Below are 57307 nucleotides of genomic sequence, written 5' to 3' on the forward strand. Positions count from 1 at the left end.
CCGGTACCGGGGCGTCGACATCGAGGACCTCGTCGGGCATGTCTCCTTCGGCAACGTCTGGGGCCTGCTCGTCGACGGCGCCTTCAACCCCGGCCTGCCGCCCGCCGAGCCGTTCCCCATCCCGGTCCACTCCGGTGACATCCGCGTCGACGTCCAGTCGGCCCTGGCCATGCTGGCCCCGGTCTGGGGACTCAAGCCGCTCCTCGACATCGACGAGGAGCAGGCCCGCGCCGACCTGGCCCGCGCCGCCGTCATGGCCCTCTCCTACGTCGCCCAGTCGGCCCGCGGCCAGGGCCTGCCCATGGTCCCGCAGCGCGAGATCGACAAGGCCCAGTCCGTCGTCGAACGCTTCATGATCCGCTGGCGCGGCGAGCCGGACCCCAAACACGTGGCGGCGGTGGACGCGTACTGGACGAGCGCGGCCGAGCACGGCATGAACGCGTCCACGTTCACGGCCCGCGTGATCGCGTCCACGGGCGCGGACGTGGCGGCGGCCCTCTCCGGCGCCGTGGGGGCCATGTCCGGCCCGCTGCACGGCGGCGCCCCCTCCCGGGTCCTCGGCATGATCGAGGAGATCGAACGCACGGGCGACGCCGAGGCCTATGTGAGGAACGCGCTCGACAAGGGCGAGCGCCTCATGGGCTTCGGCCACCGTGTCTACCGCGCCGAGGACCCCCGTGCCCGGGTCCTGCGCCGCACCGCCCGCGAACTCGGCGCCCCCCGCTTCGAGGTCGCCGAGGCCCTGGAGAAGGCGGCCCTCGCGGAACTCCACGCCCGCCGCCCCGACCGCGTCCTGGCGACGAACGTCGAGTTCTGGGCGGCCATCGTCCTGGACTTCGCCGAGGTCCCGGCGCACATGTTCACGTCGATGTTCACCTGCGCCCGCACGGCCGGCTGGTCCGCCCACATCCTCGAGCAGAAGCGCACGGGCCGCCTGGTCCGCCCCTCGGCCCGCTACGTCGGCCCGGGCACCCGCGACCCCCGCGAGATCGAGGGCTACGGGGACATCGCCCACTGATCCAAGTCATCGACGGCCATCGCGCGGTGCTGTCAGCACCGCGCGATGGCCGCACCGGCCGCTTCCTCAGATACTTCCCCAGACGTACGCCGTACGGTGGCCGTCCAGCAGCCCGGCGAGACGGGTGCGGAAGTCCTCGGCAAGGTCGGGCCAGTTCCAGAACTCGAAGCCGAGGTGGCCGAAGGCCAGGGGCGCCTCGTCCCAGGACCAGTCCGGGACGGCGACGGTCGCGGTGCAGGCGGGGCAGTCGACGGACGCTGCGCCGGTGTCGTGCCAGGTCCGCATGGCGGTGAAGAAGCGTGCCCCCGTCTCGTCGTCCAGCGGCGTGGCCGAGGCGCAGTGCGGGCAGACGGCCGCGCCCGGCATGTCGGCGCCGCTGGTGAAGCCCGTACGGCGGGTGTGGACGGCGAGACCGTCCCAGGGTTCGAAGTCCCAGTCGTCGGTCACGGCCCGTTCCCAGTGGGGGCCGGGGGGATGCCCGAGGGGCTGTCCGGGGACGCACTTGGTGCGCTCGGCGAGGACGAAGCCCTCCGCCGCGAGCCAGTCCAGCACCCGGCGGGCGAGCGGTTCGGCTTCGGTCGCGGTCGCGTCGAGGTCGACGATCGTCTGGAAGCGGTCACCCATGCCGGAACCGTAGCCCCCGCCACTGACAGCCCCCTCAGCCCAGCGTCTCCTCCAGCAACCCCGCCCACTGCGCCACCACCCGCTCCCGGCGGGATGTGTCGTCGGTGAGGAGGTTGGCGAGGCCGAGGCCTCGGGCCATGTCGAGGAGGCCCTGGACCGTTTCGCGGACGCCGGGGGCGGATTCGTCGGCGGCGAGGAGGTCGACCGCTATGCGGTGGGTCTCGCGGCCTACGCGGGATTCGAGTTCGGTGACGCGGGGGCGGAGCTGGTCCTCGTTGGAGGCGGCGACCCAGAGGTGGAGGGCGGCGCGGAAGAGGGGGCCCGTGTAGAGGTCGACCAGGGCGGCGACGACCGCGTGGCGGTCTCCGGACGCGCCCTCGGGGAACAGGGCGCGCAGGGCCGTCGAGCGTTCTTCGGCGACGTACTCGACGGCCGCCGTGAAGAGGTCCTCGCGGGTCGGGAAGTGGTGCTGGGCGGCGCCGCGGGAGACGCCCGCGCGTTCGGCGACGACCGACACCGTGGAGCCGGCCCAGCCGTGTTCGGCGAGGCAGGCCACGGCGGCTTCCAGGAGCCGCTGCCGGGTGGCCCGGCTGCGGTCCTGCTTGGGGACCCGCTCCGCACGGTCGACCGTGCTCACACCACCCATGCCGCATCCCGTCGTTCGAGGAAGGCCGTCATCCCCTCGCGGGCCTGCGGGGAGGAGAACAGCCGGGCCGAGAGCGCGGTCAGGTCGGCCGCGTCCCGGTCGAAGGTTTCCAGCACCCTAGCCGTGAGCAGCCGTTTCGTCTCGGTCAGGGCGTCGGGGGCGGATTTGCGCAGGCCGTCCAGGAGGGGGGCCAGAGCCGTGTCGGCGTCGTCGGCGTGTGTGGTGAGCAGGCCGGTGCGCTGTGCCTCCGCCGCGTCGAAGCGTTCGCCCGTGAGGTAGTAGCGGGCCAGGGCGCGCGGGTCCGTGCGCGGGAGCAGGGGCAGGGAGATGACCGCGGGGGCGACGCCGATGCGGACCTCCGTGAAGGCGAAGGTGGCGTCGGTGGAGGCGGCCGCGATGTCGCACGCGGCCAGCAGGCCGAGGCCGCCCGCGCGGACGTGGCCGGTGACGCGGGCGACGACCGGCTTGGGCAGTTCGATGATCTGCCGCAGCAGGCCGACCAGGGCGTCCGGGGGTGGCGGGTCCTTGAGGTCGGCGCCGGCGCTGAACGTGTTGCCGGTGTGGGTGAGGACGATCGCGCGGACGTCGGTGTCCTTGCCGGCGTCCGTGAGCGCGTCGGCGAGTTCGCCGACCAGGGCCGCCGACAGGGCGTTGCGGTTGTGGGGTGAGTCGAGGGTGACGGTCTCGACCGCACGCGCGCGCGTGCGCGTCACGAGGCTCATGCGCTCTCCCTGAGCTGTCGGCGGAGGATCTTGCCGGAGGCCGCGCGGGGGACGCCGACGATGAAGGTGACGTGCCGGATCCGTTTGTAGGGGGCGACGCGTTCGGCGACGAACATCATGACCTCCGCCTCCGAGAGGCCGGCGGCGGACGGCTGGCGGACCACGTACGCGTGCGGGACCTCGTTGCCGTCGTCGTTGTACCTGCCGATGACGGCGGCGTCGGCGATGCCCGGGTGGGTGAGGAGGAGGGCCTCCAGTTCGGCGGGGGCCACCTGGAAGCCCTTGTACTTGATCAGTTCCTTGACGCGGTCGACGACGAAGAGCCAGCCCTCGTCGTCCACGTGGCCGACGTCTCCGGTGTGCAGCCAGCCGTCGGGGTCGATCATCGCGGCGGTGGCATCGGGGCGGCCGAGGCAGCCCTTCATGACCTGGGGGCCGCGGATGAGGATCTCGCCGGACTCGCCGGCGGGGAGGTCCTTGCCGGGGTCGTCCAGGGAGACGACGCGCATCTCGGTGCCGGCGATGAGCTTGCCGACGGTTCCGGGCGGGGCGTCGCGCATCGCGTCCAGGGGGACGACGTGGGTGCCGGGCGACAGTTCCGTCATGCCGTAGGCCTGGCCGACGGGCGGCAGGCCGAGCCGCTCGGAGCAGGCGGCGGCGAGGCGCGCGTCCAGGGGTGCGGCGGCGCTGAGGATGTACTTCAGGGACGACAGGTCGTACCGCGCGACGGCCGGGTGCTTGGCGAGGGCCAGGACGATCGGCGGGGCCACGTAGAGGCCGGTGATGCGGTGGTTCTGGATGGCCGCCAGGAACTGTTCCAGGTCGAAGCGGGGCAGGACGACGACGGTGGCGCCCTTTCTGAGGGGCGCGTTCATCAGGGCCGTGAGGCCGTAGATGTGGAAGAACGGCAGGACGGCGAGGATGCGGTCGCCGGGGCCCGCGGGTATCGCCCCGTCGAGCTGGGCGAGGTTGGTGGCGATCTGCCGGTGGGTGAGCAGCACGCCCTTGGGGGTGCCGGTGGTCCCGGAGGAGTACGGGAGGGCCGCCACGTCCTCGGCGGGGTCGATGCCGATCCGCGGCTCGGGGGCGGCGGAGGCCAGCATGTCGATCAGGGACCGGTGGCCGGAGGCGCTGTCGCACACGAAGATCTCGCGTACGCCGCCCGCGAGTTCGGCGGCCCGGCGGGCGACGTCGAGCAGGGGTGAGACGGTGACGATCCAGCGGGCAGCCGAGTCCGTCAGCTGCTTGGCGAACTCCTGGGCGGTGGCGAGCGGGTGGACGGTGGTGACGGTTGCACCCGCGCGCGTGGCGGCGTAGAAGGCGGTGGGGAAGGCGATGGTGTTGGGGCTGTGCAGGGCGAGGACGTCGCCCTTGCGCACCCCGGCCTCGGCGAGCCCGGCGGCGACGCGCCGGTGGAAGCGGTCCAGCTGCTCGTAGGAGAGGGTGGTGCCGTCGGTGCCGTCGATCAGCGCCGGGATGCCGCCGAACTCCGCGGCCCGGGCCAGGACCGCGTCGTGGATGGGCAGGTCGACGAGCGGGACGTCTGCGTACTCGCTGCGGAACATGGTTCCTCCTCGCGCGCGGGCCGTCGCCGGCCGTCTCAGTACGACTTGGGCAGGCCCAGAGTCTGGTGGGAGACGTAGTTCAGAATCATCTCCCGGCTCACCGGTGCGATACGAGCCACGCGCGCGGCCGTTATCAGCTGCGCCAGGCCGTACTCGCGGGTGAGGCCGTTGCCGCCGAGGGTGTGCACGGCCTGGTCAACGGCCTTCACACAGGCCTCCCCGGCCGCGTACTTCGCCATGTTGGCGGCCTCTCCGGCGCCCATGTCGTCGCCCGCGTCGTACAGCCGGGCGGCCTTCCGCATCATCAGGCGGGCGAGTTCCAGCTCGATGTGCGCCTGGGCGAGGGGGTGGGCGATGGCCTGGTGGGCGCCGATGGGGGTCTTCCAGACCTGTCGGTCGCGGGCGTACTCGACGGCTCGCGCGAGCGCGTAGCGGCCCATGCCGATCGCGAAGGCGGCCGTCATGATGCGCTCGGGGTTGAGGCCGGCGAAGAGTTGCAGCAGGCCCGCGTCCTCGTCGCCGACCAGGGCGTCGGCGGGCAGCCGTACGTCGTCGAGGGTCAGCTCGAACTGCTTCTCGGTGGCGTCGAGTTCCATGTCGATGGGGCGGCGGCCGAACCCGGGGGTGTCGCGCGGGACGATGAACAGGCAGGGCTTGAGGCTGCCGGTGCGGGCGTCTTCGGTGCGGCCGACGATGAGGGTCGCGTCCGCGATGTCGACGCCGGAGATGAAGACCTTGCGGCCGGTGAGGATCCAGTCGCCGGTGTCCTGGTCGCGGCGGGCGGTGGTGGTGATGCGGTGGCTGTTGGAGCCGGCGTCGGGTTCGGTGATGCCGAAGGCCATGAGGCGGGAGCCGTCGGCCAGGGCGGGGAGCCAGGTTCGTTTCTGGGCGGCTGTGCCGAAGCGGGCGATCACTGTGCCGCAGATCGCTGGTGAGACCACCATCATCAGGAGGGGACAGCCTGCGGCGCCGAGTTCTTCGAGGACGAGGGAGAGTTCGGTGATGCCGCCGCCTCCGCCTCCGTACTCCTCGGGGAGGTTGACGCCCAGGTAGCCGAGTTTCCCTGCCTCCGACCAGAGTTGTGTGGTGTCGCATCCGCGGCCGTGGCGTTTGCCGAGTGCGGAGACGGCTTCTCGTAGGGCCTTGTGGTCTTCGGTGTCCATGGGGTCCTCCTTCGGGTGCGGGAGCGTCGTAGCTGGTCGCGCAGTTCCCCGCGCTCCTAAAGGGCTTCTGTCACCACCGCCAGGAGTGCGCCCGGCTCCACCTGTTGACCGGGTACGGCGTGCAGCTCGCTCAGCGTTCCTGTGGTCGGGGCCGTGATCTTGTGCTGCATCTTCATCGCTTCGAGCCAGAGGAGCGGTTCTCCGGCCTTGACCGGCGTTCCTGCGGTGAGGCCGTCGGCTACGCGGACGACCGTGCCGGGCATGGGGGCCAGGAGGGAACCCGGGGCGTGCTGGGCGGCCGGGTCGGGGAAGCGGGGCAGGGCTGTGAGGGTGGTGGTGTTGACGTACAGGTGGTCGCCGTAGCGGGACACCTCGAACCTTCGCCGTACGCCGTCCACTTCGAGGATGACCAGGCCGGCGTCGGCGTGTACGACGGTCACCCCGTCCGCTTCCAGGCCCGTGCGGGTGTGCCGGTAGTGGACCTCGTGTTCCTGGCCCGCCCTCTCGTAGCGCTTGATCTGCGGCTGTGAAGGGACGTTGCGCCAGCCGCCGAAGCGGGAGCGGGGGCCGGTGTGGGCGTCGGCGAGGGCCGCGGCGAGGGGGGCGTGCGGGTCGGTGGCGGGGGCGGTCAGTGCCGGCAGGTGGCGGTCGTAGAAGCCGGTGTCCATGCGGGCCGCGGTGAACTCGGGGTGGCGCAGGGAGCTGACGAGGAGGTCGCGGTTGGTGACGGGGCCGTGGATCACGGCCCGTTCCAGGGCGGAGGCGAGCTTGCGGAGGGCCTCCGCGCGCGTGGGGGCGTGGGCCACGACCTTGGCGAGCATGGGGTCGTAGTGGACGCCGATGGCGTCGCCGTCGGTGTAGCCGGTGTCCAGGCGGACGCCTTCCGGTACGGACAGGCGGTGCAGGCGGCCGGTCTGCGGGGCCCAGTCGCGGGAAGGGTCCTCGGCGTACAGGCGGGCCTCGACGGCGTGGCCACGCGCGCGTGGAGGGTCGTTGTCGAGGGGATGGCCCTCGGCGATCCGGAGCTGTTCGGCTACCAGGTCGAGGCCGAACACGGCCTCCGTCACGGGGTGTTCGACCTGGAGGCGGGTGTTCATCTCCAGGAAGTGCGCCCTGCCGTCGGCGACGAGGAACTCGACCGTGCCGGCGCCCACGTAGTCGACGGCTCGGGCGGCCCGGACGGCGAGGGTGCTCAGCTCCTGCCGGAGTTCCTCGGTGAGTCCGGGTGCCGGGGCCTCCTCGACGACCTTCTGGTGGCGGCGCTGGAGGGAGCAGTCGCGGGTGCCGAGCGGCAGGACCGTGCCGTGGGTGTCGGCGAGGATCTGGACCTCGACATGGCGGCCGTTCTCCACGTACGGCTCGACGAAGACCTCCCCGTCGCCGAAGGCGCTCGCGGCTTCGGAGCGTGCGGAGGCCAGTTCGGCGTCCAGGTCCACGAGTCGTCGTACGACGCGCATGCCGCGTCCGCCGCCGCCCGCCGCCGCCTTCACCAGCACGGGCAGGTCGGCTTCGGTGACGTGGGTGAGGGGCTGGATGCCCATGAGCTGCTTGGCGCGGGTCTTGGACGCCATCGCCTCGATCGCCTCGGGGGGCGGGCCGATCCAGAGCAGGCCCGCGTCCTGGACGGCCCGGGCGAAGTCGGCGTTCTCGGAGAGGAAGCCGTATCCGGGGTGCACGGCGTCCGCGCCGGTCGCGACCGCTGCCTTCACGATCAGGTCGCCGCGCAGATAGGTGTCGGCGGGCGCCTCCCCCGGAAGTCGTACGCTCGCGTCGGCCACGCGCGCGTGGAGGGCACCCTCGTCCGCGTCCGAGTGGACGGCGATGGTACGGATGCCCAGCTCGCGGCAGGTGCGGAAGACACGGCAGGCGACCTCGCCGCGGTTCGCCACCAGTACAGAAGTGATCATCATCAGCCTCACATCCGGAAGACGCCGAAGCCACCGCGCGCACCCTCGTACGCCGCCGTGTGGATGGCCGACAGGCACAGGCCGAGGACGGTGCGGGTGTCGCGCGGGTCGATGACGCCGTCGTCGTACAGCCGCCCGGACAGGAACATCGGCAGGGACTCGGACTCGATCTGCTGCTCCACCATCGCGCGCAGGGCGGCGTCCGCCTCCTCGTCGTACGGCTGTCCCTTGGCGGCGGCGGACTGGCGGGCGACGATCGACAGCACGCCCGCGAGCTGCTGGGGGCCCATGACGGCCGACTTGGCGCTGGGCCAGGCGAAGAGGAAGCGGGGGTCGTAGGCCCGTCCGCACATGCCGTAGTGGCCGGCGCCGTAGGAGGCGCCCAGCAGGACGGAGAGATGGGGGACGCGGCTGTTGCTGACCGCGTTGATCATCATCGCGCCGTGCTTGATGATCCCGCCCTGCTCGTACTCCTTGCCGACCATGTAGCCGGTGGTGTTGTGCAGGAAGAGCAGCGGGATGTCGCGCTGGTTGGCGAGCTGGATGAACTGGGCGGCCTTCTGGGACTCCTCGCTGAAGAGGACCCCTTGGGCGTTGGCGAGGATGCCGACCGGATAGCCGTGGAGCGTGGCCCAGCCGGTGGTCAGGCTCGTGCCGTAGAGCGGCTTGAACTCGTCGAAGTCGGAGGCGTCGACGATGCGGGCGATGACCTCGCGCGGGTCGAAGGGGCTCTTCAGGTCGCCGGGGACGATGCCGAGGAGTTCGTCGGCGGCGTACTTGGGGGGCTCGGCGGGGCCCGGATCGTCGTACGCCTTGCGGTGGTTGAGGCGGGCGACCACGCGCCGGGCCTGGCGGAGCGCGTCGGGCTCGTCGACGGCGAAGTAGTCGGCGAGGCCGGACACGCGCGCGTGCATCTCGGCGCCGCCCAGGGACTCGTCGTCACTCTCCTCGCCCGTGGCCATCTTCACCAGCGGCGGGCCGCCGAGGAACACCTTCGCCCGCTCCTTGACCATGATCACGTGGTCGGACATACCGGGGATGTAGGCGCCACCGGCGGTGGAGTTGCCGAAGACGACCGCGAGGGTCGGGATCCCCGCGGCGGACAGCCGTGTCAGGTCCCGGAAGATGGCACCTCCGGGGATGAAGATCTCCTTCTGGGACGGCAGATCGGCTCCCCCGGACTCCACCAGGCTGATGCAGGGCAGCCGGTTGGCGAGGGCGATGTCGTTCGCGCGCAGGGCCTTCTTCAGCGACCAGGGGTTGCTCGCTCCCCCGCGCACGGTCGGGTCGTTGGCGGTGATCAGGCACTCCACGCCCTCGACGACACCGATGCCGGTGACGAGGGACGCGCCGACGGTGTAGTCACTGCCCCAGGCGGCCAGCGGGGACAGTTCCAGGAAGGGGGTGTCCGGGTCGAGGAGCAGCTCGATGCGCTCGCGGGCGAGGAGTTTGCCGCGCTTCCGGTGTCGCGCCACGTACTTCTCGCCGCCGCCGGCGAGGGCCTTGGCGTGCTCGGCGGTCAGCTCGTCCAGCTTGGCGAGCATCGCCTCGCGGTTGGCCCGGTGGTCGGGGCTGTTCGGGTCGAGCGCGGAGGTCAGGACGGTCACAGCAGGGCCTCCGGTATGTCCAGGTGGCGGGAGCGCAGCCATTCGCCGAGGGCCTTGGCCTGCGGGTCGAAGCGGTGCTGGGCGGCGACGCCCGCGCCGAGGATGCCCTCGACGACGAAGTTGAGGGCGCGGAGCCGGGGCAGGAGGTGCCGGGTGACGTTCAGCCCGCGGCTCTCGGGGATCAGCTGCTGGAATCGTTCGGTCGTCAGCTCGTGCGCGAGCCACCGCCAGGCGTCGTCCGTGCGGGCCCACACCCCGACGTTGGCGTTGCCGCCCTTGTCGCCGCTGCGGGCGCCCGCGACGAGGCCGAGGGGGGCGTGCCGGGTGGGCCCGGGGGCCGGCGGCTCCGGGAGGGGCGGTTCCGGTACGTCGTCGAGTACGGCGGTGTCGTGGGCCGGTGGCACGGGAATCCGGCGTCCGTCATGGAGGACCGCCACATGGTCGACGCCGCCATGGGGGACGTACACATCCTCGAAGACCCCATAAGGCGAGCCCTTCCCCGGTGGTGCCAGCACATGGAAGCCGGGGTAACTGGCGAGCGCCAGCTCCACGGCCGCCCCGCTCAGTGCCCGCCCGACGGTCTCCTGGTCCGGGTCCCGTACGACGAGCCGCAGCAGCGCGCTCGCCGTCTCTTCGCTCGGAGCGTCGGGCCGGTCGGTGCGGGCCAGTTCCCAGCGCACGTCGGCGGCCTTGGCCAGGGCGGGTTCCAACTGCTCCCGCACAAGCGCGGCTTTGTCCTCGATGTCGAGGCCGGTGAGCACGAAGACGACCTCGTTGCGGAAGCCGCCGAGCTTGTTGAGCCCGACCTTGAGAGTGGGCGGCGGAGCCTCCCCGCGCACGCCGTCGATCCGCACCCGGTCGGGCCCGTCCTGGCCGAGCCGCACGGTGTCCAGCCGGGTGGTGACGTCGGGCCCCGCGTACCGGGCACCGGCCGTCTCGTACAGCAATTGGGCGGTGACCGTGCCGACGTCGACGAAGCCGCCGGTGCCGGGGTGCTTGGTGATGACGCAGCTGCCGTCCTCGTGGAGCTCGGCGAGCGGGAAGCCGGGGCGGCGGACGTCGCCGTCCCGGAAGAAGGCGTAGTTGCCGCCGGTGGCCTGCGCCCCGCACTCCAGGACGTGCCCGGCGACGACGGCCCCCGCGAGCCGGTCGTGGTCCGTCTCGCTCCACCCGAAGTGGGCGGCGGCGGGCCCGGTGACGAGGGCCGCGTCCGTCACCCGCCCGGTGACGACGAGGTCCGCGCCCTCCCGCAGACACGCCGCGATGCCGAACCCGCCGAGATAGGCGTGGGCGGCGAGGCTGCCGGGGTGGCGGGCGGTGAGGTCCTCGCCCTCGACGTGGGCGACGCGGACGGGGATGCCGAGCCGGTCGGCCAAGTGCCGTACGGCGTCGGCGAGTCCGGCCGGGTTGAGCCCGCCGGCGTTGGTGACGATCTTGACGCCCCGCTCGTGGGCGATCCCCAGGCAGTCCTCCAGCTGCCGCAGGAACGTGCGCGCGTATCCGGCGGCCGGGTCCTTCAGCCGGTCGCGGCCGAGGATCAGCATCGTCAGCTCGGCGAGGTAGTCACCGGTGAGGACGTCGAGTTCGCCGCCGGTGAGCATCTCGCGCAGGGCGTCGAAGCGGTCGCCGTAGAAGCCGGAGGCGTTGCCGATGCGCAGGGTCACCTGGGCTCGCCCTCCCCCATCGGCTTCGGGTTCGGGTTCGGCGTACGGCCGCTGCCCGGCGGGCCGGCGAAGGCCTGGGCGAGGTCGAGCCAGCGGTCGGCGTCGGGGCCGTCGGCGCGCAGGGCGAGGTCGGTGCGGTGGGCGCGCTGGGTGACCAGGAGGCAGAAGTCGAGGGCTGGGCCGGTGACGCGTTGCGGGGCGTCCTCGGGGCCGTAGGCCCACAAGTCGCCGGACGGTGCGCGGAGTTCGACGCGGAAGGGGTCGGCGGGTGGGGTCAGTCCGTGCGCCCCGTAGGCGAAGTCCCGGGTCCGCACCCCGAGCCAGGCCACATGCCGCAGCCGGTCGGTGGGTGGGCGCACCACACCTAGGGCGTCGGCCACGTCCTGTCCATGGGCCCAGGTCTCCATAAGACGGGCCGTCGCCATGGAGGCGGCCGACATGGGTGGGCCGTACCAGGGGAAGCGCGCCTTGGGCGGGGCGGCCCGCAGCGCCTTCTCCAGCGCCGTACGGCCCTCACGCCACCGTGCGAGCAGTTCGGCGGGCGGGAGTCCGGCGCCCTCCTCGGCGCCCTCGTCGACGAAGGAGCCCGGTGCCGCGAGAGCCTTCTCGACCAGGACGCGGAAGCCGTCGGCGTCCGTGACGGCGACCAGGGCCGAGCGGTCGGTCCAGGCGAGGTGGGCGATCTGGTGGGCGACGGTCCAGCCGGGGGCGGGGGTGGCGAGCGCCCAGCGCGGCGTGCTCAACGCGGCCACGAGGCGGTCGAGTTCCTCGCTCTCCTCGCGCAGGTCCTCGATCACGGACATCGGATCGGACACGGGCGCTCCCTGGGGCACGGCGGTGTGCGGGGTGGTGCGGCGTGCTGAGGAGCATGGCAGTGGGGTCAGAAACAATCAAGCATGCTTGCATGAAAATGTGCGATGGCTGAAAGCGTGCTCTTCGGCGGCGTGATCAATACACTCCCAGTCGCGCTCGTTCCATTGGTCGGACTTCGGGGGAGAAACCAGAATGAGCACCTGGAATCCGGGCGGGCAGCCGCCGTACGACCCGCACGGCCGGCCTCCGCAGCCGCCGGGCGCCGGGTATCCGCCACCGGGCGCCGGTTACCCACCACCGGGCGCCGGTTACCCGCCCCAGGGTGGCCATCCGCCCCACATCCCCCACCCCTACACACCCCACGCACCCCACCCGATGCCACCGCAGGCGCCACCTCCCGGCCCCTTCACGCGGCTGCGGCGGCGGATCGGACCCATTAACACCGCGCGCCGGGTCTTCAAGCCGTCCCGGCCGGACCTCGTCGAGGACGCGTTCATCGCGCGGATGCAGAAGATCCGCACACTCGTGGGGCTCGGCGCGTTCGTGTATGTGTCGGTGGCCTACAAGATCACCGACTCCGTCGGGGACGCCGCGAGCGACCGCCTCGACCAGTCGTGGATCAGTGTGCTGATGCTGTCGGTGACGTTCCCGGTGGCCGTCGGCGTCCTGCTGGTCCTGACCGCCCCCTCGGCCCGCCGGGATCTGCTGCGCCGGGCGGCGCGGTCGTTCGGCGCGATCGTGGCTCTTGTGGCCGGGGTCTTCGTCTTCCCGGCGTCCGTGCTCACCGGCTTCGTCGAGGGAAGGTTCGCCACCAACCCCGTGATGTCCGTGGTCACTTGGGTGGCGACCGTGTTCACCTTGGTGTGGGTGCTGCCGTTCGTCATCTGGGGCATCGGCCTCGCCCTGGTCCACGTGTTCCGCACCGCCGACATCCACCAGACCATGCCGCCGCTGCTCGCGATGACGCTGGTGTGGGAGATGACTCTGATCGACGTGTTCACGGGGGCGTACGCGGGCATGCCGGGGCCGGTGCGGGCGGTGTTCCTGCTCGGGGCCCCGGTGTCCGTGACGGCGGTGGCGCTGTGGGAGCTGCGTCGGCTGCGGGTGCGTTACGGGATCACCGTGGGCGGGATCCTGGTGCGCTGAGGCGGATCGCGGACCCGGCCGGTCTATCCGGTGATGTCGAGCGCCGTCCCGTACAGCCGGTCCACCTTCAGCCGGACGACCACCCGGCGCTCGGCGACCAGCTCCTCCAGGAACGCGTCCTCGTTCTCCGGCTTCGCGGCCTGCGGGATCATCCCGAGCAGCTCCCGCCCGACCGCGTCGCCGGGAACCGTGGTGACCTCGGAGACCTCGGCCTCGCCCTCCGCGACGGCGAACGACCACACGTCACCGCCCTGCACATGCAGTGCCGCACGCGGGTCTCGTCTCAGATGCTTGACCTTGACGCGATCGGCCGTCGTCGAGAACCGCACGATACGAGCCTCGGGGTCCCAGCTGTAGACCATGGTGGTCAGGTGGGGCCGGCCATCGCGCTTGACGCTGGCGAGCGTGCCGAACTGCTGCTTGCCGAGGAGGTCGGAGAGGGCTTCGTCGGACAGGGGGCGGGGGCCGGGGCGTTGAGTCATGGACGAGTGAACTGCGTTGCCCGCGTGGTTATTTCATGGCCGAAGCCGAGCGGCCTGTGACGCCGCCCGCCGGGCAGGTCGCGCGCACGGCGGTCAGTTGAAGATGTCCAGGGAGTCCAGCCAGGAGCCCACGTCGCCGCCGGGGCGGGCCCGCATCGGGCGCGGCTCCGGGTAGGTCTCCGCCGCGGCCCTCGCGCGGACGATGTCGGGCCCGCCGCACGCCTCGATCGCGAAGGCGCCGAAAACCTTGGCGAACGCGGCCGGGTCGCGGAACTCCACGCCGAACGCCCGGCCGTCCCGCAGCGGCACCCACACCACCCGGTCGAACCGATTCCACTCCAGCACCGGCTGGTCGTCCGCGGTCGACCGCCCCTCCAGCCACAACCGCGCCACGTGCAGCAGGTTAACCTCCTCCATCGGCAGCCGCTTGCGCCGCACCCGAAGCTCTCGCGTCGTCAGCTCGACGCGCTGGTCCTTCTTCGCGTACCAGACGACGCCGACCCCGCACGGCAGCCACAGCAGGACCCCGATCAACGGCCAGACCAGAGCGTCACCCCACGACCGGATCAGCCCGCCGTCCAGTAGGGCCAAGGCCCCGAAGACCAGAGCCCACTTCGCCGTCATCCGCCAGAATCCGCTGCCCTGCCGGTACAGGACCCGTCGTTTCCCCGTCGTCGTCATGCCCGCACGCTATCCGCCGCCCCGCAGCTCACGGATAGGCTCACCCCGCATGGGAGTTGACGTGGGTGTGGTGTGGGGGTGGGCGTGGAGAACGGGATGGTCGCCGTCCCGGCCGGGGCGGTGACGCTGTCCGACCGGCGGACTCAGCGCAGTTGGACGACCGAGGTCGCGGCCTTCCGGATGTCGGCGTTCCCCGTCACTCAGGAGTGGTACGGCCAGGTCACCGGTGAGTGGCCGAGTGCCGCTCGTGGGGAGCGGCTGCCTGTCGAGGGTGTGTCGTGGTGGGACGCGGTCGCCTTCTGCAACGCCCTCTCGGTGGCGGAGGGGCTGACGCCCGTGTACCGGCTGCGCGGCGAGGACGAGGGCGTCGAGTGGGACGCGTCCGCCGATGGGTACCGGCTGCCGAGCGAGGCCGAGTGGGAGTACGCCTGCCGTGCCGGCAGTGCCGGGCCGCGTTATGGCCGGCTCGACGAGGTCGCCTGGTACCGGGGGAACTCGGACGAGCGGGTCCACACGGTGGGCGGCAAGCAGGCCAACGCGTGGGGTCTGTACGACATGCTGGGCAACGTCTGGGACTGGTGCTGGGACCTCTACGACGCCGAGGTCTACGGCACGTACCGGGTGTTGAAGGGGGGCGGCTGGTCCGACGAGCACTGGAGCTGCCGGGCCTCGGTGCGGCGCCGTAGCCATCCGACGTTCCGGATCGACGACGTGGGGTTCCGCGTCGCGCGCTCAGCGGCGCCGTTGAGCCGTGGGCGATAGGTTGCCGCCATGACCGCGTCAGGACCCGGCACTTGGCCGCCTGCCCCGAAGAAGACCGAACGGCTCGTGCTTCGTGAGTCCGAGGGCCGAGACCGTGCGGCGTTCATCGAGCTGTTCTCATCGCCGGAGGTGGGCGCCTACGTCGGTGGGCCTCGGCCGCGTGAGGAGCTCGAACGGGCGGTGCCTGAGGTGCCCGGGCGGAGGCCCGGTCTTTTTGTGGTCGAGCTCGACGGAGTGATGGTCGGCATGATCACGTTCGATCGGCGCGACGCGGAGCGCCCGGGGCACGTCCGTCCGGATGCCGGGGAGACCGAGCTCGGTTACCTGTTCCTGCCGGAGGCGTGGGGACGCGGATACGCCGCCGAGGCGTGCGCGGCGGCCCTCGGCTGGTTCGCCGACACGCTTCCCGGCGAGCCGGTGGTGCTCTGCACCCGGACCGCCAACGACCGTGCGATGCGCCTCGCGGCGAAGCTGGGGTTCACCGAGGTGGAGCGCTTCGAGGAGTACGGCGCCGAGCAGTGGTTCGGCGCGTGGTCCTCGGTCGCGCCGTCCGGCTGAGCTCAAGGGAGAGGGTCCAAGGGACGATGCGGGTATCAGAGGTCCAGCGTGCGGTGGCCGCGGCCAGGTCGACCGCCTCAGCACTCGGCCTGACAGCCGACGACGCGGTCGTCCTTCATGACTCGAACAAGCTCACCCTGCGCCTGCTGCCCTGTGACGTCCTGGCCCGGGTGGCACCGGTCGCGGATCAGGTCGCCCAGTTCGAAGTCGAGCTGGCTCAGCGGCTCGCCGAAGCCGGGTGCCCGGTGGCCGCTCTCGAGCCGCGAGTGGAGCCACGCGTCCATGAGCGTGACGGCTTCGTCATCACGCTGTGGACCTACTACGAACCCGTGACGCCTCGCGAGGTCTCACCGGCCGACTACGCCCACGCACTCGCGCGGCTGCATGCCGGCATGCGCGAAATCGACGTACCGACGCAGCACTTCACGGACCGGGTCGAGCAGGCACAACGACTCGTGGCGAACCGCGACCGCACTCCGGCCCTCGCCGACGCGGACCGGGAGCTGCTCGGCGACACGTTGCGACACATGAGGCGCGTGATCGGCGAACGCGGCGGCGCCGAGCAGGTGCTGCACGGCGAGCCGCACCCGGGGAATCTGCTCAGCACGGGGAACGGGTTGCTGTTCATCGACCTTGAGACATGCTGCCGTGGGCCCGTCGAATTCGACCTCGCGCATGCGCCCGAGGAAGTCGGCGAGCACTATCCGGGTGTCGATCGGGAGTTGCTGCGCCAGTGCCGGATCCTCGTGCTGGCCGTGATCACGACATGGCGCTGGGATCGAGACGACCAGCTCCCGAACGGGCGTCGGCTGGGTGAGGAGTGGCTCGCCCAGATCCGGGCAGCACTCGAGCCTTAGCCTCCAGCCCTGGCTCTAGCTCTAGCCCTCCAGCCCCGTACTCTCCAGCGCCGCCGTCTTCTTGCGCCCGCGGCCCACCTGCGTGCGCACCGCCCCCATGCTCGCCGCGACGACGAGGGCGATCGCGGCGGCCTCCATGGCGCTGAGGGCCTGGTCGAGGATGAGGAAGCCGGCCGTCGCGGCGATGGCCGGCTCCAGGCTCATCAGGATCGCGAAGGTGGAGGCGGGCAGGCGGCGCAGGGCGAGGAGTTCGAGGGTGTAGGGCAGGACCGAGGAGAGCAGGGCCACCGCCGCGCCCAGCCCCAGCGTCACCGGGTCGGCCAGCTTCGTCCCCGCCTCGGCGATGCCCAGGGGCAGGAACAGCACCGCGCCGACCGCCATCGCCAGGGCCAGCCCGTCCGCCTGCGGGAAGCGGCGGCCCGTACGGGCACTGAAGACGATGTATGCCGCCCACATGGCGCCGGCGCCCAGGGCGAAGGCCGCTCCGGTGGGGTCGAGGCCGCTGAAGCCTCCGCCGCCGAGGAGGAAGACACCGGCCAGGGCCAGCGCCGCCCACACCATGTTGATCGCGCGGCGGGAGGCGAGGACCGAGAGGGCGAGCGGGCCGAGGACCTCCAGCGTGACCGCGGGGCCCAGCGGGATGCGGGCGACGGCCTGGTAGAAGAGGCCGTTCATCGCGGCCATGGTGATGCCGAAGACGACGACCGTGCCCCAGTCGGTGCGTGAGTGGCCGCGCAGTCGCGGACGGCAGACCAGCAGCAGGACGACCGCCGCCACGAGCAGGCGCAGCGCCACCACGCCGAGGGCACCCGCCCTCGGCATCAGAGTCACCGCCAGCGCGCCGCCGAACTGCACGGAGATGCCGCCCGCGAGCACCAGGCCCACGGGCCCGAGGGACCCGAGACGGCCGGGGCCGCCGGCCGGGGAGGGCGTGGCGGCCGTCGCGGTCTGGGGCGTGGTGGCGCTGGCAGGGGTGGCGGGGGTAGTCACGGGCGGTCCTGTGCTGGTCGGGCTCCGGGTGCGGGCTGTGCGTACACCGGCCTGCACTCCGCGTACATCCCGATGTACTTCCCGGTCCAGAGTAATGGACTCAGTCAGGTGCGTGAAGCCCTTTTGCCGCTGTCTCGGGCTCTGAGACGTCAGCGCCGAGACGTCAGCGCCGGGAGAGGTAGAGGCCGAACGCCTTGTACAGCAGCCGGTTGAGGGGGTACTCCCATTCGCCGAGGTACTCGACGGCCTCGCCGCCGGTGCCCACCTTGAAGCGGAGCAGGCCCAGCAGGTCGCTGGACTCCTCCAGGGTGTCGGTGATGCCGCGCAGGTCGTAGACGGCGGCGCCGAGTGCGTGGGCGTCGGTCATCATGCGCCACTGCACGGCGCTGCTCGGCTGGACCTCGCGCCGGCGGCTGGTGGAGGCGCCGTAGGAGTACCAGACGTGGTCGCCGACGGTCAGCATGGTCGCGGCGGCGAGCACCTCGCCGTCGTGGTAGGCGAGGTAGAGCCGCATACGGTCCGGGTGCTCGGCGGTGAGCGCCCTCCACATGCCCTGGAAGTAGGAGAGCGGGCGCGGGATGAACCGGTCCCGCTCGGCGGTCTCGCCGTACAGCTCGTGGAAGGCCGGCAGATCCTCGATGTCGCCGCGTACGACCTTCACGCCGGCCTTCTCGGCCTTCTTGATGTTGCGCCGCCACTGCTGGTTCAGGCCGCTGTGGATGTCGTCCAGTGACCGGCCGGCGAACGGCACCTGGAAGACGTACCGGGGCTGCCCCGCGGCGAAGCCGCCCTCGCCTCCGGCCTCGGTCTGCCGCCAGCCCATGCGGCGCAGATCGCCCGCGATCCGGCCGGCCCGTGGGTCGTACGACGTCGCCCGCACGTCGTTCAGCCGCCCGGCGGCCGGGTCCGCGATGCCCGCCTTGACCGCCTCGGCGCTCCAGCGGCGTACCGCGACCGGCGGGCCCATCCGCACAGCGAAGGCGCCCCGCCGTCTCAGGTGCGCGAGCATCGGCTCCAGCAGCCGTTCCAGGCCGGGCTCGTGCCAGTCGACGAGCGGGCCCTCGGGCAGATACGCGAGGTATCTCCGCAGCCCGGGCAGCCGCGGCCCGGGCAGCGGGCGCAGCAGTACGAGCCCCGCGCCGACGAGCCGCCCGACCGCGTCGAACCAACCCAGGCTCTCCGCCCGCCAGTCGGGCTTCACCTCGCCCCAGGACGGGACCTGGGTGTGACTGGCGGAGGGGCGGCCCGCGACGAACGCGAGGTGCTCGTCACGGGTGATCGGTTTGACGCGGATGCTCATACGCGGGCTCCTTGGAGTGGCTGGTCCCGCGAGCCTAGGAGCGGCCTGGGCCCACCTCCGGCTCAGACACTCGGGTCCGCCCGTCGCGTGGTCCGAACGCCTCAAGCACCCCCGCTTCACCCCTCGTCCTACGGTTCGATCCCTCCCCCTCCGGCCGCATCCCCCACCCCCTCCAGCGCCACCGCCAGCACCTCCGCCAGATGGCTCCCCCGCACCCCCGCCAGCTGTTCCAGCTGTGTGCGGCAGGAGAAGCCGTCCGCCAGGACCACCGTGCCGTCCGGGGCGTTCCGTACCGACGGCAGGAGCTGTTCCTCCGCGCAGGACGTGGACACCTCGTAGTGGCCCTTCTCGAAGCCGAAGTTTCCCGCGAGACCGCAGCAGCCGCCGCTCAGTTCGCCGGAGAGCAGAGCGGCCTGCCGCAGCCGGCGGTCGGCGGCGTCGCCCAGCACCGCGTGCTGGTGGCAGTGGGTCTGGCCGGCCACCGGGCGGTCCACGCGCGGCGGCGTCCAGTCGGGGGCATGGCGTTCCAGCGTCTCCGCGAAGGTGAGGACCTTCGCGGCGAGGCGGGCCGCGCGCGGGTCGTCGTGCAGCAGTTCGGGGACGTCGGTGCGCAGGGCCGCGGCGCAGCTCGGCTCCAGGACCACGACCGGGGCGTCGGTCTCCAGCACCGGTTCCATCAGGTCGAGCGTGCGGCGCATGACCGCCCGGGCTCGGTCCAGCTGGCCCGTCGACACATACGTCAGCCCGCAGCAGACGCGGCCCCGGCCGCGCAGCACCGACAGCGGATCCATCGCGACCGTCGGCCCGTCGCCCACCGGCGGTTTCACCAGCCGCAGCGTCGGCGGCAGCCCCACACGCAGCCCGGCCGCCTCCAGCACCCGCACGGCGGCCTGCCCGACGGAGGGCGAGAGGTGCTCGGTGAAGGTGTCGGGCCACAGGATGACGAGGTCGCCTCCCCCACCCCCCGTCTCCCTCCGCCGCCGCTCCCACCACCGGCTGAACGTCCGCCGCGCCACCCGCGGAATCTCCCGCTCGGGCGCGATCCCGCCCAGCCGTTTCGCCGCCCACGCGAAGGGCCGTACCGCGGAGAGCGCGTTGACCAGCCATGCCGTGCGCGTACGGGACACCGCCCGGAGCCACACCGGCAGCCTGCCCATCGCGTAGTGCGCGGCGGGCCGGAGCCGCCCGGCGTAGTGGTGGTGGAGGAACTCCGCCTTGTACGTGGCCATGTCGACCTCGACCGGGCAGTCCGAGCGGCAGCCCTTGCAGGACAGGCACAGGTCCAGCGCGTCCCGTACCTCGGTCGAGCGCCAGCCGTCCGTCACGATCTCGCCCGCGAGCATCTCGTGCAGCAGCCGGGCCCGCCCGCGAGTGGAGTGTTCCTCCGCGCCGGTCGCCCGGAAGGACGGGCACATCACGGAGGAGCCGGACGCCGACGTCGTACGGCACTTGGCGACGCCCACGCAGCGCCGCACAGCCGCCGAGAAGTCACCGCCGTCGGACGGGTAGCCGAAGGCGACGTCGACCGGTTCGCGGGGCAGGACGGAGAAGCGCAGGTCGGCGTCGAGGGGCGCGGGGCGGACGAGCATCCCGGGGTTGAGCAGGTCGTCCGGGTCCCATACCCCCTTCGCCCGCTCGAACAGCCCCACCATCTCCTCCCCGTACATCCGGGGCAGCAGCTCCGCCCGCGCCTGCCCGTCCCCGTGCTCCCCGGACAGCGACCCGCCGTGCGCCACCACCAGCCCCGCGAGCTCCTCCGAGAAGCGGCGGAAACGGGCGACACCCGCCTCCGTCAGCAGGTCGAAGTCGATCCGGACGTGGATGCAGCCGTCCCCGAAGTGCCCGTACGGCGTGCCGCGCAGCCCGTGCGCGGTGAGCAGGCCCCGGAAGTCCCGCAGATACGCCCCGAGCCGGGCGGGCGGCACCGCGCAGTCCTCCCACCCCGGCCAGGCCTCACTGCCGTCCGGCATCCGCGTCGCCGTACCGCTCGCGTCCTCCCGGATCCGCCACAGCGCACGCTGCCCCGCCGGGTCGGTGACCACCAGGGCGTCCACGACGTCGGCCGCCCGCACGATCGCCTCGGCACGCGCGCGTGCCTCCGCGGCCGACTCCCCGCCGGTCTCCACGAAGAGCCAGGCCGCGCCCTTGGGCAGGGCCGCAGCGGACGGCACCAGGTCCGCCGACATCCCCTCCACCGTCAGCGGCCCGAACGGCAGCAGCCCGGCGGCGGCCTCCGCCGCCGCGCTCTCGTCGGCGTACGCCAGCACGGCCAGCGCACGCGCGCGGGGCGCCTCGACCAGTCGTACGACCGCCTCCGTCAGCACGCCCAGCGTGCCCTCGGAGCCGCAGAAGGAGCGGGCCACGTCGGCGCCGTGCTCGGGCAGCAGGGCGTCCAGCGCGTACCCGGAGATGCGGCGGGGCAGCTCCGGGAAGCCGGTGCGCAACCGGGCCAGCTCGCCGTCCACCAGGGCCCGCAGCCCGTCCGGCGCCCCGGCCCAGTCCTGCCCGAGCCGCAGCCGCCGCCCGCTCGCGGTGACCACGTCCAGCTCGCGCACGCTGTCCGCGGTGGTCCCCCACGCCACCGAGTGGGAGCCGCACGAGTTGTTGCCGATCATGCCGCCGAGCGTGCACCGGCTGTGCGTGGACGGGTCGGGACCGAAGCGCAGCCCGTGCGGTGCGGCGGCCTCCTGGAGCCGGTCGAGCACCAGCCCCGGCTGCACGACGGCCGTACGCGCCTCGGGATCCAGCGACACCAGCCGGTTCATGTACCGGGTGAAGTCCAGCACGACACCCGTGCCCGTCGCCTGCCCCGCGATCGACGTCCCGCCGCCTCTCGCCACGACCGGCACCCCGCGCTCCCGGCACACCTCCAGGACGGCCGACACGTCGTCGGCGTCACGGGGAGCGACCACACCCAGCGGCACGCGCCGGTAGTTGGAGGCGTCCATGGTGACCAGCGCCCGGGAGGTGACGTCGAAACCCACGTCACCCCGGACGACCCGGCTCAGCTCGGCCTCAAGGGCAGGGAGTTCCCCGGCATCCGTCATGCGTCCAGCATGCACCCGATCACTGACAGTGACGGATCGGGGCGCCCCCTGCGGCCTCAGCCCTTGACGGCGGAGCTGGCCACGCCCTCGACGAACCAGCGCTGGAAGAACGCGAAGACGATCAGCACGGGCAGTACCAGCAGCACGCCGAAGGCGAGGATCTGGCCCCAGTCCGGGGGCTGCTGCCCCTGGAAGACGCTCATCTCCAGAGGGAGGGGACGCACCGACGGGTCGGACACCATCAGCACCGGCCACAGGAAGGAGCCCCACTGGATGAGGAAGGTGAGGATCGCGACCGAGGCGAACACCGGCCTGGACATCGGCACGATGATCGCGAAGAAGGTGCGCCAGGGCCCCGCGCCGTCCAGCCGGGCCGCTTCCTCGATGCTCGGCGGGATCTTCTTGAAGAACGTGTGGAACTGGTAGATGGCGAAGGCGTTGGCGACGAACGGCAGCGCCTGGACGAACAGGGTGTTGCGCTGGCCGTTGAACATGTAGAACAGCGGCACCGCCACCGACTCGAACGGGATCAGCATCAGCAGCAGGACGAGGGTGAACACCGCGTTCTGTCCCCGCCACTTCAGCCGCGTCAGCCCGTACGCGGCCATCGAGTTGACGATCAGTCCGCCCGTGACGACCACGAACGACAGCAGCACCGACACGCCCATGAACTGCCAGAAGTAGCCGGTGCTGTCGGAGCTGAGGCTGTCGAGGACGGCGGTGTAGTTGTCGAAGGAGAGGTGGGTGGGCAGGAAGCCGGACAGGCCGTTCAGGACCTCGTCGGACGGCTTGAGGCTGCCGAGGAAGAGGTAGAGCGCGGGGAGGGCGAAGACGAACGCCAGGACGCTCAGGACGGTGTAGTCGAGGACGCGGCGTACGGGCGTGCGGGTCATGGCCATGGTGGAGTCAGTCCTCGTTGTCGGGCCGGACGACGCGGCGCTGGACGATCGTCAGGGCGACGACGATCAGGAAGAACACCACCGTGACGGCCGAGGCCTGGCCGATGTTGTTCTGGTCGAAGGCCGTGGTGACGGCCTGGTACATCACCGTCCGGGTGGCGTCCTCGTCCAGGCCGCCGCCGCGGATGAGGATGTACACCTGGTCGAAGACCCGGAAGGACAGCACCGAGGTCAGCATCGCGACGAAGACGAGGGTGCCGCGAATGCCGGGCAGGGTGACGTGCCGGAACTGCTGCCAGCGCGAGGCCCGGTCCAGCTCGGAGGCCTCGTAGAGCTCGCCCGGGATCTGCTGGAGGCCGGCCAGCAGGATGACCATCTGGAAGCCGACGCCCTGCCACACCGACAGCACGATGATCGAGCCCATCGCGGTGAGACCGTCGCCGAGCCAGTCGAAGGCACCCCAGTTGCCGAAAGTCACCGTGTCCAGCAGGGAGTTGAGCATGCCCTGCTCACTGCGGGCGAGGATCAGCCGCCAGATCACGGCGACCAGCGCCATCGGGAAGACCACCGGCATGAAGAAGAAGGACCGGAACAGGCCGATGGCCTTCAGCTTGCGGTTGAGCAGGATCGCCAGCGTCAGCGCCAGACCCGTCTGGAGTGGTACGACGACCGCGGCGAAGGTCAGGTTGTTCAGCAGCGCCCGCAGGAACGGGCCGGACAGGTCGGGGTCGGTGAACAGCCGCCGGTAGTGCTCCACGCCGAAGAAGGTGGGCTCCAGCGGCGAGCCGAGGCGGACGTTGTAGAAGGAGAGCACCACGGCGTAGCCGAACGGGATGCCGACGAAGGCGATCAGCCCGCCGACGGCCGGGGCGGACATCAGCAGCCCGTGCAGCCGGTCGCGGTTGCCGCGCGAGGGACGCGAGGGCTTCGCGGAGGGCGTGGACGAGGCGGCCTGCGCCCGGCCAGGGGCCGCGGCGTGAGCGGAGTGCGCGGGTTCCACGGTTTTCACGGGAGGGTCCTCTTCCCGGCGGGGCGGGCTCGGCCGGTACGGGGCCCGCGGTGTCGCGTCGCCTCGTCGCCGACGGCCCGCCCGGGCCGATGCGTGCTGCGGGTTACGGGATCTCGTAGCCGGCGTTGTCGGTGAAGTCCCGGTCGATGGCGCGGGCGGCCTTCTTCAGGGCTTCCTCGGGGTCGGCGCCGCCGTAGATGGAGTTCAGGGCCGTGTTGAACTTGGCGGTGACCGTGGGGTATCCGGCGGTGACCGGGCGGGTGACGGCGACGCAGGAGGCGCTGATGTCGCTGTCGCCGCAGGGCTTGGCCAGCTGGTCGGCGAAGAGCTGGAGCGGGCCGCCCTTCTTGTACAGCTCGCTCTTGGCGAGGGCGGACTTGGTGGCGGGCACCGCGCCGTTGGCCTTCGTCATCGCGCCGACGTTGGTGTCGTTCAGCAGGTAGTCCAGGAAGGTGCCGGCGGCCTTGCCGTTCTTGCCGGCGGCGCCGATACCCCAGGCCCACGAACCCTGGCCGGTCTTGGGGCCGTTGCCGAAGTCCGGCAGCGGCAGGACGGCGAGGTCGTCACCGAGCGCCTCGCTGTACGCGGGGTAGTTCCAGTGACCGACCCAGCTCAGCGCCACCTTGCCCTTGGCGAAGGCGTTGCCGTCGGTGTTGGGGTCGACGTACGGCTTCCAGGACTGGAAGGTCTTCAGCGCGGAGACGGTCTTCGGGCTGTCCAGGGCGCCCGCCGCCTTGCCGTCCTTCAGCAGGCCGCCGCCGGCCGACCAGACGATCGGGGAGAAGCCGAAGGTGCCCCACTCGGAGGCCAGGCCGTACTGCTCCGATATGTCGAGGACCTTGCCGTCGGAGTCCTTGCCCTTCAGCGCCTCGAGGGCCTTGCCGAACTCCTCGGCCGTCCAGGCGTCGTCCACGCTCGTCGGGTACTTCACGCCGGCCGCGTCCAGCATCTTCTTGTTGGCGTAGAGACCGAGCCCGGCGTCGAACATGCCCAGGCCGTAGTGCTTGCCGTCGATCTCGCCCTGCGCCTTGATCGCGTCGGTGGCGTTGCCGAGGGTCTTGGCGGAGACGTGGCCGTCGACCGGGGCGAGCTTGCTGTTGTAGACGAAGTTCGCCATCGTCGGGCCGTCGAACTCCAGCACGTCCGGCAGTTCGGAGGCGTCGGTGGTGGTGATGGTCTTCGTGTAGTCCTTCTCGGGTATGAGCTTCAGCTCGGCCTTGACGGCGCTCTGCGAGGAGTTGAAGGACTTCACCGCGTTCTGCAGCGCGGTCGCCTCGCTCGCCTGGCCCTGGTGGGCCCAGACGCTGATGGTGCCCTTGCCGCTGCCGTCTTCGGCGGAGGTGTCGCTGCCACCGCCCCCGCCGCAGGCGGCCAGCGCGGCCAGGGGCAGCAGAGCGAGGGCTGTCAGGCCCGTACGACGGTGCTTTCTGTTACCGATGATCATGGTCATGCCTCCGTGCGGGGTGTGCGGGTGGGTGCGCGGACGGTGGGGAGGGCCGGGGGGCTGGAACGGCGCCCCTGGTTGCGGGCGGGGAAGAGGGGAGCTATCGCTGCCGGCCGGTGTGCGGCGGAGCGGTGGTCTCGCGGAGCACGAAACGGATGGGCATCTCGACGGGGGGCGGCGGCCCGGCGTCCGGGCCGTCCAGCCACGCCAGCAGCAGCTGGGCCGCCTCCCGGCCCTGGGCCGCGACCGGCTGGGCCACGGTGGTCAGCCCGACCACCTCGGACAGCTCGTGATCGTCGAAGCCGACGACGGACACGTCCTCCGGAACCCTCAGCCGGTGCCGGCGCAGGGCGCGCAGCGCGCCCATCGCCATCTCGTCGGACTGGGCGAACACGGCGGTCGGCGGGTGACGCAGCGCCAGCAGCTCGGTCATGGCCCGCTCGCCGCCCTCGACGGTGTAACCGCCGTCCGCCTCCAGGGCGGGGTCGGGCTCGATCCCGGCGTCGGCCAGCACGTCCAGGTAGCCCTGCCGGCGGTCGAGGGGCGTGGTCCAGTGCAGCGGCTCGCTGGCGCCGGAGATCATGCCGATCCGCCGGTGGCCGAGGTTCACCAGATGCCGTACGGCGCTCTCCGCCCCGCCCCGGTCGTCGATGCCGACCACCGTGAAACCGGGCCGGGCGCCGCCGACCGTGGTCGCCAGCGGCACGCCCAGGGAGCGCAGGGCGGCGGCCTCCTCCAGGTCCGGGATCAGCAGGGACAGCACGGCGTCGACCCGCTTGCGGATCGGCAGCTTGGTGAAGAAGCGCTTGCGGGCCTCCGGTGAGCCGAGGTTGTACAGCAGGACGTCGTAACCGGCGGCGCTGAAGACCTTCTCGGCGGAGTCCAGCACGGTGCCGAAGAACCAGCGGCCCACGTACGGGACGACGACGCCGATGGTGTAGGTGCGCCCGCTGGCCAGGCTGGACGCCGAGCGCGAGGCGGTGTAGCCCAGCTCGGCGGCGGCCGCGACGATCCTGGCCCGCATCTCCTCCGACACTCCGGGACGGCCGCGCAGGGCGCGGGACACGGTGGACGCCGAGACCCCGGTGGCCTCTGCGACATCGGTGATGCTGACCGTCACGGGACGCTCCTTGATCGGGTGCACGCCGCGGGTCAGGGGGCCCGGAAGCACGTCGGCGTGAGGGGGAGTGACGAGACCGTAAACCCGCCCCACCTGTTGCGCAAGCGTTTGCGTTCAGATTTACTTCGGCTGACTCTCAGAGAAACTCTCGCCAGCCAGAGCACAGCGCACGCGTTTGAGTGCCGCTGTCGGCAGACAGGACCTGTCCATGCGATACGCGCCGCCCGGCCTCTGCGTGAACGACTTCGACCTCCTGCGCCACGCGGACGGCACCTACACCGCGCTGCACCTGCAGGGCCCGTGGACGGCCGAGTTCGACCACCTGCGCATGGAGACGTCCTACGGCCGGGCCACCTCCACCGACCTGGTCCACTGGGAGCCGCAGGGCACGGCCTTCGGCAACGGCCTGCCGGGCCGCTTCGACCAGCAGGCGGTGTGGACCATGCACGCCTTCCCGCACGGCGCCGGCATGGCGATGCTCTACACCGCCGTCTCCGGACTCACCCCCGGCGGCTGGCCCCTGCAGTCGGTCGGCCTGGCGTACTCAGACCGCACCGACGGCACGGGCTGGCGGCGCCACGGCACGGGCCCGGTCGTCGAGGCGGACGGGCGCTGGTACCGCACGGGCGAACGCATGGGCTGGCGCGACCCCTTCGTCGTACGCGACGACGAGTCCGACGGCTGGGTCATGGTGGTCTGCGCCGCCGACGCCTCCCTGCCGGTCGAGGCCGGCGGCTGCGTCGCCTGGGCCACCTCCGACGACCTGGAGCACTGGACCGTCCACCCGCCGCTGATCTCCCCCGGCGACGTCGACGAACTGGAGTGCCCGGTCCTGGAACGCCTCGACGACGGCAGCTGGCTGCTGCTCGGCTCCATCGGCGCCACCCGGGGCTTCGAGGCGTGGACCGCCCCGCGCCTGCGCGGCCCGTGGACCCGCCGCGGTCCGCTCGGCCCGACGGGCGCGTACGCCCCGCGCGTCGTCACCGCCCCCGACGGCTCCCGCGTCGTGCTGCACACCACCCCCCGCCGCGTCGGCCTCACCGACACCGGCGACCGCTGCCGCGGCATGCTCGCCCAGCCCAAGTCCCTCGTCGCGGGGGAGGATGCGGCGCCCCGCCTGGAATGGTGGCCGGGCCTGGACCCCTGGCTCGGCGAGGAGACGTACGACGCCCCCCTGCACGCGGTCGGTGACGTCGACCTCTCCGGCCGCACCGAGATCACCCTGCGCACACATGTCTCCGACGAAGGCCGGCCCGCGCTCACGGTCGGCTGCGACGGCAAGACCCTCCGGGTCACGGGCCCCGAGGGCACCCCGCTCGGCGAGACCCTCCTGCCGGACCCCGCCGCCGCACTGCGCATCCTCACCGTCGGTGAGTACGTCGAGGTCTACGCCGACGGCGTCTTCGTCCTCACCACCCTGTGCTACTCCGGCTGCCCCGCCCCCTGGACGGCCGCCTCCGAGGGCCGCGTCCGCCCTGTTCCCGTCCGCCCGGTCCGGCTGCCGGCCCCGCACCGCGACGACGCCTCGGCCGTCTGGCCCGGCCCGTCGCCGCACTGACGGCTGCCGGAACCCCGTCTCACCCGACGGACCACGTTTCGCCCAGGTTTCCTCACCGGCTAACCTCCAGAGCGTGGCTGAGATCCAGATTCCCGCTGACATCAAGCCCGCCGACGGACGTTTCGGCGCGGGTCCCTCCAAGGTGCGGACTGAGGCGCTGGACGCCCTCGCCGCCACCGGTACCTCCCTCATGGGCACCTCACACCGGCAGGCCCCGGTCAAGAACCTGGTCGGCAAGGTGCGCGAGGGCGTCCGTGAGCTGTTCCAGCTCCCCGACGGCTACGAGGTGGTGCTCGGCAACGGCGGCTCCACCGCGTTCTGGGACATCGCGACGCACGGCCTGATCGAGAACAAGTCGCAGCACCTCACCTTCGGCGAGTTCTCCTCCAAGTTCGCCAAGGCCTCCAAGCTCGCCCCCTGGCTCGCCGAGCCCAGCGTCATCTCCTCCGACCCCGGTACGCATCCGGAGCCGCAGGCCGAGGCGGGCGTCGACGTGTACGCGTTCACGCACAACGAGACCTCCACCGGTGTCGCCGCCCCCGTCAAGCGGGTGCAGGGCGCCGACGAGGGTTCCCTCGTCCTGGTCGACGCCACCTCCGGCGCCGGCGGCCTGCCCGTCGACATCGCCGAGACGGACGTCTACTACTTCGCCCCGCAGAAGTCCTTCGCCTCCGACGGCGGCCTGTGGATCGGCGTCTTCTCCCCCGCGGCGATCGAGCGCGCGGAGCGTATCCACGCGTCCGGCCGCCACATCCCGGAGTTCTTCGCGCTGCCCACGGCGATCGACAACTCCCGCAAGAACCAGACGTACAACACGCCGGGCCTCGCCACGCTGTTCCTCCTCAACGACCAGCTGGAGTGGATCAACGGCCAGGGCGGCCTGGACTGGTCGGTGCGCCGCACGGCCACGTCCGCGCGCACGCTGTACGGCTGGGCCGAGGACGTCAAGTACGCGAACCCGTTCGTCACCGACCCGGCCAAGCGCTCCCAGGTCATCGGCACGATCGACTTCACCGACGACGTCGACGCAGCCGCCGTCGCCAAGGTCCTGCGCGCCAACGGCATCGTCGACACCGAGCCGTACCGCAAGCTCGGCCGCAACCAGCTGCGCGTCGCGATGTTCCCGGCGATCGACCCGGCGGACGTCGAGGCCCTCACGAAGTGCGTCGACTACGTGATCGAGAAGCTCTGACCTTCTCCCGTACGTGACTGAGGGCGCCCCGCGTGTGCGGGGCGCCCTTCTTTCACATGAGCCAAGGCTCAGACAGGCATGTTCAGCCGCCGTAGCCCAGGATCCCGCTCAGGGTCTTGCCGACATTGGCGACGGCCGACTTGGCCGTGCTCGGCGTCTTCTCCGCAGCGGCCTGCGGCTTCGGGTCGGCCAGCTTCTTGCAGACCGCGTCGGCCGTGCCGCTGCCGTGCGGCACCTTGCCGTTGGTGAGGTACGCCGCCAGGTGCTTGTCGAGGCAGGCGTTGCCGCCCAGCGTGATGCCGTGGTTGCCGCCGCCCTGCTCCACCACCAGGCTGGAGCCCTTCAGCAGCCGGTGCATGGTGACGCCGCCCTGGTACGGGGTGGCCGCGTCGTCCGTCGCCTGGAACAGCAGGACCGGCGGGAGCTTGGAGTTGGAGACGTTCACCGGCTTGAGCGACTTCGTCGGCCAGAAGGCACACGGCGCGTTGTACCAGGCGTTGTTCCAGGCCATGAACGGGGCCTTCTCGTACACGGCCCAGTTGTCCTTGCGCCACTGGTTCCAGTCGCGCGGCCAGGAGGCGTCACGGCACTGCACGGAGGTGTAGACGCTGTAGCCGTTGTCGCCGGAGGCGTCGATGGCGGCGATGTCGTCGTACGCCTTGACCAGCGCAGCGGTGTCGTGCTTGTTGACGTAGGCCGCGAACGTCTGGGCGAGGGTGGGCCAGTAGGCGTTGTTGTAGCCGCCGGGTATGAAGATGTCCTCCAGTTCGGAGGCGCCCACCTTGCCGCCCGCCGGCTTCTTGGCCAGGGCCGCCCGCATGGCGTACCACTTGGCCTCGATCTTCTTCGGATCGGTGCCGAGCTTGTACGTGGAGTCGTACTTGGCTATCCACGCCATCAGCGCCTTGTGACGCTTGTCGAAGGCGTAGTCCTGCTGGATGTTGTCGTCGTACCAGACCCCGGTCGGGTCGACGATCGAGTCCAGCACCAGGCGCCGCACCCGCTCGGGGAACAACTTGGCGTAGACCGCGCCGAGATAGGTGCCGTACGAGTAGCCGAAGTAGTTGATCTTCTTCGCGCCGAGGGCCTCGCGGATCGAGTCCATGTCCTTCACGGCGCTGACCGTGTTGATGTACGGCAGGACGTCCTTGTACTTCGTGCCGCAGGCCTGGGCGAAGGACTTGGCGCGCGCGAGGTTGGCCTTCTCGATCGCGGGCGTGCTGGGCACGGAGTCGGGGCGCACCGGGTCGAAGTGGCCCGGCTTGCAGTCCAGGGCGGGCTTGCTCTCGCCCACGCCGCGCGGGTCGAAGCCGATGACGTCGTACTGGGCCGCGACCTCCTTGGGCAGGGAGGAGGCGACGAAACCGGCCAGCGACAGACCGCTGCCGCCGGGGCCGCCGGGGTTGACCAGCAGCGGGCCCTGGTACGTCGAGGCGGTGTGCGGCACGCGGGACAGCGCCAGCGTGATCTGCTTCCCCCGCGGCTTCGCGTAGTCGAGCGGCACCTTCACCGACGCGCACTGCATCGTCGGGGAGTCGTCCGTGGCGCACTTCTTCCAAGTGACCTTCGCGGCCTGGGCGGTGGTCGCGGACTGCGGCGCGTCGGCGCTGGCGGGAGCGGCGGTGAGGGTCCCGGCCAGGACGACGGTCGCGCCGCACAGTACGGCTGCGCTTCTTCTCATGGAGTTCTCTCAGAACGGTGAGGGGGGTCAGGCCCGTGTGTCACACGGGCCGTGCCGCATCGTTTCGGAAGAGCACGCCACGCACATACATATTCGACCAAGACTTGACCGAATCGAGTCACCGCATGCGCCCAAACCCCTTTAAAAGAGAGGCATTTGGACCTTCGGTAACCAAACGCCCCTCTCGTCGCATGGGGCAGGGCCTACAAGGAGCAGTGGTCAGGAGCCCGAGAGGGGCCGTAGGAGGCCTCTGGTCCCCCCTTGCGTCCCCTCCGCCGTGTCGCCGTCGCACCGGGTCTCCGTCGTGGTCTTCTGGGGCCCGAACAGGGCAGACCAGACGATGTCATCCAGTCCCTGGCTCTGCTTGCGGGACGAGTAGCACGAGGAAGTCTGACCTTCGTCACGGTCAGGCGGCGGAGCGGTGTGGGCCGCGACGGGTGCGGTGGAGGTCAGGACCGCCGCGAGGACGATGACGGTCGCACCGGCCGAGTGCGCGAGAGATCGGTGCATACAGTGCAATCGCGGAGTTTTCATGATCACACCTTGGGCGGGAAAGCGCCCAGGAGGAAGGCTGACGACCCCTCGGCCGGGCAACTGAACCCGAACGGCCGCCCGCACCGCACGCCGCCGCGACCCCTCACGTCCGGCGGGTCGAGGGCTGCGGAGGCAGCATCACGTCGCCACTGCGCTTGAGCCGCTGCCAGGGCAGCCGGTAGCCGTTGATCGCGGTCAGGCAGGCCTGGGCGAGGACCAGATACATCACCTGGCGGTAGACGACCTGTTGGAGAGGGAGCGCCCACAGGGGCCGGAGCCGCTCGCCGTCGAGGTGGAAGGCGTACGCGGCACAGACGGCCTGCACCGCCAGCACACCGCACCACGCGAGCACGGTGGTGAGCGGGTTCCCGAACACCAGGCCGTAGAGGGCCAGGATGTCGATCAGCGGGGCGAGCAGCGGGGTGAAGATCTGGAAGACGGCCAGCAGGGGCAGGCCCCGGCGGCCGAAGCGGCCCGCGGGACCGCGCTCGAGCAGGGCGTGCCGGTGCTTCCACGCGGCCTGCATCGTGCCGTAGCTCCACCGGTAGCGCTGGCGCCACAGCTCCCGCAGCGAGGACGGTGCCTCGGTCCAGGCCAGCGCGTCCGGCACGTAGCTGATCTCCCACCCGGCCCGGTGCAGGGCCATGGTGAGGTCGGTGTCCTCGGCGAGGGTGTCCGCGCTCACCATTCCGGCGTCCCGCAGGGCCTCGGCGCGAAAGGCCCCGACGGCACCGGGAATGGTGGGCATGCAGTGCAGCAGGTCGTACATGCGGCGGTCGAGGTTGAAGCCCATGACGTACTCGATGTGCTGCCACCGGCCGAGCAGCCGCCGCCGGTTGCCGACCTTCGCGTTGCCCGCGACGGCGCCGACGCGCGGGTCGGCGAAGGGCTGGACGAGGCGGCCGACGGTCGAGGGGGCGAAGACGGTGTCGGCGTCCAGCATGACGACGAGATCGTGGGAGGCCCGCAGGACACCGGTGTTGAGGGCGGCGGGCTTGCCGCTGTTGGGCTGCCGGACGACGGTGACGTTCTTCAGGGCGAGTGACTCCGCGAGGTCGGCGGTGCCGTCGCGGGAACCGTCGTCCACGACGATGATCTCGACGGGGTGGTCGCTCGCGGCGAGGGAGCGGAGCGTCTTGGGGATGCACGGTTTCTCGTTGTAGGCGGGGATGACGACGCTGACGGGCCGGGTGACGGGCCCGTGACCGCCGGGGCCGGGGCGCCGGCGGCGGGCGTGGTGACGGGCCAGGACGATCAGCAGCACACACCGGGCGAGGACGAGCGAACCGACCACCAGCAGCAGCGCGCTCACGGCCGTGACCGCTGTCGCCGACACGGTGACGGCGGCCACGAAGATCCGGCCGCTCCACAGGTCCGCCGTGCCGACGGGGCTGGTGAGGGTGTCGGCGCCGACCAGTTCCGCGAGCGTGGTGAAGCGATAGCCCTGGGCCTGCAACCGGGGGATCAGGGTCTCCAGGGCCTCGACCGTCTGCGATCTGTCCCCTCCCGCGTCGTGCAGGAGGACGACCGCGCCCCTGCCCCCGGTCGGTGTGGCCGCGTCGGCGATCTTCCGGGCGCCCGGCCGCCGCCAGTCGTTGGTGTCCTGGTCGATGAACGCCAGGACGTAGCCCTTCTCCCCCAGGCGCCGGGCCAGGGACCACTCCGGGGTGTCGAGGGCGGCGGGGGTCGAGGAGTAGGGCATCCGCATCAGCGAGGAGTGGATGCCCGCGGCCCCCGCGAGGGCGAGTTGGGTCAGTGACAGCTCACGGTCGATGTCGCTCGCGGACCGGGTGGTCAGGTCGGGGTGGGAGAAGGTGTGCACGCCGATCTCGTGGCCGGAGCGGACCACACGGCGCAGCACATCCGGGTACCGGGCGGTCTGCTGCCCGGTGACGAAGAAGGTGCCGGGCGTGCCGTAGCGGTCGAGAACGGCCTGGATGCGGGGCGTCCAGGTGGGGTCGGGGCCGTCGTCGAAGGTGAGCACGACGGTCTTGTCCGGCGTGCGATAGGTGCGCAGATGATCGTTGGTGGTGGCGACGACCGGGCCGCCGTCCGCGATCGAGCGGGGGACGCCGGTCGCCGACCGCCCGCCGCGCCCTTCCTGGTCGCCGGCGAAGCCCCGGGTGGTGTAGCCCTCGACCAGGAGGACCGAGGCGACGAAGGCCAGCAGGACCAGGGGGACGACGATGCGGAAGCGATGCCGCGGAGCCAGGGGTGCTCGCGTCCGCCGCGGACCGGACGGCCTCGATGAGCGGTCGGGTGACCGGTCGGGGCGCCGCCGCATCAGGGAGCCTCGGCCACCGAGGGGTCGGCGGGCGGGGGCGGCTCGGCGACACCGGACGGCGCCGAGGGGCTGGGCGCCGGCTCTGTGGGTTCAGGTGCCGGTGGGGCGGGTGGGGCAGTGGTGGGCGGAGCGGGTGAGGGCGGGGGCGGGGGCTCGCTGGTGTCCGTCCCCGGTTCGGGGGCGGGCTCGGCGGGGTCGGCGGGCTGCTCCGGTGAGGGCTCCTGTGTCGGCGCCGCCTCCGGTTCCGGGTTGTCGGAAGGTTCCGGTGCGCCGGGCGGCGGGCTCCCGGGCACCAGGGGCGGGTCCAGGGAGGGGCCGGGCCCGGCGAGCCCCGGGACGAGCAGGGCGCTGGGGCCGGCCGCGTCCGAGGCGTCGCCGGGCGGTGCCAGGGGCGTCCCGCCCGGGGCCTGGGCCCTCGGCGCGGCGGGCGCCGCCACGTCGCCGGGGAGCAGCGCCCCCGGCGCGAAGGGCGTCGCTCCCATCAGGCTCAGTCCCAGCACCGCCATGTAGGCCGCCGCACAGCCGGCCAGTCCGTAGCCGGCGCGCCGGAGATTGCGCGCACGCCGGCCGGAGGAGTCGACGAACACCGGGAGGCGCGGATCGCTCGACGGTTCCTGCCCTGTTTGCTCCCTCTTGGCACGGTACGGCGCCATAAGTGTCAGCGTACGCCGCCGCCCAGCCGTCGGTCGGACGAGGCGCCCGGCGACCACCGGGCGCCCCCCCTCACGCCGGCGTCAGGTCGCCGTACAGCTCACACTCGGCACCGCTCCGCCCCCGGGAGCGCCGCCGAGGCCGAGGCTCGCCGAAGCCCCCACCGGCACGCTCCCGTTGTGCGCGGCGTTCACAGCCGTCACGCTCGCCCCGCTCTGCGTGTACGAGGCGTTCCACATGCTGGTGATCTTCTGCGCGCCGCTCCACGTCCAGGCGACCTTCCACGACGTCAGCGGCGCACTGCCCGTGTTGGTCACCTTCACCTCGGCGTTGAAGCCGCCGCCCCAGTCGCTGCTCACCGTGTAGGCGGCGGTGCAGGCGGCCCCGCCACCGGGTTCACCGGGCCCGCCGGGGTCCGGCCCGGAACCGCCTCCCGCGAAGCCCGGCGCCTTGATCGCCTTGAGGTAGCCGTCCTTCACGGTGTCCACGGTCTGCCAGTCGTCCTTCAGGATGCCGCCCGTGTCGCCGGAGTTGGGGTTCCAGGACCAGAACGTCCAGTGGAAGCTGTCGCCGCCGTACGCCGACGTCGACCGCAGGTACTTCACCAGCTCCGACAGCCACCTCTGGTCCACCCCCGACTGGAGCGTCGTACCGAACTCGCCGAGCCACACCGGGGCGATGTTCTGCTTGAAGACGTAGCCCCAGTACTTGTCCCAGATCCCCGGCATGTTGGCCGGGAACGACGGGTCGTCGAACCAGGGCTGCTGGGCCACCGACGTGGCGTAGTCGTGGGCCGAGTACACCAGCCGGTTCGGCACGTCGAGCTGGACGGGGTACTGGGCCACGCCCATGAGGTTGCCGCCCCACCAGCCGTTCGTGCCGTTGTACGACTGCACGCCCTCGACCATGATCAGCAGCTCGGGGTTGACCGACAGCACCGCGTTGCCCGCGCGCTGGGCGGCCAGGCGCCAGTCGCGGGAGGTGTCACCGCAGCCCCAGCAGGCCGGGTCGCGGGGCTCGTTGTGCAGGTCGATGCCGACGACGGTGGAGTCGCCCTTGTAGCGCGTGGCCAGGGCCTTGAGATTGGCGATCCAGGTCGACTCGGGCACCGACGCCGTGTACCAGAGGGCCGACTGGCCGGCCGCGTCCGGGCGGTGCCGGTCCAGGACGATCTTGAGTCCGGCCTGTCCGGCGTACGCCACGATCTTGTCCAGGACCTGGAGCGAGGTCAGCCCGCGCAGGTCGGTGTTCTTGCCGTCGTGATTGACGCTGTCGGGCACGGTGCCGGACTTGAGGATGTCGTCGCTGTAGGGCATCCGGATGGTGTTGTAGCCCAGCGACTTCATCTGGTCGATCATGCTCTTGTAGTCGCGGGCCCACAGGCCGTGGACGACGTGGTTGGCGGTCTCGAAGCCGAACCAGTTGACGCCGGCGATACGGACGGGCGCTCCGGCCGCGTCCAGGATCTGGCGGCCGCTGGTGTGCCAGTAGCCGGCGCCCGCGGCCTTCGTGCCGACATCGGCCTGGGCCGACTGCGTGCCGGCCAGCGGTAACAGGAGCGCCGCGGCAACACACAGCGCTCTGCGCAGAGTGCGGAACATGTGGCTGCTTCCTCTCGGGGAGGCGCGGCCCCGGAATCGAATGGGAGCGCTCCCATAACGCCGCGCACCTCCCAGGAAACTGACGCACCATGAGCACGTCAAGACTTCGGGAGGTGCGCGTCGCCCGCGCTAGCGGCCGAGCTTCCTGAACCGCCGCCGCACCACTACCGGCTCAGCTTCTTGAACCGCCGTACCGCGAGCGGCAGGAAGATCACCGTCAGGATCACGGGCCACACCCCGGCCATCAGCAGCGCGTGCTGCTCGACCCAGGTGTCACCGCCGACCGGCGTGCCGAACAGCTCGCGGGTCGCCGCCGCCGTGGAGGAGATCGGGTTCCACACCGCCACCCAGCCCAGCCAGTCGGGCATCAGCTGCGGCGCGACGAAGATGCTGGAGATCATCGTCAGCGGGAAGGCGACCGCGAAGAGGCCGCCCGCCGCCTCCGGGTTGGGCACGACCAGGCCGAGCCACACGCCGATCCAGATCAGCGAGAAGCGCAGCCACAGCAGCAGCCCGAAGGCGCCGAGGAAGCCCAGCCCGCCGTCCGGACGCCAGCCCATGGCGAGCGCGGTGAGCATCATGATCGCCAACTCGGCGCAGGCGACGATCAGATCGGTGACCCCGCGCCCGGCCACCACCGCCGAGGACGACATCGGCATGGAGCGGAAGCGGTCGATGACGCCCTTGGTGGAGTCGTAGACCACGACGGTCGCCGTGTTGATGAAGCCGAACGCCATGGTCATCGCGAACATGCCCGGCATCAGGAAGTCCTGGTAGTCCCCGCCGCCGGGCACTTTCATGGCGCTGCCGAAGACATAGCCGTAGAGCAGCACGGACAGGATCGGGAAGCCCAGTTGCCAGGCGATGTTGACGGGCTGGCGCTGGTAGTGGGTCAGGCCGCGGCGGACGATGTTCCAGCAGTCGGCGAGCAGCCAGTACGTACCGCTCCGCGGGCTCGGCGTGCTCAGGTCGATGGCGGTCACGCCGCGGCCTCCTTCTCGGTGCGGTGTCCGGTCAGGCGCAGGAACACGTCGTCGAGGCTCGGCCTGCGCAGCCCGATGTCCTCGACGCGGACGCCTTCGTCCTGCAAGGTCCGCGCCACCTCGGTGAGCGCCGTGACCCGGTCGGCGACCGGGGCGTGCACCCGCAACTCGGTCTCGTCCGCCTCGGGTTCGCCGTCCGTGACCCGGGCGACGACCTTCACCACCCGCGGGATCTCGGACCGCTCGGCGACCACGACCTCGATCCGGTCGCCGCCGACCAGGTTCTTCAGCCCGTCCGGGGTGTCGTCGGCGATGGCCCGCCCCTGGTCGATGACGGTGATGCGCGAGGCGAGCTTGTCGGCCTCCTCCAGATACTGCGTGGTCAGCAGCACCGTCGTGCCGCCCGCCACCAGCGCCCGTACGGACTCCCAGACCTCGCCCCGGCTCCGGGGATCCAGGCCGGTCGTCGGCTCGTCGAGGAAGAGCACGGCCGGCGCGAGGATCATCGAAGCGGCGAGATCGAGGCGGCGCCGCATGCCGCCGCTGTACTTGCCCACGCCCTTGTCGGCGGCGTCGGCCAGGTCGAACCGCTCCAGCAGTTCACCGGCCCGGACCCTGGCCCGCTTGCCGCCCAGATGGAACAGGCGGCCGAACATCTCCAGGTTCTGCCGCCCCGTGAGCACCTCGTCCACCGCCGCGTACTGTCCGGTGAGCCCGATCCGGGCCCGGACCTCGCGCGGCTGCCGGGCCACGTCGAGCCCTGCGACCGTGGCGCTGCCCCCGTCCAGCCGGATCAGCGTGGACAGGATGCGGACGGCGGTGGTCTTGCCCGCCCCGTTCGGCCCGAGCAGACCGTGCACCGTGCCCTCGCGCACGGCCAGGTCGAAGCCGTCGAGGGCGCGTTTCTCGCCGTACCGCTTCTCCAGCCCCTCGGCCCGTACCGCGTATCCGTCCATGCCGCCCCTCCCGTGTGCGTCCCTGCCGACCCTGAACTGAGTACACCGTACCCTATTACGCGTACAACGTACCCAGTTTTTGTACGGCCCCCTAAGCTGGGCCCATGACGAGCGGTACGAGTGGTGCGGGCAGTACGGAGACCAGCGGCAGCGGCGATATCGCCCGCACCCTCGAACTGCTGTGGGACACCGGCCGGCGCCCCAGCCGAGGCCCCAAACCCACCCTGACCCTGGACCGGGTCGTGGAAGCCGCCGTCCAGGTCGCGGACGCCGAGGGACTGGGCGGGCTGTCCATGCGCCGCGTCGCCGCCGAACTCGGCACCGGCACCATGTCGCTGTACCGGTACGTCCCCGGCAAGGGCGAGCTGCTCGACCTCATGCTGGACCGGGTGCAGCGCCGCTCCGACAACCCGTCCGACCTCGGCGACGGCGGCTGGCGCGCCGCCCTGGAGGCACTGGGCCGAACGACCCTCGCCCTCTACCGCCGCCACCCCTGGCTGCTCCACGTCAACCAGTCCCGCCCGGTCCTCGGCCCGAGCGCCGTCGACGGCATGGAGAAGATCCTCACCCGGATCCGCCCGATGGGACTGACCGACCCCGAGCTGGTCTCCGCGGTCATCATGATCGACGGGTACGTCGTCGGAGCCGCGCGCACGCAGCTGTACGAGCGGGAGGCGGAGCGCCGAACGGGCCTGACGGACGCCGAGTTCTGGCAGGCGCAGGTGCCGGTCCTGGAGAAGGCCATGGCTTCCGGCCGCTACCCGGTGATGGCCTCGCTCTCCGAGGACAGCTTCGGATCCGACTTCGACCACTTCGAGTTCGGGCTGCAGCGGATCCTGGACGGGCTTGAGGTCCTCGTGGAGCAGCGCGGCGCCGCCACGGACCGATAGCCCGGCTCGCCCCGGTGGCCTACCTCCGCCGCCGCCTCAGCCCCCGCAGCCCGAACAGCACGGCACAGGCCACGGCGACGGCGATCGCGCCGTTCTTGAGATTCCCGGTCAGCCCGTCGCCGCCGGCACCGTCCGAGGCGGCCGAACTGCCGCTGCCGGAGGCCGAGCCGGACCCACCGGCCCCGGGAGCGTCCTGCGGCTCCACGGGACTGTCGGCCCCCTCGGCGCCGTACATGAGCTTCTTCCCGTCGGCGGTGTAGGTGACGGACTCCCCCTGCCCGAGGAACGGCACCCCGAGCCGCTCCTTCTTCTTGATCTTCCCGCCGTTCCAGTCGTACGCGATCGCCCCGAAGTAGCTGCGTACGACGAGGTGTTCGGCGTCCGGGGAGAGCGTGGCGTCGGTGGCCTCCAGGTCGGGGACGGCCGCGACGGGCTTGAAGACGTTGCTCCCGGTGGGAGAGAGCTCGGCCGGACCCTCGTACAGATGCCCGCCCTTCTCGTTCTTGTCGACGATGTAGACGCGGCCGGTCTTCGGGTGCACGACGAGCGACTCGGCGTCCCGCGCGCCGTCGGAGTACTTCACGACGTACTGCGTGGCCCGGACGGTCTGGTCGCGCAGGTTCTTCGGCTCGGGCAGCCGGTAGATCCACACGTACGGCCAGGTGCCGCCGAGGTTGTCGCCGATGTCGCCGACGTAGATCTGGTTGTCCGGCCCGATGGAGATGGCCTCGACATCGCGCGGACTGCCCACGCCGGCCATGGTGATCGTGGCGACCGTCTCGCCCGTCGCGCTGTCGACGGCGTAGAGATACGCCCCGTCGTCGCTGTCGTTGTGCGTCCAGTAGATGCCGGGGTGCCGGCGGGAGGCCGCCAGGCCACTCGACTCGGTGATGCGCGGGTCCTTGATCGTGAACTCCTCGTCCCCGTCGGCGGCGGAGGCGGGCACGGCGAAGGCGCCCACGAGGAGAACCGCGGCGAGGAAGGCGATCGGTCTGCGCATGCCCCAAGACTGCCATCCCGCTCCGCGGTTCAGCGGGCACAACGGATCACGGGCGGGACGGATCACGGAGGCCGGCGGGTTGCGAACGTCCGGCGGGGGTCGGGGGCGCGGGGGATCGCGAGCGCCCGGCGGACTCCGAGCGCGGCCTACGACGGGCAGCCGGCTGACGTCGGCAGCCGGCTCGCGTCCGGCGGGCGGCTCCTCGAGGACACGCACGCCGCCTCGGGCCCTGGCGCCGAGGGCGGACGGAGGCGAGACGGAGGCGAGACGGATGGGCACACCGCCCCGCAGACGGGTACGCCCAGCCGGCCGCCGACCACCCGCCGCGTGGCCCGACTCACACCCTGTCCGGCAGCCTGAGCTTCCCGTGATCCTCCATGATGAGCGGATGCTCAGGTTCATGCCCGTAGGTGACTCCATGACGATCGGAAGCACGGGCGAACACACGTGGCGCTACCGGATCTGGCAGCACCTGTGCCGTTCCTACGGCGGCCCCTTCACCCTCGTCGGCCCGCGCGAGACGCTCTACGACAAGCTCGACGAGGCCCCGACGTCATACACCTACGCCGAACCGGACTTCCCGCGCGCCCATCTGGCCGGCTGGGGCGAGGGCTGGCTGCACATGGCCCCGCTGATCGGCGAGGCGGTGCGCAAGCACCGCGCTGACGTTCTCCTGGTCTCCCTGGGCCTCATCGACCTGGGCTTCTACACGAACGCGGAGCAGACCGCCGAGAACGTCCGGGCCTTCACGGCCGAGGCGCGGGCGGCGAACCGGCGGGTGCGGATGGTGTGGCTGCCGGTGACCCCGAACGTGCGGGCCGAGACGGACCCGGCGTTCGCCACCGAGGTCGCCCGCTTCAACGAACTGCTGGCCAAGACGGCCGCGGACCTCGACGAGCCCGGCTCCCCCATCCTCCTGGCCTCGGCCCCGCCGACGTACGACATCCCCACCGACACCTACGACGGCACGCACCCGGGCACGAGCGGCGAGCACAAGATCGCGGCGGCCTTCGCGGAGGCCATGTACCAGGCGTGGGACCTGGGCGAGCCCTACGAGGAGTAACTCTCGGTGATCACCCGGACCAGGAACTCCGCGCAGGCCCGGGGCGCCAGATCGTCCCAGCGCTCGTCCTCCTCCCCGAGATAGACGGCCCGGGCACGGGCGAGAACGGGCCGGTGCTCGGCGGGCAGCCGACCCAGCACCCACCCGGCCGCCGCGTCCTTGGAGCGGATGTCCCCGGTGGCGAGGGTGGTCCAGATCCGGGCGAGGGTGAGCAGCACGTTGCGGGTGTCGGAGTCCGGCCCGTCCATCAACTCCGGCACACCGGCGACGACGGCCCGCCTGAGGTCGGCGTGCGGCACAGCATCGATCAGCTCGCCAGGCGGCGGCCCGTAGACCGGCGCGTCGGCACGCAGCACGCCGTCCGGCAACGCGCCAAGTGAACGCACTGCCAATCACCCGTGGACTTGGGGCCAACGACTTCCCGCTGGACAAGCGGCATGGTGAGAGGAGAACCCGCGACACCAACGAGAGGACTGCATCGTGCGAAAGACCCTGGCCAACGCTGGAGTTGTGGCCGCGACGACGCTATTGGGGTTCGCGATCGGCACGGTCCCGGCTTCAGCCGCATCGTATTCCTGGGCCGGCAACGACGGCAGCGGGTCGGACGGCAGGGGCGTGCACCTGTGGGGCACCCTCAAGACCTACGATGACGGCAGGAAGATTTCCTTGAACTACCACGTGAACGACACCGCCAGGGACAATCGCGTCGCCTGCGCACAGGTGCTGGTGTTCTTCACGCACGACGGCGACGAGCCCAGCACCCAGAGTGACCGGATCTGTGACAACACGGGCTCCGGGGACAGGAAGTACGGGCATGGGAGCCAGGGCCTGGTGACGCGGGCCGTCGAGAAGGTTCAGGTCGTGGAGGACTGGTCGGCGAGCCGGTGGCACACCATCTACCCGCGCTGAGCGACGATGCGGGCGCTCAGGAGTCGTACATCGACCGTCAGGCTGTCGGAGGCGGGGACGGACCCGCAAGGCCGTGGCCGCCGTCATCGACTCGGTTCGGGCGGTCGGGTCGAGCACTTGACGGCCCAGAGACGGCTGCAGGGCTTAGCCAGTGGGGACCGCCAGTCGAGCGGCCAGGTGACCCGACCCCCTCCACCGGGGCGACCTTCATCGGCTCCCTTGCCTAGAGCGCACTCCACGTCGCTAGCGTGCACCCATGAAGTACACGCAGCTCGGACGCACGGGACTCAAGGTCAGCCGGCTCGTCCTCGGCACCATGAACTTCGGCCCGCAGACCGACGAGGCCGACAGCCACGCCATCATGGACGCGGCGCTGGACGCCGGCATCAACTTCTTCGACACCGCCAACGTGTACGGCTGGGCCGAGAACAAGGGCCGTACCGAGAGCATCATCGGCAACTGGTTCGCCAAGGGCGAGGGACGGCGCGACAAGGTCGTCCTCGCCACGAAGGTGTACGGCAACATGGGCGCCGACGGCCCGGCCTGGCCCAACCACGACAAGCTCTCCGCGGTCAACATCCGGCGGGCCGTGGACGCCAGCCTCAAGCGGCTCCAGACCGACTACATCGACGTCTACCAGTTCCACCACATCGACCGGGACACCCCGTTCGATGAGATCTGGCAGGCGATCGACGTCCTGGTCCAGCAGGGCAAGATCCTCTACGTCGGGTCGTCGAACTTCCCCGGCTACAAGATCGCCCAGGCCAACGAGATCGCCGCCCGGCGCGGCGGGACCATCGGGCTGGTCAGCGAGCAGTGCCTGTACAACCTCGCCGAGCGGCGTGCCGAGATGGAGGTCATCCCGGCCGCGCAGGAGTACGGCCTCGGCGTCATCCCGTGGTCGCCGCTGCACGGCGGTCTGCTGGGCGGCGTGCTCAAGAAGGAGGTCGAGGGCGGGCGACGTGCCTCCGGCCGGGCGGCCGACGCCCTCGCCGACCCGGCGACCCGCGCGCGGATCCAGTCCTACGAGGACCTGCTCGACAAGCACGGCATCGAGCCCGGCGAGGCGGCCCTGGCCTGGCTCCTCACCCGCCCGGGCGTGACCGGCCCGATCGTCGGCCCGCGCACCGCCGAACAGCTCGGCTCCGCCCTGCGAGCGGCCGACCTGGAGCTGTCCGAGGAGCTTCTGACCGGCCTCGACGAGATCTTCCCGGGCCCGGGTCCGTCACCGGAGGCCTTCGCCTGGTAGCGCACCTGGAAGGGGCGCGGGGCTGTATCCGATCTGCGGCTCCGCCGCGTGGGCGCGACCGGCCCCCACCGGCCCGCAGCCGGAAAGCAGCGGGCAGTCCCCCGCCCCTACCTGCCCAGCGCGGAAGCCAGGGCGACGACGAGAAACATCAGCACGAGCACACCGGCCATGATCCGGTTACGGGTTTTCGGGTCCACGGCACCGAGCCTAACCGGCTCCCCCGAGCGCCCACCGACCGACCGCCTCATACCGGGGCTGCTCACCCGGAATCCCCGACGTCGGCAGATTGCTCCGCACCAGCGCCAGCTCGCTCACCGTCCAGGTCCGGCCCGTGAACCCGGCCAGGGTGTCCAGGTACGCCCGCACGTCCCGTGCCTCCCGGCTCCTCGCGATCGTCAGATGGGCCTTGTAGCGCCGGTGCTCCCCCATGGGCACCCCCGCCTTCCGCGCCGCCGCCTCGGCCCGGTCGGCCAGCAGCCGCAGGGTCGCCAGGTCCCCCTCGGCCCCGGCCCACAGCGCCCGGCCGTGCCCGAACTGACCGCCGCCCCGCACGGCCAGAGGAAAGGCGTCGGTACGGCGAGCGACCCGCTCCAGCCGGGCCGACAGCTCCGGCAGGAGGCCGTCGTCGACCTCCCCGTAGAAGGCGAGCGTGAAGTGCCAGCCGGCCCGGCCGGTCCAGCGCATCCCGTCCGCCCCGGGCAGCGTCCGCAACGCGTCCACGACGGCGCCGAGTTCACGGGTCGCCTCGTCGGGAGGCAGTACGGCGGCGAAGACTCTCATGGGGACAGCCTGGCACCATGAGGCCATGGAGATCACCATCAGAGAAGGCGGTCCCGACGACATTCCCGCGATACTCGGGATGCTCGACAGCTGCGTGGAGTGGCTGGTCGCGCAGGGACGCACGGGGCAGTGGGGGACGAAGCCCCTGTCCCAGAGCCCGAAGACGGTGGAGTCGGTCGGCCGGTACATGGACGAGGGCAGCGTGTTCCTGGCCGAGGCCGACGGCGTCCCGGCCGCCACCCTCACCCTGACCGACTCGCCCGGCGCCTATCTGGCCCACCTCTCACCGCCCGGCGAACCGGAGCGGTACATCCACTGGCTGGCCTCCGACCGCCGCTTCAAGGGCCACGGCCTCGGCAGCGCGCTCCTCACGCACGCCGCCGAGGAGACCCGGCGGGCCGGGGTGGGCCTCCTGCGGGTGGACTGCTACGCCGGCGACGACGGCAAGCTCGTCCGCTACTACGAGACCAACGGCTTCACCCGCACCGAGGCCTTCACGGTCGGCGACAACAGCTGGCCGGGCCAGCTGCTGGCCCGGAGGGTGTAGACCCCGAGACCCCGAGACCCGCGCCCCCGAGAGCCGAGACCCCGCACCGACGCCCTCCTACGCCGCCGGAGCCAGCGCCTCCTGCCGCTCCCGGGGGACGAACCGCACCCGTGGGTGCCCGTGGTGCCAGCCCACCGACAGACGCAGATTGCCGACGCGGGCCAGGATCAGGCCGATCACGGCCGCGGCGGCCGCTGCCACGGCACCACCGGCCGCCAGGCCGACCCGGGCGCCGTAGGTGTCGGTGATCCAGCCGACGATCGGGGCGCCGACGGGGGAGCCGCCGAGGAAGACCATCATGTAGAGGGCCATGACCCGGCCGCGCATGGCCGGGTCCGTGGACATCTGGATGCTGGTGTTCGTCGTGACGTTGACCGTCATGCCGAACAGGCCCAGCGGGACCATGAGCAGGGCGAACATCCACAGCGTCGGGGTCGTCGCCGCCACGATCTCCAGCGTGCCGAAGACCATGGCGGCGGCGATCAGCAGCCGCAGCCGGGCCGTACCGCGCCGCGCGGCGAGCAGCGCGCCCGCGACGGAGCCGACCGCCATCAGCGTGTTGAACATGCTGTAGGCGCCCGCGCCCGCGTGGAACACGTCGTCCGCGAAGGCCGAGAGGTAGACGGGGAAGTTGAAGGCGAAGGTGCCGACGAAGCCGACCAGGACGATCGGCCAGATCAGCTCGGGCCGGCCGGTGACATAGCGCACGCCCTCCCGCAGCTGCCCCTTGCCGCGCGGGGCGCGTTCCACGACGTGCAGCTCGCGGGCGCGCATCAGCAGCAGGCCGGCGAGCGGCGCGACGAAGGACAGGCCGTTGAAGAGGAAGGCGTAGCCGGTGCCGACGCCGGTGATCAGCAGACCCGCCACGGCCGGGCCGACCAGGCGGGCGGACTGGAAGTTGGCGGAGTTCAGGCTGACCGCGTTCTGCAGCTGCCCGGGGCCGACCAGTTCGGAGACGAAGGACTGCCGGGCCGGGTTGTCGACGACCGTGGCCAGACCCACCGCGAAGGCGGCGACGTACACGTGCCACACCTGGACATGGCCGGTGAGGGTGAGGACGGCGAGGGCGAGGGCGGTGAGGCCCATCGACGTCTGGGTGACGAGCAGGGTGGGCCGCTTGCGCAGCCGGTCGACGAGGACACCGCCGTAGAGGCCGAAGAGCAGCATCGGCAGGAACTGCAGCGCGGTCGTTATGCCGACGGCGGCGGAGGAGCCGGTGAGGCTGAGGACCAGCCAGTCCTGGGCGATGCGCTGCATCCAGGTGCCGATGTTGGAGACGACCTGCCCGAGGAAGAACAGGCGGTAGTTCCTGACCTTCAGGGAGGAGAACATCGAGGACTTGCGCGGGAGCGGGTCGGAGGGAGGCCTGTCGGAGGTGGGCGGGGAATCGTGGGGATCAGGTGCGGGGACGGAAGCTGCTCCGGGTCCCGTACTCAACAGGTTCGCCTCCTTGCGACTACGGCTTACAGATGCGCGAGCTTCTCCAGCACGGGGGCGGCGGCGCGGAGTTTCGCCCACTCGTCCTCGTCGAGGTCCTCGACCAGCGTGGCCAGGAACGCGTTCCGCTTGCGGCGGCTCTCCTCGAGCATCGCTTCGGCCTGCTCGGTGCGCGTCACGACCTTCTGGCGCCGGTCCTCGGGGTGCGGCTCCAGACGGACCAGCCCCTTCGCCTCCAGCAGCGCCACGATGCGGGTCATCGACGGCGGCTGGACGTGTTCCTTGCGGGCGAGCTCGCCCGGCGTGGCCCTGCCGCAGAGGGACAGGGTGCCGAGCACCGACATCTCGGTGGGGCTGAGCGACTCGTCGACACGCTGGTGCTTGAGCCGACGGGACAGCCGCATCACGGCGGATCGGAGGGAGTTCACGGCGGCTACGTCGTCGCCATGGCTGAGGTCCGGCATGTTCTTTAGCATAACTCATTACCCTCGCTAAAGAACACCGGGACACGCATAAGCCCCCGTGACCCTGGCCACTTACCCGTGACATCACTCATATGGGTGACGCGGCGGCGGAACGCGACCCACCGCACCGAAGGATGCCGCGACCCTCATGCCCATGGGGACCAGCGTGCTCAGCCTGCGAATAGACCACGACCTGCTCGACCGGCTCCGGCATCATGCCGCGAAAAGGGGAATGAGCGTCCAGGACTATGTCGTCCGGACGCTCATTCGAGATGACTTCGACGAACGGTTCCAGTCCGCCGTCGAGGAGACGGAGAGGTTCTACGGGGTCACCTGAGGACCCCGTCCGCTCAGGTCAGCCCCAGCGCCGGCATCAGGTAGTAGAACGCGAACACCGCCGCCACCGCGTACATCGCCGTCGGAACCTCCCGGCCCCGGCCGGCCGCCAGGCGCAGCACCACGAAGGTGATGAAGCCCATGCCGATGCCGTTGGTGATCGAGTACGTGAACGGCATCATCAGCATCGTCACGAAGGCCGGGACGGCGATGGTGTAGTCCGCCCAGTCGATCTCCTTGACCGAGCCGGAAAGGATCAGGAAGCCGACCGCGACCAGGGCCGGGGTGGCCGCCTGGGACGGCACCATCGTGGCGACCGGCGTCAGGAAGAGCGCGACGGCGAAGAGGCCGCCGGTGACGACGTTCGCGAGGCCGGTTCGGGCACCCTCGCCGACACCGGCGGTGGACTCGACGAAGGCGGTCGTGGCCGAGGAGGAACTGGCACCACCGGCGGCGACGGCGAAGCCGTCCACCAGCAGCACCTTGTTGATGCCGGGCATCTGCCCCTGCGCGTCCGTCAGCTTCGCCTCGTCGGAGACGCCCATGATCGTGCCCATCGCGTCGAAGAAGCACGACAGCAGCACGGTGAAGACGAAGAGCACGCCGGTGAGCATGCCGACCTTCTCGAAACCGCCGAACAGACTGACCTGCCCGACCAGCCCGAAGTCAGGACTGGCAACGGGATTCCCGGGCCACTTCGGAGTGGTCAGCCCCCAGCTCGGCACGTCGACCACGGCCTCGATCACAACCGCCACAACCGTCATGGCGACGATCGAGATCAGGATCGCGCCGGACACCTTGCGCACGATCAGGGCGAGCGTCAGCAGCACCCCCAGCACGAAGACCAGCACCGGCCAGCCGTTGAGATGACCGTCGCCACCCAGCTGCAGCGGCACAGTCGTCTGCGCGACATCCGGGATACGCGAAACGAACCCGGCGTCGACCAGCCCGATCAGCATGATGAACAGGCCGATACCGATGGAGATGGCCTTGCGCAGCCCGAAGGGCACCGCGTTCATGACGCGCTCGCGCAGCCCCGTGGCGACCAGCAGCATGACGACGAACCCGGCGAGGACCACCATGCCCATCGCGTCCGGCCAGGACATGCGCGGGGCGAGCTGCAGCGCGACGACGGAGTTCACACCGAGCCCGGCGGCGAGCGCGATCGGCACATTGCCGATGACACCCATGAGAAGCGTGGTGAAGGCCGCCGTGAGGGCCGTAGCGGTGACCAGCTGCCCGTTGTCGAGCTGGTGGCCGTACATGTCCTTCGCGCTGCCGAGGATGATCGGGTTCAGCACGATGATGTAGGCCATCGCGAAGAAGGTGGCGAGACCGCCCCGGACCTCGCGGGACAGGGTGCTGCCCCGCTCGGAGATCCGGAAGAAGCGGTCGAGTGCGCCGTACGTGGGCCCGGCTCCCGGCTGTTCAGGGGCGGGGACCTGGGCGGGAGCCGAGGACGACATGTGTTTGGTGTTTCCTACGAAGAGAAGTGGTCAGACACAAACCGTTTCAGTATGAACATATAAACCCCCGAACGACCATCTCCGCGCGTAGACCTGATCGCCTCGTAAGCTGTCCCCATGGCGAAGTGGACCCCCAGGCACGAGGCGCCGGAGCCCCTGGAGGGCCCCGTGGTCGCCACCATCATCGGCGGCACGATTCTGTGGTTCCTCCTCTTCCTGATCCAGCTCCCCTTCTATGGCTGGTTCGACGACCACGGCCACACCTGGTGGCTGTGGACCTGCCTGGCCGGCGGCGGCCTGGGCCTGCTGGGTATCTGGTACGTCCGTAAACGCGACGCCGCGATCAAGCGCGCCGCAGCCCAGAACCCGACCACCACCCCCCCGACCAGCTCGACCCCCTCGGCCCAGTAAGAGGGACCACCCCCTCGGCCCAGTAAGAGGGACCACGACGCACCCGCACCCGCGCACGGCGAGAAGGGGCCGTGTCGGGGGGTGTCCGCCCGCAGCGGTTGGCGCGTCAACGAACAGTCAGTCGGCGTCCGACCCCATCGCGCCGTTCCGAGGACGGACACCCCCCGACACGGCCCCGACCCACCACCCGGCGACCAGGCGCAGACGCGCACCCCCACGCTCCGGCGAGACACAGCCCCACCCTCTCCCTACGCTCAAGAGGAGGCGGCAAACGCCCGGAACCGGTGAGGAGCGCAGCCATGACGATGCAGAACAGCGCGGTCGAGGCGGACCGGGCTCTGAAGGCCAAGCACCGGGCGATGTGGGCCCAGGGCGACTACCCGTCCCTGGCCGCCGAGGTCATCCCCGGCCTGGGAGCGGTCCTGGTCGAGGCCTGCGGGGTGCGCCCAGGCCAACGCGTGCTGGACGTGGGCGCCGGCAGCGGCAACGCCGCGATCCCGGCCGCCCTGGCCGGGGCGGACGTCATCGCCTCCGACCTGACCCCGGAACTGTTCGGGGCCGGCCGGCTCGCCGCCGAGCAGCAGGGCGCGACTCTCACCTGGCAGGAGGCCGACGCCGAGGCCCTGCCCTTCGGCGACGCGACGTTCGACACCGTGCTGTCCTGCGTCGGCGTCATGTTCGCCCCGCACCACCAGCAGGCCGCCGACGAACTGATCCGGGTCTGCCGGCCGGGCGGCACCGTCGGCCTGCTGAGCTGGACACCCCAGGGCTTCATCGGCCGGATGTTCGCCGTGATGAAGCCGTACGCGCCCCCGCCCCCGCCGGGCGCCCAGCCGCCCCCGCTGTGGGGAGACGAGAACCATGTGCGCGCACTCCTCGGCGACGGCGACCGGGTCACCGACGTCCGCGCCGAGCGCGGCACCGCCAGGGTCGACCGCTTCGCGACACCCGAGGCGTTCCGGGACTACTTCAAGGAGCGCTACGGCCCGACGATCTCCGTCTACAAGAACATCGCCGACGACCCCGACCGCGTCGCCGCCCTGGACCGCGACCTGGTGGACCTCGGCCGCGACGGCGGCCTGGGGACGGGCCCGGGCGGCACGACCCTGGAGTGGGAGTACCTGCTGCTCACCGCCCGCCGGGCGGGCTGACGGACGCGTACAACTGCCGTACGACCAGGGCACGACACCCGTCCTCCCCAGGTCGGATCTTCCCCACATTCAGCAGGTGAAGCGGCAAATCCGCACGTACCGTCGAATGCATGACGCATCTCGACGCGGGTGCCCGGCTCGACTCCGCGCGGCCGACGACGGTCACCTCACCGGTGACCGGCCTGACCGGTGCTCAGGTCGCCGAACGCGTGGAGCGCGGCCAGGTCAACGACGTACCGGTGCGCAGCAGCCGCTCCACCGTCGACATCGTCCGCGCGAACGTCTTCACCCGCTTCAACGCGATCATCGGCATCCTGTGGCTGATCATGCTGGTCGTGGCGCCGATCCAGGACAGCCTCTTCGGCTTCGTGATCCTCGCCAACACCGGCATCGGGATCGTCCAGGAGTGGCGGGCCAAGAAGACACTGGACTCCCTCGCCCTGATCGGCGAGGTGCGGCCGACCGTACGCCGGGACGGGGAGGCCGGCCAGGTCAGCACGTCCGAGATCGTCCTCGACGACCTGATCGAGATCGGCCCCGGCGACAAGGTCGTCGTCGACGGTGTCTGCGTCGAGGCGGACGGGCTGGAGATCGACGAGTCGCTGCTCACCGGCGAGGCCGACCCGGTGGTCAAGAGCCCCGGCGACCAGGTGATGTCGGGCAGTTTCGTGGTCGCGGGCGGCGGGGCGTTCCAGGCGACGAAGGTCGGCCGGGAGGCGTACGCCGCCCAGCTGGCCGAGGAGGCCTCGCGGTTCACCCTCGTCCAGTCCGAGCTGCGCTCCGGCATCTCCACGGTCCTCAAGTACGTGACCTGGATGATGGTCCCGACCGCGATCGGCCTGATCATCAGCCAGCTGTTCGTGAAGGAGAACACCTTCGACGACTCCGTCGCCCGCACGGTCGGCGGCATCGTCCCGATGGTCCCCGAGGGCCTGGTCCTGCTCACCTCCGTCGCCTTCGCCATCGGCGTGATCCGCCTGGGCCGCAAGCAGTGCCTGGTCCAGGAGCTGCCCGCGATCGAGGGGCTGGCCCGGGTCGACACCGTCTGCCTCGACAAGACCGGCACCCTCACCGAGGGCGGCATGGACGTCACCGAGCTGCGGCCGCTCCAGGACGCCGACGAGACGTACGTACGACAGGTACTCGGCGCCCTCGGCGAGTCGGACCCGCGCCCGAACGCGTCCCTGAAGGCGATCATCGACGCCTACCCGGACGGCGAGCACTGGCGCTGCACCCAGGCGCTGCCCTTCTCCTCGGCCCGCAAGTACAGCGGCGCCGCGTTCGCCGAGGCCGGCGGGGAGACGAGCACCTGGCTGCTGGGCGCGCCGGACGTCCTGCTGCCCGACGACGATCCGGCCCTCGCCGAGACCGGGCGGCTGAACGAGCAGGGCCTGCGGGTGCTGCTGCTCGCCCGGGTCGCACGCGACCTCGACGACGCCGAGGTGACCGAGGGGGCGAAGCCCACCGCCCTGGTCGTCCTGGAGCAGCGGCTGCGGCCGGACGCGGCCGACACCCTGGGCTACTTCGCCGACCAGAACGTCCGGGCCAAGGTCATCTCCGGCGACAACGCGGTGTCGGTCGGCGCGGTCGCCTCCAAGCTCGGGCTGTCCGGCACCACGGTGGACGCCCGTCGGCTGCCCGCCGACGAGGACGGCATGGCCCGGGCGCTCGACGACAACACGGTGTTCGGACGGGTCACCCCGCAGCAGAAGCGGACCATGGTGGGGGCTCTGCAGTCCCGGGGGCACACGGTCGCGATGACGGGCGACGGGGTGAACGACGTCCTCGCCCTGAAGGACGCCGACATCGGCGTGGCGATGGGCTCCGGCTCGGAGGCGACCCGGGCGGTGGCGCAGATCGTGCTGCTGAACAACAGCTTCGCGACGCTGCCGTCGGTGGTGGCCGAGGGGCGCCGGGTGATCGGCAACATCACGCGCGTGGCGACCCTGTTCCTCGTCAAGACGGTCTACTCGGTGCTGCTGGCCGTCCTGGTGGTCTGCTCACAGGTCGAGTACCCGTTCCTGCCGCGCCACTTGACCCTGCTGTCGACGCTGACGATCGGCATCCCGGCGTTCTTCCTCGCGCTCGCGCCCAACAAGGAGCGGGCGAAGCCGAACTTCGTCCGGCGGGTCATGCGGTACTCGATCCCGGGCGGCGTGGTGGCCGCGGCGGCGACCTTCGCGACGTATCTGATCGCCCGGGAGCACTACACGGGCGCGGGTGCGCTGGACGCGGAGACCAGCGCCGCGACGCTGACGCTCTTCCTCATCTCGATGTGGGTCCTGGCGATCATCGCCCGCCCCTACACCTGGTGGCGCATCGCCCTGGTGGCGTCGATGGCCGGGGCGTTCCTGCTGGTCCTCGTCGTGCCGTGGCTCCAGCACTTCTTCGCGCTGAAGCTGGTCGGCATGACCGTGCCGTGGATCGCGGTCGGCATCGCGGCGGTGGCGGCGGCCACCCTGGAACTCGCGTGGAGATGGGTGGACCGCCGCGTTCCCGCTTAGCGCTCGGCTTCGGCCGTGAGACTGCCGCCGGATGTCGTCTGCGGGACCGTCGTGGCCGGTCGCGCAGTTCCCCGCGCCCCTTTCGGGGCGCGTTCTACCTCACGTCGACGAAGTCGCCCGTGGCGTTGACCGCCGGGGTGGTCGTCGTGCCCGCGAAGGAGTAGCGGAAGTAGCCGTCCACGGAGGCCGTGACCGTGCTCTTCAGCTCACCCGTGGAGTTCGACTTGATGGTCTTCACCGTGGTGTAGGTGTTGGAGTTCTTCTTGCGGAACTGCAGCTTCACCGACTGGTTGGTGTAGCCGTGGTACTTGTTGTCCTCCCAGTTGGCCCGGGACAGCTTGCCGGTGACGGTGATGGTCTTGCCCTTCTTCACCGGCTCGGGCGAGGCGTTGACCGTCAGCTTGGAGGCCCGCTGGACCTTGGCCGTCTTGAAGGTCTCGCGGATCACGTAGTCGTCGTCGTTACCGACAGCACCGACCCACACCTTCCAGGTGCCGGCCAGGATGTTGCTGTAGATGTTGTCGCTCGGGTCGGCGATCAGCGTGACCTTGCAGGTGGCGGTGGTCGCGCTGGAATTGGTGCAGTTGCCGACCTGCTCCTCGTCCAGGCTCACCGGCACGATCGCGCCGTCAGCGTTCTCGCTGTCCGGGCCGTGCCACAGCATCGCGAAGGCATCGCGGATGCCTTCCGGGTCGGTGGCCGTCACGGAAACGGTGAAGGACTTCTTGACGGTCGTGCCGACCACGATGTTCTTGCCGCCGTTGACGGTCACGGCGGTGACCTTGGTGTCGCCCAGGGACTCGTCTGCCGGGGCGGCGGCGGCGAACGGCGCGGCCTTCGAGGTGGACGGGACCAGCGAGGCCAGATTCGGCGTGTGGTCGTCCGCCTGCGCGGCCGGCACGGCGAAGGCGGAAAGGGCCAGGGCGCCGGTGACGGCGGCCACGGTGGCTCGGATGCGCATGCGTTCTCCAGGTGGAGAGGGGCCCCGGCGCTCGTCGTCGGCTCCTGGGGCCCAAGTGATCGTGGAGTCTGTTGACTCACGTGATCAGATTCCCGAGGGATGCGCTTGGTTGTACGAACAGTGAAAAATTTGTGCGGGAGTTTTCACGAGTCTCCGGGGTGTCCCTGAGCCTCAGTCGAACCACCGGTCCCGCTCCAGCTCCTCCGTCCGCGACGGATCCTCCAGCAGCGCCGCCACCTCGAACCGGCGCGGCCACTGCCCGGCCGCCCAGGCCAGACCCGCGGCGACGCCCTCCAGGGTGGCGGCGTGCAGGACGCCGTCGTTCGTCAGGCGCCAGTCGATCTCCACGCCGTCGACGACGAGTTCCTCGTGTTCGACGTAGGAGGCCGGGGTCAGCCGGCCGAGCAGCACCCGCACCGGCTCCGGTACGTCGTGCTCGACGCCCTCGGAGGTGACCTCCCCGGTGACGGACTCGCTCAGGCGCCGCACCTGGAACAGCTCGGCCAGATCGGCGGCCCTGGAGGGGCGGACCGGGAGCAGCGGGACGCCCGAGGTGAAGGGGAGCAGGTCGGGCGAGTCGACGACCACGGCGTCGGCCGCGTCCACGACCTCCACCCGGCCGTCGACGACCGCGCGCAGCTCGTCCGGCAGGGTCACCTGCTCGGGGTCCAGCTCGGCCAGCGCGCCGTAGAGGGCGTGCAGCTGGGCGTCCGCCACCTCGCGCTCGGGCTCGGCGAGCCGGTCGAGCAGCTCGGCGGCCCCGCCGGGCTCGTCCAGCAGGGCGGCGACGGACGTCCGTACACCCAGCGCGCGCAGCACCTGTTCGTCCTCGAACCCGGTGGCGTCGGCCTCGTCGTAGAGCCCGCGCAGCAGCGGGTCACCGCCGGCCGCCCGCAGACCGGCCGGGCGGCGGCCGTCGAGCACCGGGTTCCCGCGCAGCCACCACGCCGCGTACGGCCGTACGACCTCGTGCGTCCCGTCGTGCAGCAGGATCCGCACGGGCTGGACGATGGCGTCCCGGAAGGGCGGCTGCGACAGCAGGGCCAGGGCCTGGGCCCACTTGTCCTCGTCGACGAGGTCCAGGTCCCGTACGGCGATGAGCTCCGTCGCGACCGGCGGGACCGGGCTGTCCGGGAAACGGTCGAGGATGTCCTCGCACCACACGTCGACGGCGTCCAGCAGGCCCGCGTCGTCGGGCTCGGCGAAGTCGCCCTCACGGGGCTCCAATTCGTCCGGGTCGAGGACGACGTCGGTGGCGCGGACCAGCGCGAAGTTCACCAGGACCCCGCAGGCGGCGAGCGGCTGCTCGCCCCACCGGCCGGCCAGCTCGGCGTCCACGGCGGCGAGTTCGCCCTCGCGCATCACCTGGGCGAAGGGGCTGCCGGGGAAGACGAGTTCGCAGGCGGGGGCAGGTTCGCCGTCCTCGTCGGGCAGGGCCAGGGCGCCGAGCCAGGGCTCGTCGCCGGGCTCCAGGCCGGCGTCCCGCACCAGCGCGAGCACGGTGTCGGCCAGTTCGTCGGCGTCGAGGGTGTCCTCTTCCCAGTTCACACCGCCCTCGTCGTCCAGAGACGCGGCGACGGCGGCCCGTACCTGCGGGGTGGTGAGCACCGCACGCGGGGTCGCGGGCAGGGCGCCGAGCTTCTCCAGGAGCGGGTGGGCGGCGTCCGGGTGGGCGACCTTCAGGCCGAGCCGGGCCAGCACCTCGGGGTCGATTCGGGCGGCCTCCGCGCTGGGCAGGAGGACCTGCCGGGGGCCGATCGTCGTACGGCCTCCCCCAGTGCCGAAAGCCTGGGAGGTGCCCCCAGCGAGCGGCACGGGGAGGCCCGACAGCCGGTCGGGGTCCACCCCGGCGAGGCTGTCGTAGAGCCGCCGCCACCAGCCGGGGTCCTTCTCGAGCCCGGCCAGCCGGTCGACGGCCTCGGTCAGCGGGACGCGGGAGACGCCCAGGGTCCGCAGCTCCGCGCGCCGCTCAAGACCGCCGGGCAGCAGGGTCGGCAGCACCTCGGCGAGGACCCTCACGGTGTCCGCGCCCGCGCCCTCGACGATCTCGGCGTCCCGGGGCCGCAGGGAGTCGGGCAGGTCGTCGTCGCCGTCGTCGTGCTCGCGGGGCTCGGCGGCGGGCGGGAGAAACGCGGTGCGGGGCAGCCGTTCCAGGATCGCCTGGCGCAGGGCGCCGTCCAGCTCGCCCTTGCCCAGCGGGCCGGGCACGAGGCCGATGATCCCTGCGGTCACCGGCCGCCAGTCGCCGAGGAGTTCGGCGTACGCGTCGGCCGCGCGCTGGACGAGGAAGTCGGTCAGCGGTCCCGGGGCGGCGTGCCGGCGGGTGGAGTCCAGCGGGAACGAGGCGATGAGCAGGGCCGGCACGCCGAGCGGCTCGTCGCTGGGCGTGGGGGCGTGCACGACCGGGCTGGTGCGGGGCCGGGCCGGGCTGCCGTCGCTGTCGACGGGAACGGCCCAGGTCACGGACCACCGCGGACGCAGCCGCTCCTCGACGGGCCGGTCGGCGAGCAGGTCGGGGGTGAGCGGGCCGTGCGCGACGGCGGTGCGCCAGTGGGTGACGCCGCCCTCGGAGTCGTCGACGACGGTGAAGGCTCCGTCGGTACGGCGGGTGATGGTCCTGGGGCTCTCCCCGTTGACCTCCACGACGACCTCTTCGAGGCCGGGGAGGGCGAGCAGCAGCGCGTCGTCCACACCGTGCAGCAGCCGCTCGGTGAGAGCGGCGGCGGGGTCGTCGCGCAGCGGGAGGATGACGGCGGTGTCGTAGGGGGCGGGGGCGGTGCCCTCGGCGGCGAACGGCAGCCGCAGCAGCGGTACGTGCCCGTCACGCCGCCGGACCTCGTCCCCGAGCCCGGGGCTGTGCCGGGCGGTCTCGGCGGCCAGGACCCGGGCCTCCGCGAGGGACCAGCGCACCCCGCCGTGCCGGCCGACGACGGCGGGCTCGTCGGTGACTGCCAGGACGGCGGCGAAGCCGACCCCGAAGCGTCCGATGGCCTGCTCCTGGCTCTCCCGCTTCGCCGACGCCCGCAGCGTGGACAGCGACTCCACACCGGCCGCGTCCAGCGGGGCGCCGGTGTTGGCGGCGACGAGGACCCCGTCGCGGAGGGTGAGCCGGAGCCGTCCCGGCACCCCGGCCCGGGCCGCGGCGTCGGCGGCGTTCTGGGCAAGCTCGACGACGAGCCGGTCCCGGTAGCCGCCGAGGACCAGGTCCTCCTCGGCGTTGGCGTCCTCACGGAACCGGGCGGGGCTGGTGGCCCAGGCGTCCAGCACGCCGCGGCGCAGGCGGGCGGTACCGAACGGATCGGCCCCCTCGGGGGCGGGCCGCACGAACTTGCTGCTCACGTTCCGTACCTTCTCCTCGTCGACGTGAGGAGACGGTACCGCTTGGGCAACGGGGCCGCGTGCCCCGCCCGCCCCCGTCAGCCCCGGGCCGCTCTCCTCCGGGCTCGGTCACTCACTCGAGTGGACGTCCTCAACTGGGCTCCATATGTGAGCAGTTGGCTTCTACGCTCGGCCAAAGCCCTTTCCGCATGTGCCAGAGGCATGACCGCACCCGTAAGCAACACCCCCACCCTCACAGGAACCCGCATGGTCAGCTCGCCCCACGAGGCGATGCACCGCGTCTTCCAGGACCACCCCGGGCTGTTCTCCCGGGTCTCCGAAGTGCTGGGCATCGGCTTCGCCCCGCCCACCTCGGCCACCGTCCTGCCCACCGACCTCACCGAGGCCCGCCCGCTGGAACGCCGCGTCGACACCCTGCTCCGGCTCGAGACGGAGGACGACGAGCCGTTACCGCTCGCGGTCGAGGCCCAGCGCGAGAAGGACCCGGACAAGCCCGCGAGCTGGGCGTACTACGCCTCGTACCTGCTCACGAAATACCGGCTCCAGCCGCTCCTCCTGGTCGTCTGCCAGGACCGGGCCACCGCGGAATGGGCGGCGCGCCCGGTCCGCTTCGGCCCTCGCCAGTGGCCCCTGCTCACCCTGCGGCCCCTGGTCGCGGGACCGCACAACATGCCCGTGATCACCGACCCGGCCGAGGTCCGTGAAGACCTCGCGCTCGCCACGCTGTCCGCCATCACCCACGCCAGGCATCGGGACATCGGGGCCACTCAAAGCAGTGACGACCGTCCTGCGGGACACCCCGCACCCCATCGCCGACCCGATCGTCGAACTCATGGCACAGGGCCTGGGCAAGCACCCGGCCGCGGAACAGTGAAGGAACCTGGTGGCCGTGGACCTCTCCTTCTACAAGTCATACATCTCGGAAGAAATCCGTGACGAAGGCCGTGAAGAGGGCCGGGCCGAGGGCCAGGCTCGGCGGGCCGCCGAAGACGTCCTGGAGGTCCTGGACGTCCGTGGCATCGAGGTCCCCGAGGCGGTCCGCGAGCGCATTGTGAGCTGCGATGACCCCGAGACCCTGCGCCGTTGGCACCGACGCGCCGTGATCGCGCCCACTGCCGACCAGATCTTCTCGGACGGGCGGGACACATAGCCGATCAGCGGCCGGGCCAGGACACGGCTACGAATGGCCCAGGTCCTCCGTGCTCTCGTCCGCCGTCGCCGCCACCGAACCCGAGTCCGGCGCCGGGCGCAGCGGGAACGGGTCCACCCGGGTCTCGTCGATGACCGGGGAGGGCGGCTGCGGGGGGCGGGGCATGACCGCGGCCTCGGAGTGGCC

48 protein-coding genes and 2 pseudogenes (1 of these 50 cut by a window edge) are annotated in these 57307 nt (G+C 71.5%); 17 read left to right on the forward strand and 33 right to left on the reverse strand.

Going from position 1 to position 57307, the window contains the following annotated elements; genetic code table 11:
• Positions 1-1018: citrate synthase 2 (locus ACZ58V_RS33345; RefSeq protein WP_471294795.1), on the forward strand; the 1018-nt coding region annotated here is incomplete at its 5' end.
• Positions 1019-1084: 66 nt separating this feature from the next.
• Here the strand turns inward: ACZ58V_RS33345 and ACZ58V_RS33350 are convergent.
• Genes ACZ58V_RS33350 through ACZ58V_RS33390 form a run of 9 tightly spaced genes read right to left on the reverse strand, consistent with a single transcriptional unit; the run spans position 1085 to position 11731 of the window.
• Positions 1085-1642 carry a hypothetical protein gene (locus ACZ58V_RS33350; protein WP_471294796.1) on the reverse strand — a complete coding sequence of 186 codons (558 nt, stop codon included), beginning with the start codon at positions 1640-1642 and terminating at the stop codon, positions 1085-1087.
• Positions 1643-1676: 34 nt separating this feature from the next.
• The gene (locus ACZ58V_RS33355) at positions 1677-2288 is read right to left on the reverse strand and encodes a TetR/AcrR family transcriptional regulator (protein WP_468194183.1); all 612 of its coding nucleotides are present in this window, start codon (positions 2286-2288) and stop codon (positions 1677-1679) included.
• Positions 2276-3010: an enoyl-CoA hydratase family protein gene (locus tag ACZ58V_RS33360; protein ID WP_471294799.1), complete on the reverse strand. Its 735-nt coding sequence runs from the start codon at positions 3008-3010 to the stop codon at positions 2276-2278. Before ACZ58V_RS33360 ends, ACZ58V_RS33355 begins: the two co-directional genes overlap by 13 nt.
• Entirely contained in the window at positions 3007-4575 is a 1569-nt protein-coding gene (locus ACZ58V_RS33365; protein WP_471294801.1) for a 4-coumarate--CoA ligase family protein, read from the reverse strand. The genes ACZ58V_RS33360 and ACZ58V_RS33365 overlap by 4 nt, the downstream gene beginning before the upstream one ends.
• Positions 4576-4610: 35 nt before the next feature.
• Positions 4611-5738 carry an acyl-CoA dehydrogenase family protein gene (locus tag ACZ58V_RS33370; RefSeq protein WP_471294803.1) on the reverse strand — a complete coding sequence of 376 codons (1128 nt, stop codon included), beginning with the start codon at positions 5736-5738 and terminating at the stop codon, positions 4611-4613.
• Between the two features lie 56 nt (positions 5739-5794).
• A complete protein-coding gene (locus ACZ58V_RS33375) occupies positions 5795-7645 on the reverse strand; it encodes an acetyl/propionyl/methylcrotonyl-CoA carboxylase subunit alpha (RefSeq protein WP_468194600.1) in 1851 nt (616 codons plus the stop codon).
• A gap of 8 nt (positions 7646-7653) precedes the next feature.
• Entirely contained in the window at positions 7654-9252 is a 1599-nt protein-coding gene (locus tag ACZ58V_RS33380) for an acyl-CoA carboxylase subunit beta (protein WP_468194174.1), read from the reverse strand.
• Positions 9249-10916: an acyclic terpene utilization AtuA family protein gene (locus ACZ58V_RS33385; protein WP_471294805.1), complete on the reverse strand. Its 1668-nt coding sequence runs from the start codon at positions 10914-10916 to the stop codon at positions 9249-9251. Before ACZ58V_RS33385 ends, ACZ58V_RS33380 begins: the two co-directional genes overlap by 4 nt.
• Positions 10913-11731 carry a TIGR03084 family metal-binding protein gene (locus ACZ58V_RS33390; protein ID WP_471294807.1) on the reverse strand — a complete coding sequence of 273 codons (819 nt, stop codon included), beginning with the start codon at positions 11729-11731 and terminating at the stop codon, positions 10913-10915. Before ACZ58V_RS33390 ends, ACZ58V_RS33385 begins: the two co-directional genes overlap by 4 nt.
• A 190-nt stretch (positions 11732-11921) precedes the next feature.
• Here ACZ58V_RS33390 and ACZ58V_RS33395 point away from each other — a divergent pair, with 190 nt between their 5' ends.
• Complete coding sequence (locus tag ACZ58V_RS33395; RefSeq protein WP_471294809.1) at positions 11922-12875, forward strand: hypothetical protein; 954 nt, start codon at positions 11922-11924, stop codon at positions 12873-12875.
• Between the two features lie 23 nt (positions 12876-12898).
• On the opposite strand, the gene ACZ58V_RS33400 is transcribed toward ACZ58V_RS33395, so the two are convergent.
• Complete coding sequence (locus ACZ58V_RS33400) at positions 12899-13357, reverse strand: PPOX class F420-dependent oxidoreductase (protein WP_471294812.1); 459 nt, start codon at positions 13355-13357, stop codon at positions 12899-12901.
• Positions 13358-13450: 93 nt separating this feature from the next.
• Entirely contained in the window at positions 13451-14038 is a 588-nt protein-coding gene (locus ACZ58V_RS33405) for a hypothetical protein (protein ID WP_471294815.1), read from the reverse strand.
• A 96-nt stretch (positions 14039-14134) separates the two neighbouring features.
• On the opposite strand from ACZ58V_RS33405, the gene ACZ58V_RS33410 reads away from it, so the two are divergent.
• The 3 genes from ACZ58V_RS33410 to ACZ58V_RS33420 are packed head-to-tail and all read left to right on the forward strand — an operon-like array spanning position 14135 to position 16215.
• Positions 14135-14800, forward strand: a complete 666-nt coding sequence (locus ACZ58V_RS33410; RefSeq protein WP_471295157.1) for a formylglycine-generating enzyme family protein — start codon at positions 14135-14137, stop codon at positions 14798-14800.
• A 9-nt stretch (positions 14801-14809) separates the two neighbouring features.
• A complete protein-coding gene (locus ACZ58V_RS33415) occupies positions 14810-15358 on the forward strand; it encodes a GNAT family N-acetyltransferase (protein WP_471294816.1) in 549 nt (182 codons plus the stop codon).
• 26 nt (positions 15359-15384) lie between these two features.
• Positions 15385-16215 carry a phosphotransferase enzyme family protein gene (locus ACZ58V_RS33420; protein ID WP_471294817.1) on the forward strand — a complete coding sequence of 277 codons (831 nt, stop codon included), beginning with the start codon at positions 15385-15387 and terminating at the stop codon, positions 16213-16215.
• Positions 16216-16236: 21 nt separating this feature from the next.
• Here ACZ58V_RS33420 and ACZ58V_RS33425 read toward each other — a convergent pair whose 3' ends face one another.
• From ACZ58V_RS33425 to ACZ58V_RS33455, 7 genes are all read right to left on the reverse strand, one after another.
• Positions 16237-17205 (reverse strand): EamA family transporter, encoded by a 969-nt coding sequence (locus ACZ58V_RS33425; RefSeq protein WP_468194155.1) that lies wholly within the window; start codon positions 17203-17205, stop codon positions 16237-16239.
• Positions 17206-17368: 163 nt separating this feature from the next.
• Positions 17369-18505 carry a lipid II:glycine glycyltransferase FemX gene (locus tag ACZ58V_RS33430; RefSeq protein ID WP_468194152.1) on the reverse strand — a complete coding sequence of 379 codons (1137 nt, stop codon included), beginning with the start codon at positions 18503-18505 and terminating at the stop codon, positions 17369-17371.
• 128 nt (positions 18506-18633) lie between these two features.
• Positions 18634-21552 carry an FAD-binding and (Fe-S)-binding domain-containing protein gene (locus tag ACZ58V_RS33435; RefSeq protein ID WP_471294818.1) on the reverse strand — a complete coding sequence of 973 codons (2919 nt, stop codon included), beginning with the start codon at positions 21550-21552 and terminating at the stop codon, positions 18634-18636.
• 56 nt (positions 21553-21608) lie between these two features.
• Entirely contained in the window at positions 21609-22451 is an 843-nt protein-coding gene (locus ACZ58V_RS33440) for a carbohydrate ABC transporter permease (protein WP_382828667.1), read from the reverse strand.
• 7 nt (positions 22452-22458) lie between these two features.
• Positions 22459-23460 carry a carbohydrate ABC transporter permease gene (locus ACZ58V_RS33445; RefSeq protein WP_468194146.1) on the reverse strand — a complete coding sequence of 334 codons (1002 nt, stop codon included), beginning with the start codon at positions 23458-23460 and terminating at the stop codon, positions 22459-22461.
• Between the two features lie 103 nt (positions 23461-23563).
• A complete protein-coding gene (locus ACZ58V_RS33450) occupies positions 23564-24904 on the reverse strand; it encodes an ABC transporter substrate-binding protein (RefSeq protein ID WP_471294819.1) in 1341 nt (446 codons plus the stop codon).
• A gap of 100 nt (positions 24905-25004) precedes the next feature.
• Positions 25005-26024, reverse strand: a complete 1020-nt coding sequence (locus ACZ58V_RS33455; protein WP_189727032.1) for a LacI family DNA-binding transcriptional regulator — start codon at positions 26022-26024, stop codon at positions 25005-25007.
• A gap of 208 nt (positions 26025-26232) precedes the next feature.
• Here ACZ58V_RS33455 and ACZ58V_RS33460 point away from each other — a divergent pair, with 208 nt between their 5' ends.
• Together ACZ58V_RS33460 and serC are read left to right on the forward strand one after the other, a co-directional pair.
• Positions 26233-27582, forward strand: coding sequence for a glycoside hydrolase family protein (locus tag ACZ58V_RS33460; RefSeq protein ID WP_471294820.1), 1350 nt, complete (start codon positions 26233-26235; stop codon positions 27580-27582).
• A gap of 73 nt (positions 27583-27655) precedes the next feature.
• Positions 27656-28774 (forward strand): phosphoserine transaminase, encoded by a 1119-nt coding sequence (gene serC, locus ACZ58V_RS33465; RefSeq protein WP_468194138.1) that lies wholly within the window; start codon positions 27656-27658, stop codon positions 28772-28774.
• A gap of 82 nt (positions 28775-28856) precedes the next feature.
• On the opposite strand, the gene ACZ58V_RS33470 is transcribed toward serC, so the two are convergent.
• The 6 genes from ACZ58V_RS33470 to ACZ58V_RS33495 all read right to left on the reverse strand — a co-directional run bounded on the left by ACZ58V_RS33470 (position 28857) and on the right by ACZ58V_RS33495 (position 37464).
• Positions 28857-30455 carry an alpha/beta hydrolase gene (locus tag ACZ58V_RS33470; protein WP_471294822.1) on the reverse strand — a complete coding sequence of 533 codons (1599 nt, stop codon included), beginning with the start codon at positions 30453-30455 and terminating at the stop codon, positions 28857-28859.
• A 637-nt stretch (positions 30456-31092) separates the two neighbouring features.
• Positions 31093-33273: a bifunctional polysaccharide deacetylase/glycosyltransferase family 2 protein gene (locus ACZ58V_RS33475; protein WP_468194133.1), complete on the reverse strand. Its 2181-nt coding sequence runs from the start codon at positions 33271-33273 to the stop codon at positions 31093-31095.
• Positions 33273-33926 carry a hypothetical protein gene (locus ACZ58V_RS33480; RefSeq protein ID WP_468194130.1) on the reverse strand — a complete coding sequence of 218 codons (654 nt, stop codon included), beginning with the start codon at positions 33924-33926 and terminating at the stop codon, positions 33273-33275. Before ACZ58V_RS33480 ends, ACZ58V_RS33475 begins: the two co-directional genes overlap by 1 nt.
• Positions 33927-34007: 81 nt before the next feature.
• Positions 34008-35525, reverse strand: a complete 1518-nt coding sequence (locus ACZ58V_RS33485) for a cellulase family glycosylhydrolase (protein ID WP_471294823.1) — start codon at positions 35523-35525, stop codon at positions 34008-34010.
• A 164-nt stretch (positions 35526-35689) separates the two neighbouring features.
• Positions 35690-36508, reverse strand: coding sequence for an ABC transporter permease (locus ACZ58V_RS33490; protein ID WP_471294825.1), 819 nt, complete (start codon positions 36506-36508; stop codon positions 35690-35692).
• On the reverse strand, positions 36505-37464 hold the full coding sequence (locus tag ACZ58V_RS33495) for an ATP-binding cassette domain-containing protein (protein ID WP_471294827.1): 960 nt from the start codon (positions 37462-37464) through the stop codon (positions 36505-36507). Before ACZ58V_RS33495 ends, ACZ58V_RS33490 begins: the two co-directional genes overlap by 4 nt.
• 104 nt (positions 37465-37568) lie before the next feature.
• Here ACZ58V_RS33495 and ACZ58V_RS33500 point away from each other — a divergent pair, with 104 nt between their 5' ends.
• Positions 37569-38354 (forward strand): TetR/AcrR family transcriptional regulator, encoded by a 786-nt coding sequence (locus ACZ58V_RS33500; protein WP_471294828.1) that lies wholly within the window; start codon positions 37569-37571, stop codon positions 38352-38354.
• Between the two features lie 19 nt (positions 38355-38373).
• On the opposite strand, the gene ACZ58V_RS33505 is transcribed toward ACZ58V_RS33500, so the two are convergent.
• Positions 38374-39354, reverse strand: a complete 981-nt coding sequence (locus tag ACZ58V_RS33505; protein WP_468194118.1) for a WD40 repeat domain-containing protein — start codon at positions 39352-39354, stop codon at positions 38374-38376.
• A gap of 388 nt (positions 39355-39742) precedes the next feature.
• On the opposite strand from ACZ58V_RS33505, the gene ACZ58V_RS33510 reads away from it, so the two are divergent.
• Positions 39743-40417, forward strand: a complete 675-nt coding sequence (locus ACZ58V_RS33510; protein ID WP_471294831.1) for an SGNH/GDSL hydrolase family protein — start codon at positions 39743-39745, stop codon at positions 40415-40417.
• On the opposite strand, the pseudogene ACZ58V_RS33515 reads toward ACZ58V_RS33510, so the two are convergent.
• A pseudogene (locus ACZ58V_RS33515) lies at positions 40405-40761 on the reverse strand (DUF4111 domain-containing protein); the annotation flags it as partial. The gene ACZ58V_RS33510 and the pseudogene ACZ58V_RS33515 overlap by 13 nt on opposite strands.
• Positions 40762-40897: 136 nt before the next feature.
• On the opposite strand from ACZ58V_RS33515, the gene ACZ58V_RS33520 reads away from it, so the two are divergent.
• Complete coding sequence (locus ACZ58V_RS33520) at positions 40898-41326, forward strand: hypothetical protein (protein WP_468194114.1); 429 nt, start codon at positions 40898-40900, stop codon at positions 41324-41326.
• A 256-nt stretch (positions 41327-41582) separates the two neighbouring features.
• Positions 41583-42575, forward strand: a complete 993-nt coding sequence (locus ACZ58V_RS33525; protein ID WP_468194112.1) for an aldo/keto reductase — start codon at positions 41583-41585, stop codon at positions 42573-42575.
• A 207-nt stretch (positions 42576-42782) separates the two neighbouring features.
• Here the strand turns inward: ACZ58V_RS33525 and thpR are convergent, their stop codons facing one another.
• Positions 42783-43355: an RNA 2',3'-cyclic phosphodiesterase gene (gene thpR, locus ACZ58V_RS33530; protein ID WP_471294834.1), complete on the reverse strand. Its 573-nt coding sequence runs from the start codon at positions 43353-43355 to the stop codon at positions 42783-42785.
• A 25-nt stretch (positions 43356-43380) separates the two neighbouring features.
• On the opposite strand from thpR, the gene ACZ58V_RS33535 reads away from it, so the two are divergent.
• The gene (locus tag ACZ58V_RS33535) at positions 43381-43902 is read left to right on the forward strand and encodes a GNAT family N-acetyltransferase (protein ID WP_468194107.1); all 522 of its coding nucleotides are present in this window, start codon (positions 43381-43383) and stop codon (positions 43900-43902) included.
• A 57-nt stretch (positions 43903-43959) separates the two neighbouring features.
• On the opposite strand, the gene ACZ58V_RS33540 is transcribed toward ACZ58V_RS33535, so the two are convergent.
• Both ACZ58V_RS33540 and ACZ58V_RS33545 read right to left on the reverse strand, forming a co-directional pair.
• Entirely contained in the window at positions 43960-45339 is a 1380-nt protein-coding gene (locus tag ACZ58V_RS33540; protein ID WP_468194104.1) for an MFS transporter, read from the reverse strand.
• Between the two features lie 26 nt (positions 45340-45365).
• Positions 45366-45803, reverse strand: a complete 438-nt coding sequence (locus ACZ58V_RS33545; protein ID WP_184597761.1) for a MarR family winged helix-turn-helix transcriptional regulator — start codon at positions 45801-45803, stop codon at positions 45366-45368.
• Positions 45804-45957: 154 nt separating this feature from the next.
• On the opposite strand from ACZ58V_RS33545, the gene ACZ58V_RS33550 reads away from it, so the two are divergent.
• The gene (locus ACZ58V_RS33550; protein WP_193479758.1) at positions 45958-46140 is read left to right on the forward strand and encodes a ribbon-helix-helix protein, CopG family; all 183 of its coding nucleotides are present in this window, start codon (positions 45958-45960) and stop codon (positions 46138-46140) included.
• Between the two features lie 13 nt (positions 46141-46153).
• Here ACZ58V_RS33550 and ACZ58V_RS33555 read toward each other — a convergent pair whose 3' ends face one another.
• Positions 46154-47605 (reverse strand): NCS2 family permease, encoded by a 1452-nt coding sequence (locus ACZ58V_RS33555; protein ID WP_468194100.1) that lies wholly within the window; start codon positions 47603-47605, stop codon positions 46154-46156.
• Positions 47606-47722: 117 nt separating this feature from the next.
• On the opposite strand from ACZ58V_RS33555, the gene ACZ58V_RS33560 reads away from it, so the two are divergent.
• The 3 genes from ACZ58V_RS33560 (at position 47723) to ACZ58V_RS33570 (ending at position 51671) form a co-directional block, all read left to right on the forward strand.
• The gene (locus ACZ58V_RS33560) at positions 47723-48016 is read left to right on the forward strand and encodes a DUF2530 domain-containing protein (protein WP_468194097.1); all 294 of its coding nucleotides are present in this window, start codon (positions 47723-47725) and stop codon (positions 48014-48016) included.
• A gap of 299 nt (positions 48017-48315) precedes the next feature.
• Entirely contained in the window at positions 48316-49167 is an 852-nt protein-coding gene (locus ACZ58V_RS33565) for a class I SAM-dependent methyltransferase (protein ID WP_471294838.1), read from the forward strand.
• 110 nt (positions 49168-49277) lie between these two features.
• Positions 49278-51671, forward strand: a complete 2394-nt coding sequence (locus tag ACZ58V_RS33570; protein WP_468194092.1) for an HAD-IC family P-type ATPase — start codon at positions 49278-49280, stop codon at positions 51669-51671.
• 94 nt (positions 51672-51765) lie between these two features.
• Here ACZ58V_RS33570 and ACZ58V_RS33575 read toward each other — a convergent pair whose 3' ends face one another.
• Complete coding sequence (locus ACZ58V_RS33575; RefSeq protein WP_471294839.1) at positions 51766-52632, reverse strand: DUF5707 domain-containing protein; 867 nt, start codon at positions 52630-52632, stop codon at positions 51766-51768.
• A 171-nt stretch (positions 52633-52803) separates the two neighbouring features.
• Positions 52804-55971, reverse strand: a complete 3168-nt coding sequence (locus tag ACZ58V_RS33580; RefSeq protein WP_471294841.1) for a sacsin N-terminal ATP-binding-like domain-containing protein — start codon at positions 55969-55971, stop codon at positions 52804-52806.
• A 246-nt stretch (positions 55972-56217) separates the two neighbouring features.
• On the opposite strand from ACZ58V_RS33580, the pseudogene ACZ58V_RS33585 reads away from it, so the two are divergent.
• A pseudogene (locus ACZ58V_RS33585) lies at positions 56218-57121 on the forward strand (hypothetical protein).
• A gap of 27 nt (positions 57122-57148) precedes the next feature.
• Here ACZ58V_RS33585 and ACZ58V_RS33590 read toward each other — a convergent pair.
• Positions 57149-57307 carry the 3' portion of a DUF3027 domain-containing protein gene (locus ACZ58V_RS33590; RefSeq protein ID WP_189729229.1) on the reverse strand. The gene runs 756 nt beyond the window's last position, so 159 of the gene's 915 nt are visible here — the last part of the coding sequence; its start codon lies beyond the right edge, outside the window; its stop codon occupies positions 57149-57151.

It is taken from the genome of Streptomyces sp. NPDC040589, from assembly GCF_055594445.1.

Bases quoted from the DNA above. Each gene is read 5' to 3' on its own strand.
- ACZ58V_RS33350 (WP_471294796.1), bottom strand. From the start codon at position 1,642: ATGGGTGACCGCTTCCAGACGATCGTCGACCTCGACGCGACCGCGACC.
- ACZ58V_RS33355 (WP_468194183.1), bottom strand. From the start codon at position 2,288: ATGGGTGGTGTGAGCACGGTCGACCGTGCGGAGCGGGTCCCCAAGCAG.
- ACZ58V_RS33360 (WP_471294799.1), bottom strand. From the start codon at position 3,010: ATGAGCCTCGTGACGCGCACGCGCGCGCGTGCGGTCGAGACCGTCACC.
- ACZ58V_RS33365 (WP_471294801.1), bottom strand. From the start codon at position 4,575: ATGTTCCGCAGCGAGTACGCAGACGTCCCGCTCGTCGACCTGCCCATC.
- ACZ58V_RS33370 (WP_471294803.1), bottom strand. From the start codon at position 5,738: ATGGACACCGAAGACCACAAGGCCCTACGAGAAGCCGTCTCCGCACTC.
- ACZ58V_RS33375 (WP_468194600.1), bottom strand. From the start codon at position 7,645: ATGATCACTTCTGTACTGGTGGCGAACCGCGGCGAGGTCGCCTGCCGT.
- ACZ58V_RS33395 (WP_471294809.1), top strand. From the start codon at position 11,922: ATGAGCACCTGGAATCCGGGCGGGCAGCCGCCGTACGACCCGCACGGC.
- ACZ58V_RS33400 (WP_471294812.1), bottom strand. From the start codon at position 13,357: ATGACTCAACGCCCCGGCCCCCGCCCCCTGTCCGACGAAGCCCTCTCC.
- ACZ58V_RS33405 (WP_471294815.1), bottom strand. From the start codon at position 14,038: ATGACGACGACGGGGAAACGACGGGTCCTGTACCGGCAGGGCAGCGGA.
- ACZ58V_RS33410 (WP_471295157.1), top strand. From the start codon at position 14,135: ATGGTCGCCGTCCCGGCCGGGGCGGTGACGCTGTCCGACCGGCGGACT.
- ACZ58V_RS33415 (WP_471294816.1), top strand. From the start codon at position 14,810: ATGACCGCGTCAGGACCCGGCACTTGGCCGCCTGCCCCGAAGAAGACC.
- ACZ58V_RS33420 (WP_471294817.1), top strand. From the start codon at position 15,385: ATGCGGGTATCAGAGGTCCAGCGTGCGGTGGCCGCGGCCAGGTCGACC.
- ACZ58V_RS33430 (WP_468194152.1), bottom strand. From the start codon at position 18,505: ATGAGCATCCGCGTCAAACCGATCACCCGTGACGAGCACCTCGCGTTC.
- ACZ58V_RS33435 (WP_471294818.1), bottom strand. From the start codon at position 21,552: ATGACGGATGCCGGGGAACTCCCTGCCCTTGAGGCCGAGCTGAGCCGG.
- ACZ58V_RS33440 (WP_382828667.1), bottom strand. From the start codon at position 22,451: ATGGCCATGACCCGCACGCCCGTACGCCGCGTCCTCGACTACACCGTC.
- ACZ58V_RS33450 (WP_471294819.1), bottom strand. From the start codon at position 24,904: ATGATCATCGGTAACAGAAAGCACCGTCGTACGGGCCTGACAGCCCTC.
- ACZ58V_RS33460 (WP_471294820.1), top strand. From the start codon at position 26,233: ATGCGATACGCGCCGCCCGGCCTCTGCGTGAACGACTTCGACCTCCTG.
- ACZ58V_RS33470 (WP_471294822.1), bottom strand. From the start codon at position 30,455: ATGAGAAGAAGCGCAGCCGTACTGTGCGGCGCGACCGTCGTCCTGGCC.
- ACZ58V_RS33475 (WP_468194133.1), bottom strand. From the start codon at position 33,273: ATGCGGCGGCGCCCCGACCGGTCACCCGACCGCTCATCGAGGCCGTCC.
- ACZ58V_RS33480 (WP_468194130.1), bottom strand. From the start codon at position 33,926: ATGGCGCCGTACCGTGCCAAGAGGGAGCAAACAGGGCAGGAACCGTCG.
- ACZ58V_RS33485 (WP_471294823.1), bottom strand. From the start codon at position 35,525: ATGTTCCGCACTCTGCGCAGAGCGCTGTGTGTTGCCGCGGCGCTCCTG.
- ACZ58V_RS33495 (WP_471294827.1), bottom strand. From the start codon at position 37,464: ATGGACGGATACGCGGTACGGGCCGAGGGGCTGGAGAAGCGGTACGGC.
- ACZ58V_RS33500 (WP_471294828.1), top strand. From the start codon at position 37,569: ATGACGAGCGGTACGAGTGGTGCGGGCAGTACGGAGACCAGCGGCAGC.
- ACZ58V_RS33505 (WP_468194118.1), bottom strand. From the start codon at position 39,354: ATGCGCAGACCGATCGCCTTCCTCGCCGCGGTTCTCCTCGTGGGCGCC.
- ACZ58V_RS33510 (WP_471294831.1), top strand. From the start codon at position 39,743: ATGCTCAGGTTCATGCCCGTAGGTGACTCCATGACGATCGGAAGCACG.
- ACZ58V_RS33525 (WP_468194112.1), top strand. From the start codon at position 41,583: ATGAAGTACACGCAGCTCGGACGCACGGGACTCAAGGTCAGCCGGCTC.
- thpR (WP_471294834.1), bottom strand. From the start codon at position 43,355: ATGAGAGTCTTCGCCGCCGTACTGCCTCCCGACGAGGCGACCCGTGAA.
- ACZ58V_RS33535 (WP_468194107.1), top strand. From the start codon at position 43,381: ATGGAGATCACCATCAGAGAAGGCGGTCCCGACGACATTCCCGCGATA.
- ACZ58V_RS33545 (WP_184597761.1), bottom strand. From the start codon at position 45,803: ATGCCGGACCTCAGCCATGGCGACGACGTAGCCGCCGTGAACTCCCTC.
- ACZ58V_RS33550 (WP_193479758.1), top strand. From the start codon at position 45,958: ATGGGGACCAGCGTGCTCAGCCTGCGAATAGACCACGACCTGCTCGAC.
- ACZ58V_RS33555 (WP_468194100.1), bottom strand. From the start codon at position 47,605: ATGTCGTCCTCGGCTCCCGCCCAGGTCCCCGCCCCTGAACAGCCGGGA.
- ACZ58V_RS33560 (WP_468194097.1), top strand. From the start codon at position 47,723: ATGGCGAAGTGGACCCCCAGGCACGAGGCGCCGGAGCCCCTGGAGGGC.
- ACZ58V_RS33565 (WP_471294838.1), top strand. From the start codon at position 48,316: ATGACGATGCAGAACAGCGCGGTCGAGGCGGACCGGGCTCTGAAGGCC.
- ACZ58V_RS33570 (WP_468194092.1), top strand. From the start codon at position 49,278: ATGACGCATCTCGACGCGGGTGCCCGGCTCGACTCCGCGCGGCCGACG.
- ACZ58V_RS33575 (WP_471294839.1), bottom strand. From the start codon at position 52,632: ATGCGCATCCGAGCCACCGTGGCCGCCGTCACCGGCGCCCTGGCCCTT.